The 57,258-nt window shown below is 66.2% G+C and carries 50 protein-coding genes (2 of these 50 cut by a window edge); 18 read left to right on the top strand and 32 right to left on the bottom strand.

Features of this window, described 5'->3' with window-relative positions; genetic code table 11:
- Window positions 1–196, top strand: the final stretch of a protein-coding gene (locus HIM68_RS13250) for a TVP38/TMEM64 family protein (RefSeq protein WP_172172914.1). Its footprint begins 554 nt before the window's first position; the window shows 196 of its 750 coding nt (coding positions 555–750); its start codon lies off the left edge, out of view; it ends in the stop codon at window positions 194–196.
- Here HIM68_RS13250 and HIM68_RS13255 read toward each other — a convergent pair.
- The 9 genes from HIM68_RS13255 to paaA form a co-directional block, all read right to left on the bottom strand.
- Window positions 193–969 (bottom strand): enoyl-CoA hydratase/isomerase family protein, encoded by a 777-nt coding sequence (locus tag HIM68_RS13255; RefSeq protein WP_139467755.1) that lies wholly within the window; start codon window positions 967–969, stop codon window positions 193–195. The two genes, HIM68_RS13250 and HIM68_RS13255, sit on opposite strands and share 4 nt — an antisense overlap.
- 64 nt (window positions 970–1,033) lie before the next feature.
- Window positions 1,034–1,903: a 3-hydroxyacyl-CoA dehydrogenase family protein gene (locus tag HIM68_RS13260; protein ID WP_172172916.1), complete on the bottom strand. Its 870-nt coding sequence runs from the start codon at window positions 1,901–1,903 to the stop codon at window positions 1,034–1,036.
- Entirely contained in the window at window positions 1,900–2,811 is a 912-nt protein-coding gene (locus HIM68_RS13265) for an enoyl-CoA hydratase/isomerase family protein (RefSeq protein WP_367647535.1), read from the bottom strand. The genes HIM68_RS13260 and HIM68_RS13265 overlap by 4 nt, the downstream gene beginning before the upstream one ends.
- Complete coding sequence (locus tag HIM68_RS13270; protein ID WP_172172918.1) at window positions 2,808–3,971, bottom strand: thiolase family protein; 1,164 nt, start codon at window positions 3,969–3,971, stop codon at window positions 2,808–2,810. Before HIM68_RS13270 ends, HIM68_RS13265 begins: the two co-directional genes overlap by 4 nt.
- Before the next feature lie 105 nt (window positions 3,972–4,076).
- Window positions 4,077–5,195 carry a 1,2-phenylacetyl-CoA epoxidase subunit PaaE gene (paaE, locus tag HIM68_RS13275; RefSeq protein ID WP_172172920.1) on the bottom strand — a complete coding sequence of 373 codons (1,119 nt, stop codon included), beginning with the start codon at window positions 5,193–5,195 and terminating at the stop codon, window positions 4,077–4,079.
- Window positions 5,195–5,752, bottom strand: a complete 558-nt coding sequence (paaD, locus tag HIM68_RS13280; protein WP_229664029.1) for a 1,2-phenylacetyl-CoA epoxidase subunit PaaD — start codon at window positions 5,750–5,752, stop codon at window positions 5,195–5,197. The genes paaE and paaD overlap by 1 nt, the downstream gene beginning before the upstream one ends.
- Window positions 5,746–6,726, bottom strand: coding sequence for a 1,2-phenylacetyl-CoA epoxidase subunit PaaC (gene paaC, locus HIM68_RS13285; RefSeq protein ID WP_172172922.1), 981 nt, complete (start codon window positions 6,724–6,726; stop codon window positions 5,746–5,748). Before paaC ends, paaD begins: the two co-directional genes overlap by 7 nt.
- A gap of 13 nt (window positions 6,727–6,739) precedes the next feature.
- Window positions 6,740–7,081, bottom strand: coding sequence for a 1,2-phenylacetyl-CoA epoxidase subunit PaaB (paaB, locus tag HIM68_RS13290; protein WP_172172924.1), 342 nt, complete (start codon window positions 7,079–7,081; stop codon window positions 6,740–6,742).
- Window positions 7,078–8,112, bottom strand: a complete 1,035-nt coding sequence (paaA, locus tag HIM68_RS13295) for a 1,2-phenylacetyl-CoA epoxidase subunit PaaA (RefSeq protein ID WP_216657144.1) — start codon at window positions 8,110–8,112, stop codon at window positions 7,078–7,080. Before paaA ends, paaB begins: the two co-directional genes overlap by 4 nt.
- Before the next feature lie 562 nt (window positions 8,113–8,674).
- Here paaA and paaI point away from each other — a divergent pair.
- The 3 genes from paaI to HIM68_RS13310 all read left to right on the top strand — a co-directional run bounded on the left by paaI (window position 8,675) and on the right by HIM68_RS13310 (window position 11,472).
- Window positions 8,675–9,208, top strand: coding sequence for a hydroxyphenylacetyl-CoA thioesterase PaaI (gene paaI / locus HIM68_RS13300; protein WP_139467748.1), 534 nt, complete (start codon window positions 8,675–8,677; stop codon window positions 9,206–9,208).
- Between the two features lie 159 nt (window positions 9,209–9,367).
- Window positions 9,368–10,663 (top strand): phenylacetate--CoA ligase PaaK, encoded by a 1,296-nt coding sequence (gene paaK, locus HIM68_RS13305; protein ID WP_139467747.1) that lies wholly within the window; start codon window positions 9,368–9,370, stop codon window positions 10,661–10,663.
- 107 nt (window positions 10,664–10,770) lie between these two features.
- Window positions 10,771–11,472 carry a TetR/AcrR family transcriptional regulator gene (locus HIM68_RS13310; protein ID WP_172172926.1) on the top strand — a complete coding sequence of 234 codons (702 nt, stop codon included), beginning with the start codon at window positions 10,771–10,773 and terminating at the stop codon, window positions 11,470–11,472.
- 24 nt (window positions 11,473–11,496) lie between these two features.
- On the opposite strand, the gene HIM68_RS13315 is transcribed toward HIM68_RS13310, so the two are convergent.
- Window positions 11,497–12,168, bottom strand: coding sequence for a TetR/AcrR family transcriptional regulator (locus HIM68_RS13315; RefSeq protein WP_172172928.1), 672 nt, complete (start codon window positions 12,166–12,168; stop codon window positions 11,497–11,499).
- Between the two features lie 67 nt (window positions 12,169–12,235).
- On the opposite strand from HIM68_RS13315, the gene HIM68_RS13320 reads away from it, so the two are divergent.
- From HIM68_RS13320 to HIM68_RS13330, 3 genes are read left to right on the top strand one after another with little or no spacing between them, the layout of a single operon-like run.
- Complete coding sequence (locus HIM68_RS13320) at window positions 12,236–13,840, top strand: glycerol-3-phosphate dehydrogenase/oxidase (RefSeq protein WP_172172930.1); 1,605 nt, start codon at window positions 12,236–12,238, stop codon at window positions 13,838–13,840.
- A 5-nt stretch (window positions 13,841–13,845) separates the two neighbouring features.
- Window positions 13,846–15,492 (top strand): FAD-binding oxidoreductase, encoded by a 1,647-nt coding sequence (locus tag HIM68_RS13325; RefSeq protein WP_253903966.1) that lies wholly within the window; start codon window positions 13,846–13,848, stop codon window positions 15,490–15,492.
- Window positions 15,489–16,454, top strand: coding sequence for a diacylglycerol kinase family protein (locus HIM68_RS13330; RefSeq protein WP_172172934.1), 966 nt, complete (start codon window positions 15,489–15,491; stop codon window positions 16,452–16,454). Before HIM68_RS13325 ends, HIM68_RS13330 begins: the two co-directional genes overlap by 4 nt.
- Before the next feature lie 94 nt (window positions 16,455–16,548).
- On the opposite strand, the gene paaZ is transcribed toward HIM68_RS13330, so the two are convergent.
- A complete protein-coding gene (gene paaZ / locus HIM68_RS13335; RefSeq protein ID WP_172172936.1) occupies window positions 16,549–18,585 on the bottom strand; it encodes a phenylacetic acid degradation bifunctional protein PaaZ in 2,037 nt (678 codons plus the stop codon).
- A 354-nt stretch (window positions 18,586–18,939) separates the two neighbouring features.
- Between paaZ and HIM68_RS13340 the strand changes: the two genes are divergently transcribed.
- Together HIM68_RS13340 and HIM68_RS13345 are read left to right on the top strand one after the other, a co-directional pair.
- On the top strand, window positions 18,940–20,304 hold the full coding sequence (locus HIM68_RS13340) for an MFS transporter (RefSeq protein WP_172172938.1): 1,365 nt from the start codon (window positions 18,940–18,942) through the stop codon (window positions 20,302–20,304).
- 145 nt (window positions 20,305–20,449) lie between these two features.
- The gene (locus HIM68_RS13345) at window positions 20,450–21,376 is read left to right on the top strand and encodes a serine/threonine dehydratase (protein ID WP_172172940.1); all 927 of its coding nucleotides are present in this window, start codon (window positions 20,450–20,452) and stop codon (window positions 21,374–21,376) included.
- A 30-nt stretch (window positions 21,377–21,406) separates the two neighbouring features.
- On the opposite strand, the gene HIM68_RS13350 is transcribed toward HIM68_RS13345, so the two are convergent.
- From HIM68_RS13350 to HIM68_RS13360, 3 genes are all read right to left on the bottom strand, one after another.
- A complete protein-coding gene (locus tag HIM68_RS13350) occupies window positions 21,407–21,598 on the bottom strand; it encodes a hypothetical protein (RefSeq protein ID WP_039211572.1) in 192 nt (63 codons plus the stop codon).
- Window positions 21,599–21,680: 82 nt separating this feature from the next.
- Window positions 21,681–22,484 (bottom strand): ATP-binding cassette domain-containing protein, encoded by an 804-nt coding sequence (locus HIM68_RS13355; protein ID WP_172172942.1) that lies wholly within the window; start codon window positions 22,482–22,484, stop codon window positions 21,681–21,683.
- Between the two features lie 134 nt (window positions 22,485–22,618).
- On the bottom strand, window positions 22,619–24,121 hold the full coding sequence (locus HIM68_RS13360) for a long-chain fatty acid--CoA ligase (protein ID WP_172172944.1): 1,503 nt from the start codon (window positions 24,119–24,121) through the stop codon (window positions 22,619–22,621).
- A gap of 249 nt (window positions 24,122–24,370) precedes the next feature.
- Here HIM68_RS13360 and HIM68_RS13365 point away from each other — a divergent pair, with 249 nt between their 5' ends.
- From HIM68_RS13365 to HIM68_RS13375, 3 genes are all read left to right on the top strand, one after another.
- A complete protein-coding gene (locus HIM68_RS13365; protein ID WP_172172946.1) occupies window positions 24,371–25,609 on the top strand; it encodes a CdaR family transcriptional regulator in 1,239 nt (412 codons plus the stop codon).
- An 88-nt stretch (window positions 25,610–25,697) separates the two neighbouring features.
- A complete protein-coding gene (locus HIM68_RS13370) occupies window positions 25,698–26,621 on the top strand; it encodes an IclR family transcriptional regulator (protein ID WP_172172948.1) in 924 nt (307 codons plus the stop codon).
- A gap of 50 nt (window positions 26,622–26,671) precedes the next feature.
- A complete protein-coding gene (locus HIM68_RS13375; RefSeq protein ID WP_172172950.1) occupies window positions 26,672–27,655 on the top strand; it encodes an Ldh family oxidoreductase in 984 nt (327 codons plus the stop codon).
- Window positions 27,656–27,677: 22 nt separating this feature from the next.
- Here the strand turns inward: HIM68_RS13375 and HIM68_RS13380 are convergent, their stop codons facing one another.
- The 8 genes from HIM68_RS13380 to glyA all read right to left on the bottom strand — a co-directional run bounded on the left by HIM68_RS13380 (window position 27,678) and on the right by glyA (window position 37,395).
- A complete protein-coding gene (locus HIM68_RS13380) occupies window positions 27,678–28,358 on the bottom strand; it encodes a GntR family transcriptional regulator (RefSeq protein ID WP_172172952.1) in 681 nt (226 codons plus the stop codon).
- A gap of 80 nt (window positions 28,359–28,438) precedes the next feature.
- Window positions 28,439–29,293, bottom strand: coding sequence for a formyltetrahydrofolate deformylase (gene purU, locus HIM68_RS13385; protein ID WP_172172954.1), 855 nt, complete (start codon window positions 29,291–29,293; stop codon window positions 28,439–28,441).
- A 57-nt stretch (window positions 29,294–29,350) separates the two neighbouring features.
- Window positions 29,351–30,829, bottom strand: coding sequence for an L-serine ammonia-lyase (locus HIM68_RS13390; RefSeq protein WP_172172956.1), 1,479 nt, complete (start codon window positions 30,827–30,829; stop codon window positions 29,351–29,353).
- Window positions 30,829–31,557: a sarcosine oxidase subunit gamma gene (locus HIM68_RS13395; RefSeq protein WP_172172958.1), complete on the bottom strand. Its 729-nt coding sequence runs from the start codon at window positions 31,555–31,557 to the stop codon at window positions 30,829–30,831. The genes HIM68_RS13390 and HIM68_RS13395 overlap by 1 nt, the downstream gene beginning before the upstream one ends.
- Complete coding sequence (locus HIM68_RS13400; protein WP_172172960.1) at window positions 31,550–34,477, bottom strand: 2Fe-2S iron-sulfur cluster-binding protein; 2,928 nt, start codon at window positions 34,475–34,477, stop codon at window positions 31,550–31,552. Before HIM68_RS13400 ends, HIM68_RS13395 begins: the two co-directional genes overlap by 8 nt.
- Window positions 34,474–34,764: a sarcosine oxidase subunit delta gene (locus HIM68_RS13405; RefSeq protein ID WP_139467723.1), complete on the bottom strand. Its 291-nt coding sequence runs from the start codon at window positions 34,762–34,764 to the stop codon at window positions 34,474–34,476. The genes HIM68_RS13400 and HIM68_RS13405 overlap by 4 nt, the downstream gene beginning before the upstream one ends.
- 22 nt (window positions 34,765–34,786) lie before the next feature.
- A complete protein-coding gene (locus tag HIM68_RS13410) occupies window positions 34,787–36,004 on the bottom strand; it encodes a sarcosine oxidase subunit beta family protein (RefSeq protein WP_139467722.1) in 1,218 nt (405 codons plus the stop codon).
- Window positions 36,004–37,395: a serine hydroxymethyltransferase gene (gene glyA, locus HIM68_RS13415; RefSeq protein WP_172172962.1), complete on the bottom strand. Its 1,392-nt coding sequence runs from the start codon at window positions 37,393–37,395 to the stop codon at window positions 36,004–36,006. Before glyA ends, HIM68_RS13410 begins: the two co-directional genes overlap by 1 nt.
- Before the next feature lie 136 nt (window positions 37,396–37,531).
- On the opposite strand from glyA, the gene HIM68_RS13420 reads away from it, so the two are divergent.
- Entirely contained in the window at window positions 37,532–38,194 is a 663-nt protein-coding gene (locus HIM68_RS13420; RefSeq protein WP_172172964.1) for a GntR family transcriptional regulator, read from the top strand.
- Between the two features lie 198 nt (window positions 38,195–38,392).
- Window positions 38,393–39,514, top strand: coding sequence for a hypothetical protein (locus HIM68_RS13425; protein WP_172172966.1), 1,122 nt, complete (start codon window positions 38,393–38,395; stop codon window positions 39,512–39,514).
- 22 nt (window positions 39,515–39,536) lie between these two features.
- Here HIM68_RS13425 and HIM68_RS13430 read toward each other — a convergent pair whose 3' ends face one another.
- The 6 genes from HIM68_RS13430 to HIM68_RS13455 all read right to left on the bottom strand — a co-directional run bounded on the left by HIM68_RS13430 (window position 39,537) and on the right by HIM68_RS13455 (window position 47,614).
- A complete protein-coding gene (locus HIM68_RS13430) occupies window positions 39,537–40,235 on the bottom strand; it encodes an IclR family transcriptional regulator (RefSeq protein ID WP_172172968.1) in 699 nt (232 codons plus the stop codon).
- Window positions 40,236–40,263: 28 nt separating this feature from the next.
- Window positions 40,264–41,517, bottom strand: coding sequence for an aminopeptidase P family protein (locus HIM68_RS13435; protein ID WP_139906508.1), 1,254 nt, complete (start codon window positions 41,515–41,517; stop codon window positions 40,264–40,266).
- Between the two features lie 68 nt (window positions 41,518–41,585).
- Window positions 41,586–42,935, bottom strand: coding sequence for an MFS transporter (locus HIM68_RS13440; RefSeq protein WP_172172970.1), 1,350 nt, complete (start codon window positions 42,933–42,935; stop codon window positions 41,586–41,588).
- 254 nt (window positions 42,936–43,189) lie between these two features.
- Window positions 43,190–45,847: a cytochrome b/b6 domain-containing protein gene (locus tag HIM68_RS13445; RefSeq protein ID WP_172172972.1), complete on the bottom strand. Its 2,658-nt coding sequence runs from the start codon at window positions 45,845–45,847 to the stop codon at window positions 43,190–43,192.
- 1 nt (window position 45,848) lies between these two features.
- On the bottom strand, window positions 45,849–46,826 hold the full coding sequence (locus HIM68_RS13450) for an electron transfer flavoprotein subunit alpha/FixB family protein (RefSeq protein ID WP_172172974.1): 978 nt from the start codon (window positions 46,824–46,826) through the stop codon (window positions 45,849–45,851).
- Between the two features lie 11 nt (window positions 46,827–46,837).
- Window positions 46,838–47,614 carry an electron transfer flavoprotein subunit beta/FixA family protein gene (locus tag HIM68_RS13455; protein ID WP_139467716.1) on the bottom strand — a complete coding sequence of 259 codons (777 nt, stop codon included), beginning with the start codon at window positions 47,612–47,614 and terminating at the stop codon, window positions 46,838–46,840.
- A gap of 423 nt (window positions 47,615–48,037) precedes the next feature.
- On the opposite strand from HIM68_RS13455, the gene HIM68_RS13460 reads away from it, so the two are divergent.
- On the top strand, window positions 48,038–48,493 hold the full coding sequence (locus HIM68_RS13460; RefSeq protein WP_009883814.1) for an Lrp/AsnC family transcriptional regulator: 456 nt from the start codon (window positions 48,038–48,040) through the stop codon (window positions 48,491–48,493).
- A 10-nt stretch (window positions 48,494–48,503) separates the two neighbouring features.
- On the opposite strand, the gene HIM68_RS13465 is transcribed toward HIM68_RS13460, so the two are convergent.
- The 4 genes from HIM68_RS13465 to HIM68_RS13480 form a co-directional block, all read right to left on the bottom strand.
- Entirely contained in the window at window positions 48,504–49,517 is a 1,014-nt protein-coding gene (locus HIM68_RS13465) for an ABC transporter substrate-binding protein (RefSeq protein WP_172172976.1), read from the bottom strand.
- A 69-nt stretch (window positions 49,518–49,586) separates the two neighbouring features.
- Window positions 49,587–51,479, bottom strand: coding sequence for a siderophore-interacting protein (locus HIM68_RS13470; protein WP_172172978.1), 1,893 nt, complete (start codon window positions 51,477–51,479; stop codon window positions 49,587–49,589).
- 222 nt (window positions 51,480–51,701) lie between these two features.
- A complete protein-coding gene (locus HIM68_RS13475) occupies window positions 51,702–53,651 on the bottom strand; it encodes a hypothetical protein (RefSeq protein ID WP_172172980.1) in 1,950 nt (649 codons plus the stop codon).
- A 172-nt stretch (window positions 53,652–53,823) separates the two neighbouring features.
- Window positions 53,824–54,432 carry a TetR/AcrR family transcriptional regulator gene (locus tag HIM68_RS13480; RefSeq protein ID WP_367647536.1) on the bottom strand — a complete coding sequence of 203 codons (609 nt, stop codon included), beginning with the start codon at window positions 54,430–54,432 and terminating at the stop codon, window positions 53,824–53,826.
- 109 nt (window positions 54,433–54,541) lie between these two features.
- Here HIM68_RS13480 and HIM68_RS13485 point away from each other — a divergent pair, with 109 nt between their 5' ends.
- The 3 genes from HIM68_RS13485 to HIM68_RS13495 form a co-directional block, all read left to right on the top strand.
- Window positions 54,542–55,057 (top strand): hypothetical protein, encoded by a 516-nt coding sequence (locus HIM68_RS13485; RefSeq protein ID WP_172173494.1) that lies wholly within the window; start codon window positions 54,542–54,544, stop codon window positions 55,055–55,057.
- A gap of 184 nt (window positions 55,058–55,241) precedes the next feature.
- On the top strand, window positions 55,242–56,348 hold the full coding sequence (pdhA, locus tag HIM68_RS13490; protein WP_172172982.1) for a pyruvate dehydrogenase (acetyl-transferring) E1 component subunit alpha: 1,107 nt from the start codon (window positions 55,242–55,244) through the stop codon (window positions 56,346–56,348).
- Window positions 56,345–57,258, top strand: partial view of an alpha-ketoacid dehydrogenase subunit beta gene (locus HIM68_RS13495; RefSeq protein ID WP_172172984.1) — the 5' portion only. It continues 202 nt past the right edge of the window; 914 of the gene's 1,116 nt are visible here — the first part of the coding sequence; it begins with the start codon at window positions 56,345–56,347; its stop codon lies off the right edge, out of view. The genes pdhA and HIM68_RS13495 overlap by 4 nt, the downstream gene beginning before the upstream one ends.

Raw genomic sequence — 57,258 nt, forward strand, 5'->3', positions numbered from 1 at the left:
CTCGTCCCTGCCGGGTCAGCTCTCCCTCGTGGCCGTCGGCGCCTTCATCGGGGAGCCGAATGTCCTCAACGGCATCGGCGTGGGCATCTCCTGGGCACTGGTCATCACGCTGACGATCATCACGATGCGCCGCTGGAAGCGCACCCGAGACGCCGAACACGCACAGGCAGAGACGCCTGAAGTTCCTGAGTCTTAGTCGAAGTTCGGCTTTCGACGCTCCTGGAACGCCGTGAACCCTTCGGCGTAGTCCGGGGTCTGCCGCGCTGATTCCTGCAGGGCCGCCTCTTGGGCGAGCACCTCGGCGAGATTCGGGCGTTCGTCGGCGAGTTTCTGCACGAAGCCCTTCTCCATCGCGAAGGCCTCGGCCGGTCCGGTGACGATCTTCTCCAGCTTCGATTCGACGAAGTCGGTCAGTTCCACGGCGGGAACCGCACGGGAGACGATCCCGGTGGCGGCCGCCTCGGCGCCGGTCATGAAATCACCGGTGACGATGAGATCCATCGTCCGGTGATAGCCGACCCGGTCGAGGAACACGTGGTGGGCGCCGGAATCGAGCATCGCACCGATTGCGGCGAACGGGGACCCGAACTTCGCATCATCGGCGGCGAAGATGATGTCGGCTGCCGCCGCGACCCCGTACCCGAGCCCGAGGGCCGCCCCCTGGACCTGGGCGATCACGGGGATCGGCAGCGCCCTGATCGCCTGGAAGACGGGGGCGAAGATCTCGGCGAGGAAGGCGTGGGCGTCATCCGTCTCGACGTCGACGTTCGCGATGTCGCGACCGGAGCAGAAGACCTTGCCCTCTCCGCGGATGAGGAGGACGCGGACGTTCGGGACCGCCTCGGCGACCTTGGCCACGGCGGCCGCGATGTCGCGGAGGTTGTCCGCGTCGAGGGCGTTGCGGGACTCGGGTCCGTCGAGGACGAGCTCGGCGATCGGGCCGCGGTTCTTCAGTTGGATCTCGGTCATGGATGCTCCTTTGCGTGTCCTGTCAGTGTGGTGCGGCCGGTGCCCGCCGGGCGGGCGTCCTTGGTCACCAGGTGTAGAAACCCTGTCCGGTCTTGCGGCCGAGTTCACCGGCGGCGACCTTGTCCTTCAGTATCTGCGGGGGTGTGAAGCGCTCACCGATCTCCGCTGCGAGGTGCTCGGCGATGCCGAGGCGCACATCGAGGCCGACGATGTCCGTCGTCTTCAGCGGCCCGGCCGGATGCCGGTAGCCAAGGGTCATGGCCCGGTCGATGTCCTCCGCGCTGGCGACGCCGTCTTCGACCATCCGCATCGCTTCCAAAGCGAGAGCCACGCCGAGGCGGGAGGAGGCGAATCCGGGCGAGTCCTTCACCGTGATCGCAGTCTTCCCCAGACCCGTCACCCATTCCTTGGCGACGTCGACGAGCTTGGGATCGGTGTGGGTGCCGACGACGACCTCGACGAGTTCGGACACGGGCACCGGGTTGAAGAAGTGCAGGCCGATGAGCGCCTGCGGCCGCGGCAGGGCTGCGGCGAGCTCGTCGATCGACAGCGCCGAGGTGTTCGTGCCGATGCTCGCAGCAGGAGCGTGCTTCGCGATGGTCGCAAGGACCTCCTGTTTGAGTTCGACGATCTCGGGCACGGCTTCGACGACGAGGAGAGCCTCGTCGAGCAGGGTGGGATCACGGTCGACGACGACGGTTCCGGGCACCTCGATGCCCTTGGACCTTGATTTCTCGACCGAGGCGTCGATGCGTTCCCGGGCTGCGGCCACGGTGTCGTCGGTGTTCTCGATGACGACGACGCGGGCACCGGCGGTGGCAAAGGCATGCGCGATTCCGGCACCCATCCGACCGCCTCCGAAGACGCCGACGACATCGGGGACGCGGGCGGTGGTGGGGGCCGCCTCGGTGGGGGTGTCAGTGGTGTCGCTCATGCGTTGCCGCCTTCTTCTCGGGTGCGCGAATCGCGCTGCTGGTCGATCGCTTCGGTGGTCACGGCCTCGGCGCGTGCGCGCTCGGCCTTTTCCTGCTCGGCTGCCTTCTTCGCCTTCTTGGCCTCGCGCTTGGACAGGAACGCATCCATGCGGGCGAACTTCTCCTCGGTTTCGAACAGCACGGCCTGGGCCACATTGTCGATGAGCGGATGCGCTTCACGCGGCGCGTGGAACGCCGATTTGCTCAGCCGCACGGCCACGGGTGCGAAGCTCGCAATCCGATCGGCCAGCGCCTGACCGGCGAGTTCGAGGTCCTCGGGATCGACGACGTCGTTGAGCAGACCGATGGCCTTGGCTTCGTCGGCCTGCAGGGTGCGTCCGGCCAGGAGGATCTCCTTGGCGCGGGGCTCGCCGACGAGTTCGCGCAGACGCCAGGCGGCTCCGGCGGCGGCGAGGATGCCCAGACCGGTCTCCGGGTTGCCGATCTTCGTCGACGGGGTCCCGATGCGGAAGTCCGCGGCGAAGGCGAGCTCGGCTCCGCCGCCGAGGGCGAATCCCTCAACGAGCGCGATGACCGGCATCGGCAGTTCCTGGATGCGGGAGAAGATCTTCGAGTTGATCCCGGCCAGGGCATCATCGCGGCGACGATTGCGCAGCTGCGAGATATCGGCACCTGCGGCGAAGATGCCGGAGGTGCCAGTGAGGATCGCGACCTTCGGTTCGGCCTCGAGTTCGGCGCACACCGCGTGGAGGGCATCGACCATCGACTGGTCGATGGCGTTGCGGACCTCCGGCCGGTTGAGGCGGATGATCGTGCGGTCGGAATGGCGTTCGATGAGCAGCGGGGAGGCGGAATCGTTCACACCGGGTGCGCCGTTCGTGTCCCCGCCGTTGCCGCCGGCGCTCACACGCGCTCCAGCAGCAGCGCCGAACCCTGGCCGACGCCCACGCACATGGTCGCCAGTCCCTTCTTCGCCCCGGCCTGCTCCAGGCGGTTGAGCAGGGTCAGAGTGATGCGGGTGCCCGAGCAGCCCAGCGGGTGGCCGAGCGCGATCGCTCCGCCGAAGCCGTTGACGGTCTCCGGGTCGAGGCCGAGGTCGCCCATGCACGCCAGCGACTGGGAGGCGAAGGCCTCATTGAGTTCGACAGCCTCGAGTTCGCCGACCTTCCACCCGGTGCGCTCGAGCACCTTCCGGGTCGCGGGGACGGGTCCGATGCCCATGATCTCCGGGGACACACCGGCATTGGCACCGGCGACGATCCGGGCGCGCGGGGTGAGTCCGTGCTTGCTCGCATAGTCCTCGGACACGAGCACGACGACGGCGGCACCGTCATTGAGCGAGGAGGAGTTTCCGGCGGTGATGACGCCCCCGGGTCCGTGGATGGGGCGCAGCTTGCCGAGCTTCTCCAACGTCGAATCGCGCGGACCCTCATCGGCGGTGACTTCTCCGATGGGCAGGATCTCCGGATCGAAGCTGCCGGCCTTCTGCGCGGCCAGCGCCTTCTGATGGGACTGATAGGCGAATTCGTCGAGGGCTTCACGGCTCAGCTGCCACTTCTCGGCAACGCGTTCGGCCGTCTGCGGCATCGACAGAGTCGTGTCCTCGCCGAAAGCGGGGTTCGTGAACCGCCAGCCGATGGAGGTGTCCCAGGTCCGGCCCGGCTTCGACCACGCACGCGAGGGCTTCTCGCTCACCCACGGGGCTCGAGTCATCGATTCGACTCCGCCCGCCACGACCACATCGGCATCTCCCGCGGCGATCATCGCCCGTGCCGTCGTGATCGCGGTCATCCCCGAGGCGCACAGACGGTTGACGGTGAACCCGGGCACGGATTCGGGCAGTCCGGCCAGGAGCACGGCCATGCGCGCGATGTTCCGGTTGTCCTCACCGGCCTGGTTCGCCGAGCCGAGGATCACCTCGTCGATATCGGTCGGGTCGATGCCTGCCCGGTCGACGACGGTCTTCATCGTGGTCGCCACGAGGTCGTCGGGCCGCTGGTCGGCCAGTGCACCCCCGTAGCGTCCGATGGGGGTGCGCAGTCCGTCCAGAATGAATGCCTCGGGCATGGGTCTCCTCGCTGACGAGTTCGGGTAGGTGACATGGTACGGGCTTGCACCCGTTGGTGTGCGGCCCGCGCCCGCCGGGGTTCGGGCCGCTGGGGTTCGGGACGCTCAGGAGTCGAAGTCGACCGTGACTTCGTCGCTGACGGGGAACGTCTGGCAGGTGAGGACGAAGTTCGCCTCGACCTCGGCGTCTTCGAGGGCGTAGTTGCGGACCATGTTGACTTCGCCGCCGCAGATCTTCGCGCGGCAGGTCCCGCAGACGCCGCCCTTGCAGGCGAACGGCAGATCGGACCGGGATTCCTGTGCGGAATCGAGGATGGTCTTGCCCTGCGACATCGCCGAGGTGGAGCGCTTCCCGTCGAGGATGACCGTGACGTCGCTCGTCGCACCTTCGACGACCTTGTCCGCGTGGACGACCTCCGGTGGGGGTTCGTCGACGTAGAAGAGCTCGAAGTGGATCTTCTCCTTCGGCACGTTGAATTCGGCGAGGACCTTGCGGGCGTCTTCGAGCATGCCGAAGGGGCCGCACAGCCACACATGGTCCATGCTGCCGACCGGGACGATGGCGGTGAGCAGATCCCGCAGCTTCTCCGCGTCGAGGCGGCCGGAGAAGAGCTCGACATCGCGGGGTTCGCGGGAGAGGACGTGGACGAGGTCGAGCTGTTGGTTGCGAGCGTCCTTGAGGTCGGCGAGCTCCTCGGCGAACATCACGGTGTTCGTGTGCCGGTTGCCGTAGAGCAGGGTCACCGAGGCGTCGGGGTTGGACAGCACGGTCGAGGCGATGGAGAGCATCGGGGTGATTCCCGAACCCGCCGCGATGCACAGGTGCCGGCCGCCGGCGGAGGCGTCGGCGCGGAAGCTGCCCGAGGGCGGCTGCACCTCGATGGTGTCGCCGGCTCGGACCTCGCTGACCAGCCACAGGGAGAAGAGCCCTTCGGGGACTTCGCGGACACCGATGCGCGGGGCGGTTCCCGCCGGGGCGCAGATCGAATAGGTGCGGCGGTGCTCCTGGCCGTCGATGATGCGTCGCAGGGTCAGGGACTGTCCGGCGGCGAAGTCGAAGAGTTCGCTGTATTCGGCCGGCACGTCGAAAGTCACTGCGGCCGAATCCTCGGTGAGGTGGTCGACGGACTTCACGGTGAGTGGGTAGAAAGCCGACCGGGAGCGTCCGTCGGCGGGCTCGGTGGCGGGAGCCGCCTCGGCGGTCTGATCGATCGTCTGTGTCATCAGATCTCCTTCACATGGTCGAACGGTTCGAGGCAGTCGTTGCACTGGTACATCGCCTTGCACGCGGTCGCGCCGAACTCGGAGGACAGGCGGACGTTGTCGGATCCGCACAGCACGCAGGTCACGGCGCGGCGAGTGGGCATGAGGGTCAGCGCCACGGGGCCGGTGCGGACTGGGGCGGACCCTGGTGGGGAGATTCCGGCGTCCTTGAGTGCTTGTCTGCCGCGTTCGGTGATCCAGTCGCTCGTCCACGCGGGTGTCAGGGACACGCGCACCTCGGCGTCGGGGAATCCGGCTTCGAGGAGTTCGCGCTGCAGGTCATCGCGCATCGTCGCCATCGCCGGGCAGCCCGAATAGGTGGGGGTGATGGTGGTGACGACGTGGCCGTTCTCGATCGTGACGTCGCGCAGAACTCCGAGGTCGAGGAGGGTGAGCATCGGCATCTCGGGGTCGGTCACGCGTTCGGCGGCGGCCCAGGCACGGTCGATCGCCTCGGCGTCGGTGATGTCTGCTGTGCGGGTGTCGGTCGGGTAGGTCTCGAGCATGGCGGTCACCACTGACCCTCCGGGTGTTCCCGGGCGACGACCTGCATCTCGGCGAGCAGCTTCGACAGGGCCTCGGTGTGGAGTCCGTCGCGGCCCTTGCCGCCGTGGACGCCGACTCCGGCCAGTCCGCCGCGTTCGGGCCGGTCGATTCCGGCTGCGGCGAACACCTGGTCGAGGATGACGGATGCCTCGTCGGCCACGGTCGCGGGGTCGACGCCGATTCCGGCCTCGGCCACGGCAGTCTCGACCGGGTGGGTCTCGAAGAGCTCGGACCACAGCGGCCACAGACCGTCGAGGGCTTTGACCAGGCGGGACTTCGATTCCTCGGTGCCGCGGGCCAGGGTCACGACCCAGCGTCCGGCGAAGTCGCGGTGGTAGGACATCTCCTTCACGCCCTTGGCCGCGATGGCCGCGAGCACGGTGTCGCGGCTGTCTACGAGGCGTTCAAAGATCGACAGGCGCCAGGTGGAGTAGATGAGGATCTTCGCGACCGCCTCGGCGAAGTCGCCGTTGGGCACCTCTGCCAGGCGGACATTGCGGAAGCCCAAGTCGTTGCGGAAGAACGCGAGCCGGTCCTCATCGGGCACCGGGGAGCCAGCCGGCAGCTCGGGCACGAGCTCCGGATCGGCTGCGGCGGCGCGGGCGAGCAGGAGACGAGCCTGCCCGAGGAGGTCGAGGGCGATGTTCGCCAGCGCGATGTCCTCTTCGAGGTCAGGGGCGTTCGAGCACCATTCGGAGATCCGCTGGCTGAAGACGAGGGCGTCGTCGCCGAGCATGAGGCAGTACGCGCCGAGGTCCTTGGCGTCGACGCCGTCGGGCACGGTCGTGTCGACGCCGGCCAGGGGGTCTTCGAAGTCGGTGCCGAAGGCCCAGTTCGCGTCGTTGACGAGCAGACCGGAGTACGCGTTGTCGTGGTCGCCGTGATCGACGTTCGTGCCGGCTTCGTCGTGTTCGACGTGGATGGTGGGTTCGTTGTTCGCAGTCATCTCTCGCCCCTTCTCACATATGGGGGACATCGGCGGGGATGTCGTAGAAGGTGGGGTGGCGGTAGACCTTGTCGCCGCTGGGGGCGAACATCGGGTCCTTCTCGTCCGGGCTCGAGGCCGTGATGTCGGAGGCGCGGACGACCCAGATGCTCACGCCTTCGTTGCGTCGGGTGTAGACGTCGCGGGCATGGTGGACGGCCATCTGGTCGTCGGCGGCGTGCAGAGATCCGACGTGGACGTGGTTGAGTCCGCGCTTGCCGCGCACGAAGACCTCGTACAGCGGCCATTCGCCGCGGGTCGAGCCTGCAGCGGATGCGTCCTTCGCCGAGGTGGAGCCGGGGTTGGTCTCGGTCATTTCGCAGTCTCCTCGGGGGTGGTGGTGTCAACTCCGGCGGCGGGGGTGTCCGCGGTTGCGGCCGGGGTGGCGGCCGCCTCGACGGTCTGGTTCTCGGCGAAGGCGAGCGCTGCTTCGCGCACCCACGCTCCTTCGTCCCAGGCGCGCTTGCGGTGGGCGATTCGCTGAGTGTTGCAGGGGCCATTGCCCTTGACGACGTCCCAGAACTCGTCCCAGTTCGGGGTGGAGAAGTCGTAGTGTCCGCGCTCTTCGTTCCATTTGAGGTTCTCGTCGGGGAACGTCACGCCGAGGGCTTCGGCCTGCGGGACGGACATGTCGACGAACTTCTGGCGCAGCTCATCGTTGGTGTGGGTCTTGATGCCCCAGGCCATCGACTGCTCGGTGTTCGGCGAGTTGTCGTCGGGAGGTCCGAACATCATCAGCGCCGGCCACCAGAAGCGGTTGACCGATTCCTGGACCATCTCGCGCTGAGCCTCGGTGCCGCGCATCATCGTCATCAGCAGTTCGTAGCCCTGGCGCTGGTGGAAGGACTCTTCCTTGCAGATGCGGATCATCGCGCGGCCGTAGGGGCCGAAGGAGGTCCGGCACAGCGGCACCTGGTTGCAGATGGCCGCCCCGTCGACGAGCCAACCGATTGTGCCGACATCCGTGTAGGACAGGGTCGGGTAGTTGAAGATCGAGGAGTACTTCTGCTTGCCGGCGACGAGCTTCTCGGTGAGTTCGTTGCGCGTGGCGCCCAGGGTCTCGGCGGCAGAGTAGAGGTAGAGGCCGTGTCCGGCTTCGTCCTGGACCTTCGCCAGCAGGATCGCCTTGCGACGCAGGGAGGGCGCGCGGGAGATCCAGTTGCCTTCGGGCTGCATGCCGATGATCTCCGAGTGCGCGTGCTGCGCTACCTGGCGGATGAGCGTCTTGCGGTAGGCCTCGGGCATCCAGTCCCGGGGTTCGATCCGATCCTTGGCCTCGATCGTGGCGTCGAACTGCTCCTGCAGCTGCGCCTCATCGAAGCGGTTGTCGTTCACTTGAGTTGTCATGACCACTCCACCCTTGGATGTGCCCTTGTCAGGACCCGGCTCGGTCAGCGGCTGCCGACCTCCTCATCGGTCCGACCATCGTAAGACCTCGGGCCCGAGGGCATCCATTTACTGACCATTTGTTCTGTATTGTTGCCACCAGTGTCGCACACCCCCGGCCCGGGTGCAATGCCGCCCACGCGAAGGAGCCACTCAGCCCCGCCGTCCTGCCGCGTCGCCGAGCCGAAGCGGCGACTGCCGAATTCAGGTCAGCATCGGATACTTTCGGCGCCAGAAACTATCCGATGCTGACCTAGTCTTCTCGGAAACCATCCGATAGTGACCTAATTCCCGCCTGCACTTGACGATGCGTGCGCGATTCGCAGATGAACACACCCCGAACGCACCCCGTGACTTGACAGCGACGACGATCGGAACGATATTTATTGACCAGATGGTCGTTAATTCTCCGACGGGCTGACCGTCCGGAATCGCGGGGAACTCTCACCGTCGTCAATACGCAGCGGCGCAGGCACTCCTCGTGCATCGGCGCCTGAACCCGCGACTCGAGGAGGAGCCGACCATGGGACAGCCCGCCCACGATACGACGACCGCGGAGTCACAGACCCCGAACACCTCCACCCCCGCCGAGGCGGCGCCCGAGTCCCCCACCGAGGCGACCACTCCGTCCCCCGCAGACGCCCCCACCGAGGCGGCGCCCGAGCTCACCGGTGCCGCCGCGATGTTCGCCAACGATCGCGCCTCCCAGCACCTGGGCATCACCGTCGATGACCACGGACCCGGGTGGGCGCAGTGCTCGATGACGGTCACCGACATCATGACCAACGGCCACGACATCACCCACGGCGGCTACATCTTCCTCTTCGCCGACACCACCTTCGCGATGGCCTGCAACTATCCCGGCTCGATCACCGTCGCCTCCGGCGGAGACATCGACTTCCTCAAACCCACGTACCTCGGTGACGAGCTCGTCGCCCGCGGCCATGAGGTCATCAAGCAGGGCCGCTCGGGCATCTACGACGTCACCGTCACGCGCGGCGACGACATCATCGCCACCTACCGCGGCCGCTCCCGCACGCTGCCCGCCCGCAAGTAGACCCGACCAACCACACGGCCGCCGGCTCCGCGACAGGCACCATGCCGCGCCGGACCACCCCCACCGAACCACCCGTCGACGACCGAACACCGAAGAACGGTGGACCACCTCGGCGGTTTTTGGATCTGACACACAGAAGAGATTCGCAAGGAGACGATGATGACTGAGACCGACCTCGACGCCGGCGAACGGATGAGCCTGGACGAGCTGCGCTCCGACCAGCTGAAGAACCTCAAGACGACGGTGACCTCGGTGTACGAACGGGTGCCGTTCTACCGGAAGGCCTTCGACGACCTCGGCGTGACTCCCGCCGACATCACGAGCCTCGATGACATTGCGAAGCTGCCGTTCACGACTAAGCAGGACCTGCGCGACAACTATCCGTTCGGGCTCTTCGCCGTCCCGCAGGAGCAGGTCGCGCGCATCCACGCCTCCTCGGGAACGACGGGCCTGCCGACCGTCGTCGGGTACACGATGGGCGATCTCGATCGTTGGGGCAGCCTCATCGCGCGGTCCATCCTCGGTGCCGGCGGCAAGCGCGGACAGATGATGCACAATGCCTACGGCTACGGGCTGTTCACCGGCGGCCTCGGCGTCCACGGGGCGGAGCGTCACGGGTTCACCGTCGTCCCGATCTCCGGTGGTCAGACCCCGCGCCAGGTGCAGCTCATCCAGGACTTCAAGCCGGACATCATCACGGCCACCCCGACGTACCTGCTCACGATCCTCGACGAATTCCACAAGCAGGGCATCGACCCGACCTCGACGAGCCTGAAGACCGCGATCTGCGGCGCCGAGCCGTGGACGGACGAGATGCGCAAGGAGATCGAGAACTCCTTCAACATCGATGCCGTCGACATCTACGGTCTCTCCGAGGTCATGGGCCCCGGCGTGGCCTGCGAATCCGCGGTGACGAAGGACGGCCCGACGATCTGGGAGGACCACTTCTACCCGGAGATCGTCGATCCCTTCACCGGCGAGGTGCTGCCCGACGGCGAGGAGGGCGAACTCGTCTTCACCTCGCTGACGAAGGAAGCGCTGCCGATCATCCGCTACCGCACGCACGATCTGGCAACACTGCTGCCGGGCACCGCGCGCCCGAACTTCCGCCGCATCTCGCGCATCACCGGCCGATCCGATGACCTCATGATCATCCGCGGCGTCAACGTCTACCCCGCGAACGTCGAGACCGTGCTCTTCGAGTTCGCACCGCTGAGCCCCCACTTCCAGCTCATCCTCACCCGCCCTGGCCGGATGGATGAGATGACCGTCGAGGTCGAGGCCCGCGAAGGCGTCGGCGCCGTCGAACTCGACGGCCTCGACAAGCTCGTGGCCGCCCGCATCAAGGAGCGCCTCGGCGTCTCCTGCTCCATCGACATCAAGCTGCCCGGCGATCTGCCGCGCTCGGTCGGCAAGATGAAGCGCATCATCGATCGCCGCGAGGGCGTGCGCTGAGATGAGGCGCAGGGCATGCGCTGAAGCGGCGCCGCGGACGCGCGCCGAGGTGAGTGCTGTGACTTGGATCGCGGCACTCACCGAGGTGGCCGATTAGACTGATGCGCATGCCCGAATCGTCCTCACCTGCGTCGACAACCCCGGACCCGACGACGTCGTCTGCGGAATCGACGACCGCCGCGTCGACGTCCTCGACGACCCCCGCCGAGGCGACCGCCCCCAAACGCTCGCGCCGCGGCCGTCCCGGCTACGACCGGGAGACCTTGATCAACAAGGCCACAGAGGTCTTCGTCTCCCGCGGCTATGACGGCACGTCGATGGACACGGTCGCCCGTGAGCTCGGCATCACGAAGTCCGCAATCTACCATCACGTGAAGTCGAAGGAAGAGCTGCTGCACCTGGCGATCAGCCGCGGCATCCGCGCCCTCGATTCCGCTGTGGAGACCGAGAGCCTGCGAGAGAACGTCACCGCGCTCGAACGCCTGCAGCTGGCCGTGCGCGCCAGCGTCGTCATCCTCATCGAGTACCACCATTCGGTGACCTTGCTGCTGCGCGTGCGCGGAAACTCACCGCTGGAACGCGAAGCCCTCGAGGCCCGACGCAACATCGATGCGAAGGTCCGTGCGCTCGTCGAGGCCGCCATCGCCGAGGGCGGTCTGCGCTCGGACTTCACCCCCGGGCTCATCACCCGTCTGCTCTTCGGCATGGTCAACTCGATCACCGAGTGGTACCGCCCCAGCTATCCCGTCGACCCCGACACCATCGCCGAGGCGGTCACGACAATGGCCTTCCAAGGCCTGGAGGCCTGAGGGTCGGGTCCTGGCCTCCGAGGCTCAGCCTTCCCCGATCGCTCCCGCAGTCAGAACCCAGCCGAGTGTCGATTCGATCTCGGACAGCAGATCCTGCCTCGGAGGCTGATAGTCGCCGATCACCCAGTCGACGACGACCTGAATACCGGCGCCGACGAGCAGGTCCCCGAGCACTCTCCGACGCGTGCCGGTGAGTACGGTGCCCGAGACGGCCACGCAGAGCGCATCGGCGAGTTCGCCGCCGATCACCCGACCGTGCCGACGGTAGAGCTCGTCGATGCGCGCACTGACTCCGAGCACTTCGAAGAGGTGGACTCGCGCGAAGATCGGGTTCTCTTGCGCCCAGCCGAGAAACCCGCCCATGAATCCGCGCAGCACCGCCATGGCCTCGGCGCCCTGCGCCTCCGTCACAGTCTCAGAGCCCCCTGCATCGGCCGCACCACCAGCGAGCACCACGGCCCGCAGATCGGCCACCACCCGCTCGTAGACCTCGACCAGGAGATCCTCCAAGGTGGAGAAGGACTCATAGAAGTAGCGCTTGTTCAACCCCGCGGTCTCGCAGATCGCGCCCACCGTGGCCGCCCGGTATCCCTGAGTCCCGAACAGTTCGATCCCTGCCGCGATGATCTGTTCCCGCCGAGCACTCTCCCGCGCTTCGCGGCTGGCTCCGGCGTAGGGGCGTCCTTGAGTAGTCACAGTGTGATCTTGACAACACTGATCGCCGAATGCAAACTGGTACGGCATCGTGCCAGAAAGGGCGGGAATGACCTCCACCAATGCAGACGACGGCCCCACGGCCTCGGCGGGGCTCGGCTCCCAAGCCACAGCGAACACCTCGTCCCTCAGCGCCGCTCAGCGCGAACGTGACCTCGCGGCCGCCTCGGCGAATATCTCCGACGTCGTCGTCATCGGCGGTGGATTCACCGGCACCGGCGTCGCTCTGGACGCGGCCAGCCGCGGACTCTCTGTCACCCTCGTCGAACGCGGCGACCTCGCCTCGGGAACGAGCAGCTGGTCATCGAAACTCGCCCACGGCGGACTGCGCTACCTCGCGAAGGGCGATATCGGGATCGCGTGGGAATCCGCCGTCGAACGCGGCCGGCTGATGAACACCATCGCCCCGCACCTCATCCGGCCGCTGCCGATGATCTTCCTGCTGCATCCGGGGGTCGGTCGCGTCGAGGCGGCCATGACGAACACCGGCTTCCACGCCGGCGACCTCCTGCGGATGCTCGCCCGCACCCCGAAGGAGCTTCTCCCCCATCCCCGCCGCGTCTCGGCCGCCGAAGTCCGGCAGCTCGCCCCGACGACGGCGACCGACGGTCTGCGCGGCGGACTGCTCAGCTGGGACGGTCAGCTCATCGACGATGCCCGGCTCGTCGTCGTCTTGGCCCGGACCGCCGCCGAACACGGTGCGGGTGTCATCACCTACGCCGAGGCGACCGACATCGAACCCACCCGCGTGCACATCAGGGACCGCCTCACCGGGGATGAGCACACGCTGCGCACCCGACAGATCGTCAATGCAGCCGGCGTCTGGTCGGACACTCTCTCGGACGAGGTCGAACTGGCACCGAGCAAGGGTTCGCACATTCTCGTTCCTGCCGCCCGCCTCGGCGACCCACAGGCCGCGATCACCGCCCCGGTGCCCGGTCACTTCGGTCGCTACGTCTTCGCCGTGCCGTGGCCCAACGGTCTGGTCATGATCGGTCTCACCGACGATCCGCACCACGGACCGATCCCGGACCGCGCCCTTCCCGACGGCGATGAGGAGGCGTTCCTCCTCGACACGATCAACGCCGTTCTCGAAGACAAGCTGACCACTGACGACATCGTCGGCGGCTACGCCGGCTTCCGCCCGCTGATCAAGACAAGCGGCACCTCGAGCAGCGCCGACCTCTCCCGCAAGCACGCCCTGCTGCGCGACTCGCGGACCGGGGCGCTGACGATCGTCGGGGGCAAGCTCACCGCCTACCGCCGCATGGCCGAAGACGCCGTCGACGACGTCGTCAAGGTCGGCGGACTGCGCGCCGGAGCGTGCCGGACGACCGAACTCGGCCTCGTCGGCAAGGGCACACCCGCACCCGGCCTGCCCGACCGCCTCGTCGCCATCTACGGAACCGACGCGGCGAAGGTGGCAGCCTACGGCGATGCCGACCCCTCCCTCAACGAACCCGTGCGCGAGGGCATCCCGCTGACCGGCGCGGAGGTCCGTTTCGCCGTCGAACACGAACTGGCGCTGACGGTCGAGGACTTCATCGACCGGCGGACCCGGTGGGGACTCGTCGACGCCGACCGCGCTGACCTCTATGACGCTGTGGCCCGGCTCGCTCCGGAACTCACCACCGAATCACGACACGAAGGATGACGACCATGGACAAGCCGCGTATGCGCTGGTGGGGCTGGGGCGAAGACGGCCACGACGGCCCGGTCAAGCCCGGGGCGAAGGTGATACTGAGCAAACACTGCGGGTGGCCGGCCGGAGTCGACAGGCCGCATGTGGCGCTCGAGGACGTCGAGCTGCCCGAATCAGTCCTGCCGTCCGCAGTCAGGGCCCGTTTCGCCGAGGCGGTGGGCGAGGAATTCGTCCGCGACGATCGCGCCGTCCGCGTCTCCCATGCGGCCGGGCGCAGCCTTCCCGACCTCATCCGGCTGCGCAGCGGCGAGCTGGTCACCGCTCCCGATGCGGTGCTCTACCCGGCTTCGAACGCCGAGGTGGACACCCTCCTCGCGCTGTGCGCCGAGGAATCCGTGGCGGTCGTTCCCTTCGGCGGCGGCACCAGCGTCGTCGGCGGCATCGATGCCGTGCGCGGCGAGTTCGCGGCGGTCGTGAGCATCAGCCTGGCTCGCCTCGACAGGGTCATCGACATCGACGAGGAGTCGCTGACGGCCACCGTCCAGGCCGGAGTCTTCGGACCCGACCTCGAGGAGGCGCTGCAGGCTCGCGGCTTCACGCTCGCCCACTATCCGCAGTCCTTCGAGTTCAGCACCATCGGCGGCTGGGTCGCCACCCGCTCGGCCGGTCAGCAGTCGACCGGTTACGGCCGCATCGATGAGAACGTCTGCGGTCTGCGCTGTTCGACCCCGAACGGTCCCGTCGAGCTGCGCACCACCCCGGCGACGGCGGCCGGACCGAATCCGCGCCAGCTGTTCGTCGGCTCCGAGGGAACGCTGGGCATCATCACCGAGGCGACCCTGCGGATCCATCGCGTGCCGAAGGCAGTGCAGGGCGACTCCTGGTTCTTCCCGGACTTCGAATCCGGGGCTGCGGCGCTGCGGGAGATGGAGCAGTCGGGACTGCACCTCGACATCGCCCGTCTCTCGGATGTCAACGAGACCGCGTTCGGTCTCGCGCAGCTCGGCAGCGAGCTGCAGCGCAAGGGCGTTCTCGCGTACCTGCGCGCCCGCGGCCTCACGACTCCCTGCCTGCTGGTCGTCCGCTACGACGGCACCCCCTCCGATGTTCGTGCGCGTCGCTCCAAGGGTCGTTCGATCGTGCGCAGGCACAAGGGCGTCAACCTCGGCGCGGTTCCGGAGACCTCGTGGGAGAAGCACCGCTTCTCGACTCCGTACCTGCGGGATCAGCTGCTGCGTGAGGGCATGATCGTCGAGACGATGGAGACCTCTGCCCCGTGGTCGAAGGTGAATGACCTCCACGGCACGATCAGCGCCGGAATCGAGAAAGCGATGGCCGAGCGCGGCACTCCTGCATTCGTGCTCTGCCACGTCTCGCATCTCTACGCCACCGGCTGTTCGCTGTACTACACGGTCTTCGCCAAGCAGGAGGTCGGGGCGGAGATCGCCCAGTGGAAGGCGCTGAAGTCCGCGGCCAGCGACGCCATCATGGCGGGCGGCGGAACGATCACCCATCACCATGCCGTCGGCACCGACCACGCTCCATGGTTACCCGCCGAGACCGGTCAGATGTGGTTGCGGATGCTGCGCGCAGCCAAGGCCGAGGTCGACCCGACCGGCATCATGAATCCCGGCAAGCTGATGAACGGACCGGATCGACTGTGAGCGGCATCGAAGACAAGGGCGACTTCGGCACGGATTCCGCAGACCGGGGCTCTGCACGGCCGGTCGCCGATCCGGCGGTCGTGCCCGTGATCCTTAATCCCACGGCACGGCGCGGAGCGGTGCTCAGACGCATCGATCCGCTCGTCCACGCCTTCGCCGCACACGGCCTCGAGGCGCGGCTCGTGAGAAGCACGAGCGAGGAACATGCGAAGGAACTCGCCGCAGCATTCGCCGCCGAGGGCGCCAAGGTCGTCGGCGCACTCGGCGGTGACGGGATGGCGCGTACAGTCGCCGCAGGCCTCGTCGATACGGACACGGCACTGGGCGTCATCGCCGGTGGCCGCGGCAATGACCTCGCCGGCAAACTCGGCATCCCGAAGCGCGTCGAAGAGGCTGTGGCCACGATCGCCGACGGCCGCGATCGAGTGATCGACGTGCTCGACCTCGATGGCACGATCAGCCTCGGCAACGTCTGTCTCGGCCTCGACTCGACCGTCCAGCGGCATGCGAACTCGACCAGGGTCGTCCGGGGCCATTGGGTGTACCTGTACGGGATCCTGCGTGCGATCCTGCCGCCGAGGAGCATCGACCTCGAGCTGACAGTCGACGGACAGCGCCTCGATTTCCGCGGCCTCACCGCGGGGTTCGCGAATTCCGGCCGCTACGGGGGCGGGCTCACACTGTCACCCGAGGCGGCGATCGACGACGGACTCATCGACGTCGTCCTCCTCAAGGAGGCATGGCTGCCGAAGCTCGCCGTCGAACTCGTCGCGTTCATGTCCGGCAGGCACGACCGTCACCCGCACATCCATCTCAGCCGGGCTCGCGAGATCCGCATCGACACTCCCGCCGGTGCCGCACCGGTCGAGATCGTCGCCGACGGCGACGCGGTCGCACAGACCCCGGCGACCGTGACGATCCGTCCGTCATCACTCAGGGTCCGGGTGCCCCGGACCTCATGAACAACGTCGCCCCGCGCCGAGGATGCACATCCTCCGCGCGGGGCGACTCTTACCTGCCTGTCCGGCCGGCAGGGCCTTCAACCCAACCGAGCCCTCAGTACTCCTTGGCCACCAGGGTGAGCACGTCGTAGTTCGCCACGGGTTCGTCGTTCTGGTTGACGACCTGCGCGTCCCAGCGGACCTCACCGTATTCGTCGGTCTCACGCGGGGTGATGCGCTTGGCGGTGAGCGTCACCTTGAGCTTGTCACCTGGGGAGACAGGCGTGATGAAGTTGAGCCCTTCGAGTCCGTAGTTCGCGAGCACCGGGCCCGGGTCCGGCTGGACGAAGAGTCCGGCGGCGAAGGACACGATGAGGTAGCCGTGCGCCACGCGTCCCGGAAAGAACGGGTTCGCGGCGGCCGCCTCCTCGTTCATGTGGGCGTAGAAGGTGTCCCCGGTGAAGTTCGCGAAGTGCTCGATATCGTCGAGCGTGACCTCCCGCCATTCCGAATCGAGTGTGTCACCGACGCGTAGGTCCGCCAGCGACTTCGTGAACGGATGATCGCCGAGGCGGCGCTCCGATCCGTTGACCCATTCCCCGCCGATCGCGGTGAGCATGTCCGGGGAGGCCTGGATCGCGGTGCGCTGCATGAAGTGCTCGACGCCGCGCAGTCCGCCCATCTCCTCACCGCCGCCGGCCCGTCCGGGGCCGCCGTGGATGAGGTTCGGCAGCGGCGAACCGTGACCGGTCGACTCTTCGGCATCGTCACGGTCGAGGACGAGCACACGGCCGTGCCATGGGGCGATCTTCCGGACGAATTCGGTGGCGAACTCACGGTCGTGGGTGACGACGGATCCGACCAGCGAACCGCGGCCACGGGCGGCCAGGCGGACGGCATCCTCGGTGTCGGAATAGGTGATGATCGAGGTCACGGGTCCGAAGGCTTCGATGTCGTGGACGGCATCGGACCAGGCGTCATCGGCCTGGAGGACGGTGGCTGCGACATAGGCTCCGCCATGTTCGGCGGCCAGACGATCGGATTCCTCACGCCCACCGGTGAGCACGCGGGCTCCCCCGGCGATGATCTGGTCGACAGCGTCGAGGACGTCGGTGCGCTGCTTGTCGGAGACGACGGGGCCCAGGCGGGTGGACTTCTCGCGCGGATCGCCCACACCTTGGGTGGCGAGCTTTGCGGTGATGGCTTCAGCAACCGCCTCGGCGTGGACCTCGGGGACGAAGGTGCGGCGGATCGCGGTGCACTTCTGTCCGGCCTTGACGGTCATCTCGGCGACGACGCCGGAGACGAAGAGGTCGAATTCCTCCGTTCCGGGTGCGGCGTCGGGACCGAGCAGGGAGAAGTTGAGTGAGTCCGCCTCGGCGAAGAAGTGGGTGCCGCGCTGAGTCACGCAGTCGAGCGCGGACAGCGTGCGGGCGGTGTTGGCTGAGCCAGTGAACGCGATCGCGTCCTGTTCGGCGAGATGGTCGAAGAGCGGGGTGACGTCACCGGTGACCAGCTGGATCGCACCGGCAGGGAGCAGACCGGATTCGATCATATCCGCGACCACGGCGTGGGTCAGGTGGGCGGTGTCGGTGGCGGGTTTGACGACGACGGGGACGCCGGCTGTGAACATCGGTCCGAACTTCTCGAGCATGCCCCAGACGGGGAAGTTGAAGGCGTTGATCTGCAGCGCGAGGCCCTGCCGGGAGGTGAGGATGTGGCGGCCGACGAAGGTGCCGTTCTTCGACAGGCGCTCGACTCCGCCGTCGAGGTGGACGGTCGAGTTCGGCATCTGGCGGCGGGCGACGCCGGAGTAGGTGAAGAGTGTGCCGATTCCGCCTTCGATGTCGACGAAGGCGTCGCGCTTCGTGGTGCCGGTGGTGAAGGAGATCTCGTGGTAGTCCTTCGTGCGCTCCATGAGGTAGGTGGCGAGCTTCTTGAGGATCACACCGCGCTGGTGGAAGGTGAGCTTCTGCAGTTCGGCGATGCCGGTGGTCCGGGCGTGGTCGGCGACGGCGGAGAAATCGACTCCGGCCGAGCTCACCGAGTGCAGGAGCTCCCCCGTGCCGGCGTCGCGGACGGGCCGGGCACCGTCGGCCGAGCCGGGGGTGTGCCAGGTTCCGGCCACATAGGAACTGACGATTTCGGTCATGCTTTGCTCTCCCTGGTGAAACGACGTCTCCCGGTCCACGGCGGCCGCATTCGGCACCGCTGCCGATTCCTCAACATATACTAACCAATCGGTCGGTAATTGTCATGAGCTGCCTCGCATAAGGCGATCGGACGGAACCGCGGCACATCCTCGGCGCGCTTCGTCGATGTGCGAGTGACACGGGGGTGCATTCTGACCTATGATCGTTCTCAATTACTGACCAGGCAGTCAGTCGAGGCAGACGTCCATCCGTCCGCCGCCAGACCCGAGGCACCGGCGATCACTCAGAGTCGAGGACCACCGCCTCCGGAGACGGCACCCGGCAAAGTCGCCCAGCAACAGAAGGTTCCGCTCATGTCCGCCACCGCATCAGGCCCGGTCACTCCGAATCCGGCCACCCCACATACGACCACCCGCGAGGAACGCAAAGTTCTCGCGGGCACCCTCGTCGGCACCACCATCGAGTGGTATGACTTCTTCATCTACGCTCAGGCCGCCGGCCTCGTCCTCTCCGCCCAGTACTTCGGCCCTTTGGCCGCGGACAATCCGGCACTCGGCCAGATCATGGCGTGGGCATCTCTGGGCATCTCGTTCCTCTTCCGACCGCTGGGCGCGATCATCGCCGGCCACCTCGGCGATCGGATCGGACGCAAGAAGATGCTCGTGCTCACACTCATCCTCATGGGGGCCGCGACCTCGCTCATCGGTCTGCTCCCGAACTACGCGATGATCGGAGTCGGTGCCCCGATCCTGCTCACCCTGCTGCGGATCCTCCAGGGCTTCTCCGCCGGCGGCGAATGGGGTGGGGCCGCGCTGCTGTCGGTCGAGCATGCTCCGATCTCCAAGCGCGGCATCTTCGGTGCGTACCCGCAGATCGGTGTGCCGGTCGGCATGATCCTGGCCACCGGTGTGATCTGGGTGCTCACCACGGTCCTCTCCGCCGAACAGTTCGCGAGCTTCGGATGGAGGATCCCGTTCCTCTTCTCCGTCGTCCTCGTCTTCGTCGGCTATTACATCCGCCGGCAGGTCGAGGAGTCCCCGGTCTTCGCCGAGCTCGCCGAGCGCAAGGCCGAATCCTCGGCTCCGCTGGGCACCCTGTTCAAGAAGAACACGAAGGAAGTCGTCCTCTCCGCGCTCATCTTCATCGGCAACAACGCCGTGGGCTACGTGATCATCGCGTTCTTCGCCGCCTACGCCTCCCGCCCCACAGCCGAGGGTGGTTCCGTCGGCCTCGACCGTGCACCCGTGCTGTTGGCGACGACGCTCGCGAGCTTCGGTTGGCTGGTGTTCACGATGTGGGGCGGTGCGCTGTCGGACAAGCTCGGTCGCGTGCGGACCTTCCAGATCGGGTACGTCCTGCTCATCGTCTGGCTCATCCCGACCTTCCTCATGATCGATATGGCCAACATCTGGATGTACGGCATCGGCATCTTCGTCCTCACCGTCGGCATGGGCCTGTCGTATGGCCCGATGTCGGCGATGTATGCGGAGATGTTCCCTGTCGAGGTCCGCTACTCGGGTGTCTCGATCGGCTACGCGCTCGGTGCGATCCTCGGCGGTGCCTTCGCCCCGACCATCGCCGAGACCCTGCTCGCCGAGACCGGAAAATCGATCTCGATCGCGATCTACATGATCATCGTGTGCATCATCTCGCTCATCGGCGTCAGCCTCGTCAAGGAGACGAAGGGCAACGACCTCGGCCTGACGAAGCATCACTGAGGCTGCCGCGAACCCCTGGTTCGTCACCTGCACCTCGATTTCCTGGTCGATCCACGGTGATTCCTCCGCCTGAAACGCCGTGGATCGACCCAACAATCCACCGAGGCGGCGCACCCCCTCAGCAGCTCTCGCATAGGCTGATGAGATGACTGAGCTGACGTACTCCGACATCGAAGCCGCCGCTGCACGGATCGCCGGCCGTGTGCGCCCGGTGACCGTGGCCCCGGCCGACGAGGAAGGACACGTCTTCGCCCTCGAGTTCATGCAGCACACCGGCACGTTCAAGGCCCGCGGTGCACAGAACTTCATCCAGGCTCACCTTGCCGAAGGCACCTTCCCCGAGGCGGGAGTGACGATCGCCTCGGGCGGGAACGCCGGACTCGCCTGCGCATGGGCCGCCCGTGCCGCCGGTGTACCGGCGACCGTCTTCCTGCCGACCACCGCGCCGAGCGTGAAGGTCGAACGGCTGCGTTCGTATGGCGCGCGAGTGGAGTTGGTCGGTTCCGAATTCGCCGAGGCGGCCGCCGCCTGCCAGGATTTCGTCGTCTCATCGGGGGCGCTGGCCTCGCACGCCTACGACCACCCGCTCATCGCGGCCGGTGCAGGCACGCTGATGACCGAGATCCTGGCGCAGGTGCCCGATCTCGACACGGTAGTCGTCTCCGTCGGCGGGGGCGGACTGTTCGCCGGCGTCGCGACTGCGGCGACTCATCACGGAGTGCGCACTGTCGCGGTTGAGCCGGAGAACTGTCGAGCGCTGAAAGCAGCGATTGAGGCGGACGAGCCGGTCGACGTCACGGTCGATTCGGTAGCCGCAGATTCGCTCGGTGCCAGGCGGGCGACACCGCTGGCACTGGAGGCGGCACGGTCGGATCTGGTCACCTCGGTGCTGGTCGGCGACGACGCCATCGTCGAAGCACGGCAGCGACTATGGGACGAACACCGGCTGGCGGTCGAGCATGCGGCGGCCACGGCATTGGCAGGAGTCAGCGGTGTCGGCTACGTGCCGGCCGAAGGAGAGAAGGTCTGCGTCGTCCTCTGCGGGGCGAACACGAGCCTCGGCGATCTCTGAGGCGCAGTCAGCGCGGTCGAAGGCCGGAAGTCAGCGCGTTCGGTCGCGGTCCTTGGACTTCAGCGAAGCCTTGATGAGGCCGAAGATCGCGAGCGCCACGACGACGGTGATAATGGCCTTGACGAGGAACCACGCAATGGAGAACGCGACGTTGACCACCCACCATGCGATGATGATGGCGATGATCGCGCCGATGATGCTCCACACGGTACTCATCTTCATGCCTCAAGCCTAGGCCCGAGTGCACAGCCGTGCAATGCGCGCGGTGATCGTCCCAGCCGATCCTCAGCACGGACGCAGTTCGTCAGCCGAGCACCGCACCGGACCGGACTGCGCGGGCCGACCAGCGGCGGTCGGCGAAGCCCACCTCGATCGGATGGTCGAAGGCGGCGGTGACCTGCTCGGAGGTGAGCACCTCGGCGATGGGACCGGCGGCGGTCAGCCGACCGTCGGAGATGAGCGCGGCATGCGTGGTGGTCTCGGGGATCTCCTCGAGATGGTGGGTGACCAGCAGCGTCGACAATTCCGGCGAGCGCACCGACAGGGCGTCGATGGTCTCGAGCAGCTGTTCGCGGGCGGCCACGTCGAGGCCTGTGGTCGGTTCGTCGAAGAGCAGCAGCTGAGGTTCGGCGATGAGCGACCGGGCGACGAGCGCACGCCCGCGCTCCCCCTGTGACAGCACCTTCCACCCGGCGTCGGCGCGGGGCTCCAGCCCCACCCCGGCGATCTGGGCATCGGCCTTCACGACATCCTCGGGTGAGGGCTCCCACCGCATGGGTCGTTCGACGGTGCCGGTCAGCCCGGTGAGGACGACCTCGCGGACGGTGAGGTTCGACCGCAGCGGATGGCGCGGGTTGACGTGTCCGATGAGGCGGCGCAGCGCTGCGAGCTCGACCCTGCCCATGCGTGATCCGAGGATATCCACGGTGCCCGAGGTCGGGAACACCTGCGCCGAGGCGAAACTCAGCAGGGTCGATTTCCCCGCCCCGTTCGGACCGATGAGCACCCAGTGCTCGCCGGCACTGATGCGCAGATCGATGCCATGGAGGATCTGCGTCTGCCCACGCCGGAACGTCACATCAGCGATATCGAGGACGGTCTCCGCCACGTCTCACTCACCTCTCAAAATCGACGGCCCCACCGTCCGATGGGGCCGATCCGATTCTAGGTCTCCCCTCGCCGAGGCGGTCGCGGAGTTGGGAGACCGCCGTTCCGCATCGTGGATCCGAGTGCGGCGAAAGCTCAGTTCAGCGCATCCTCCGGTGCCGAGATCTCGCGGCGGAGGATCTTGCCGGTCGGGCCTTTGGGCAGCTCGTCGACGATCCACACATTGCGGGGGTATTTGTACGCGGCGACGCGGTCCTTCGCGAACTCACGCAGCGCTTCGGCGTCGACGCTGCTGCCGGCCTTGAGGGCAACGGCGGCCCCGATCTCCTCACCGAGGTCGTCATTCGCAATGCCGATCACAGCCGCCTCGGCGACGGCTTCGTGCTCGTAGAGCGCCTCCTCGACCTCACGCGGATAGACGTTGTAGCCGCCGCGGATGATGAGGTCCTTCTTCCGGTCGACGATCGTGTAATAGCCGTCCTCGTCCTGCTCGGCGAGGTCGCCGGAGTGGAACCATCCGTCGCGGATGGCCACCTCTGTCGCTTCCGATCGTCCCCAGTACCCCTTCATCACGGGTTCGCCCTTGATGGCGATCTCGCCGATCTCACCGACTGGAACGTCGTTGTCGTCATCGTCGACGAGCTTCATCTCGACTCCGCGCACGGGCACGCCGATGGTGCCGGTCTTGCGTTCCATGCCCGGCTGGTTGAAACAGGCGACCGGTGAGGTCTCGGATATCCCGTAGCCTTCCAAAATGATGCAGTCGAAAGCGGATTCGAAGTTCTTCATCACCTCGACCGGCATCGCCGATCCGCCGGAGATGCATGAGCGCAGGCTGGAGACGTCGAAGTTCTCCCGCCCTTCGGCGTTGAGCATGCGCGCGTACATCGTCGGCACACCGATGAAGATGCTGACCTTGGCACCCTGAATGGTCTCGAGGGCCTTGATCGGGTCGAAGCGCGGGATGAGGGCGAGGCAGGATCCGCTGAGCACGGAGGCGTTGAGTCCGCAGGTCAGGCCGAAGCAGTGGAACAGCGGCAGGCAGCCCATGACCATATCGTCCTCGGTGAGGAAGGTGAGGGTCTCGGCGGTGACGGCCGCGTTCGTCATCATATTGAAGTGGGTGAGTTCCGCGCCCTTCGGCTGTCCGGTGGTGCCCGAGGTGTAGAGGAGCACGACGGTGTCATCATCGGCGCGGGACACTACCTCAGGTGTCCGGTCGAAGGCGGCCAGCTGATCGGCGAAGTCGGCGGGGTCGACGCGCACGCATTCGATGCCGACCGCGGCCGCCGCCTTCCCGGCTTCGCCCGCCATGTCCTTCCACGCGAAGACGATCTGAGCCCCGGAATCTTCGAGGTAGTACTGCACCTCGCGGTCCTTGAGCAGCGGGTTCATCGGCACGACGATCGCGCCGACGGACAGCGCCCCGTAGAAGAGGACGGGGAATTCGAGAACGTTGGGCAGGACGAGTCCGACGCGGTCGCCGGGCCCGATTCCCCTGTCCTTGAGCATCGTCGTCACCCGCTGCGCCTGGTCCTGCAGCTGCGCATACGTCAGCACGGAATCGCCGAGGCGGACGGCAGGTCGCTGTCCGTGCCGGCTTGCGGTGGCGGTGAGATTGTCGGCGAGGTTGGTCATGTCTTCCTCCAGGCTTGATTCGTTCGTCGTTGATCGGCTCGGTGCTGGTGCTGGAACCACCACTGGTTGTGGCCCCAGCACAGGAGAAGCGTCGACTGAGCGGACGGGTCCGACTCCCGTTCGGTTCCCGCCGTCCGGCTCTATGGTGCCCACTCTGCCGTTGCCGGCGACCTCGGGCAACGGTATGCGCAACAGAAACACGGGTCATCGATTGTGGTCGGACGACAAGGATGCCCGTAAGCTTCTGCCATGGTCGCCAATCCACTCGTCCTGCGCATCGTCGACAGTGTCCGAGCAACGCTGCCGGCCACGGTCCAACGTTCGGTCAGCCGCACCTGGCGGGAAGTGCCCGCTTATCCGGCCAGCCCTGACAAAAATCTCGCCGAGGATCTCACCGCACACACTTTCACCGTCTTCGAAGCCGCACTCACCCCCTTGGAGGAGGGCCGCCGCGCCACCGCCGAGGACTTCCCGATCACCGCCTCCCAGGCCCGGCGGCGACTGCGGCAGGGAGTGACCCTGCCGGACTTCCTCACCGGTTTCCGGATCGGGCAGGAGACTCTGTGGGAGGCGATCGTCGATGCCTCGGATTCCGAACAGGAGACCCGCGACGAGGCGCTGCACATCGCCATCCACGTCATGAGCGTCATCGAGGTCGGCAGCTCCGTCGGGGCCGTCGCTTTCCTTGAGACCCAGCAGCTTGAGATGGCTGAGGGCGACCGGGTCCGCCGTGACCTCGTCGACGATCTGCTCTCCGGTCGCCGCTTGGCACCGGGGCCGAGCGCGGACCTCGCCGAGGTGTCCGACCTCCGCCCGGATTCGCGCGTGCTCGTCGCCACGGCCACCTCGCAGACTCCGTTGCGAGATGATCGAGGGATGCGGGAGGTCATCACCGCCCTGCGCTCGGTCTTCGACGTCGGCCGTCGCGGCATCGCCGTGGTCCTCCAGGATCAGATCGTCGGCATCACCCCGGTGACCTCCGACGGCACGACCACCCTGGCCGATCTCGAACGTGTCCACCGGGAGCTGTCCCGCCACGGCACCGACCTGTGCGTGGGCACCTCCACCGTCCACGAGGGGCTCGACCGTGTGCCCGAGGCGTACCGCGAGGCTGTGCTCGCCCAGGAAAGTCTCAACGGTGTGCCGGGAGTGAGGTCGCTGCATGCCCTCACTCCGCTCGACTACCTCGTCACCCTCGACGACGAGGTCGCCCACCGCCTCATCCGCCCCGAACTGCGCCGCTTCGTCGAGGACGATCTCGCCGCCGGCGGTGTCCTCATCGAGACGCTGCTCGAATACGCGGCCTGTGACCTCAACGCCAAACTCGCCGCCGAGCACCTCCATGTCCACGTGAACACCGCGTACTACCGACTCGACACCGCAGCCGACCGCACCGGCCGCAACGTCCGCAGCTTCACCGACCTGCAGGAGACGATCATCGCCATCCGCATGCTCACCGCGCGCGGAAACGTCCCGATCTCGAATTGAACGATCCCCGCGCCGAGGCGGCTCCTCGTCGGTCAGTTCAGCTGAGTCTGCGGCCGGCGCAGGTTCAGACCCGGGCCATAATGGAGGCATGCATGATGCCGCCGATTCGAATGAGGACCTCCGTGAGGAGTACCGCATCAAGATGCGCGGTCGGCTTCTGCGCCGGTCCGCGTCCTTCAATGTCGCCCACGCCGTCGACAGTCTCGAACCCGGTACCGGCGCACAGAGCATCCAACGCGCGCTGACTCTGCTCAACCTCGTCGGCCTCATCGCCGGTGAGAGGCGCGAGGGTGCGAGCCTGTCCGAGCTCGCGTCGATCAGCGGCCGCCCGAAGGCCAGCGTCCACCGCATGCTCCAGGCGCTCATCGCCATGGGCTACGTCGAACGCCTCGAAGAGGGCGGATACCGCCTCGGCGTGCAATCGCAGATCCTGGGTCAGCTGGCCCAGAAATCGGTGGATCCCCTGGTCACGGAGTCCGAGTCGAGTCTGCTGCGCTTGGCCGAACTCAGTCAGGACACCGTGTTCCTCACTCTGCGCACCGGCAGCTATTCGATCTGCGCCCGCCGCGAGGAGGGCTTCGGTGAGATCTTCAATAATGCCTTGTCCGTGGGCGACCGACACCCCTTGGGCATCGGGGCCGGATCGCTGGCGATCCTCTCCGAGCTCTCCCCCGCCGAGGTGGACGCCCAGTTCGAGGCCAACGCCGAGATCCTTGCCGAAAGGTATCCGAAGGTCTCCGTCCCGCATCTGCGCGACATCATCGATCAGGCCCGCATCGACGGCTTCGTCCACAATCCGGGGCTCTTCGCCAAGGGGTCGTGGGCGGTGGCGGTGCCGCTGCGCATCCGCGGCTCCCGCCCGCAGGCGGCTCTGTCGATCGCTTCGATCGCCGATCGCGTCACGGGTTCACGGGTCGAACGCCTCGTCGCTCTGCTGCGCCGGGAAGCGAAGGCCATCGCCGAGGCGCTGAGCTCCCATCCCGTCCACGACCCGAACTCCGGCGACCTCTGAGCCGCCCCTCAGCGCCGGCGCAGGAGGCGGACTCCGGTAGCGTGAAGGGCATGCCGGAGCCTCCTGATTCCACGACCGTGTCCCTGCCGATCACCGAACTGCGCGACCTGTGCATCGCTGCGATCACCGCGGCCGGCGGGTCGACCGCGCTGGCGCAGTCCCTGGCCGAGGCGACCGTGGCCGCAGAGCGCCGCGGCAAGACCGCCGTCGGCACGGCGCACCTCTTCGACTACCTCGATGGGCTCGAAGCCGGCCGCATCAACGGGCAGGCACAGCCGCGAGTGACGAATCGTCTGCCCGCAGCACACCATGTCGAAGCCGACCGCGGCACTGCGCAGCTCGCGTTCGACGCAGTTGTCGATGACTTCGCCGCGTCTGCCGCGAAACTCGGCATCTCGGTCCTCAACATCTCCAATGCCTTCACTGCCGGCGAACTCGGCTATTACACGACACGGCTTGCCGAGCGAGGCCTGGTGGCGCTGGCAGGGGCCAACTCACCGGCGCTGATGTCGCTGTTCAGCTCACCGGGCTCGGCGACCGGAACGAACCCCTTCTCGTCCGCCGTTCCCCATGCCGACGGCCCGCGCATGTTCGACCAGGCGACCAGTGCGACCGCCTGGGTCAACGTCCGCGACGCCGCCGATCGGTCAGAGGCGATCCCCGAAGGGTGGGCACAGGACCCGAACGGGGCGGCCACGGTCGATGCCGAGGCCGCCCTCGCCGGTTCCCTGCTGCCCTTCGGCGGGGTCAAGGGCAGCAATGTCGCACTCATGATCGAACTCCTCGCCGTCCATGGCGGGGGCCGCTTCTCCGTCGACGCACCCGCCTTCGACTCGGGACAGGAGAACCCGGGCACGGGACTGTTCGTCATCGCGATCGCGGCAGACGCCTTCGACCCTGACTACTCGAAGCGGGTCGCCGAGCACCTCGATCGTCTGCACTCGCAGTTCGGCGTCGATTTCGGCCGCAAACGCACCCTCGAGGTCGCCGAACTCCCGCGCGAACTCCACTCGGCGCTCCTCAGCCGCAGCTGAGTTTCGCCGACCGGATTCCGAACTAGACGGCGGCTTGATCTCCCAGTCCCGCACGAATACGACGGACGGCGTCGTCGAAGGACTCCTCGGTCACCTCGGCGGCTGCTGCGGGGTCTCCCGCGTCGACGGCGTCCATGAGTCGGCGCTGATGTTTGAGCAGCGGCACCGTGTCCGCAGCGGCGATCTCGAGCCTCGCTCCGACGAGCTTGTAGGCCCGGCATCGCAGCCAAAGAGCCCGGATCGTCTCGGCGAGGACGGGATTGCCCGAGGCAGAATAGATCGTCGCAAGCAGCTCTTCGTCGTGGTCGAGGTACTTCGAGGCATCGCCGGAGTCGAGAGCCGCCTCCATCGCCGCGAATTCCTCGTCCAATCGTGCCCGGCCCACCTCATCGAGCTTCTGAGCACCCTGGACCGTCGCCTCGACCTCAAGTATGCGACGCACGGAGTAGATCTGCAGCAACTCCTCGGCGGTGAAGGTCTTGACCACCGCTCCACGGTGCGGGCTGGTCTCGACGAGCCCGACCGCCTCGAGCCGGGCCAGCGACTCCCGCACGGGCATGACGCTCGTGCCCAGGGACGCCGCGAGCTGGCGGATCCGCAGACGGTCCCCGCTGCGATATTCGCCTGACAGAATGCTCGCCTGCAGCGCCTCGAACACCTGGTCGCCGACGCGCGGGCCAATCTCGGTCTGGGTCTCGCTCATAGTCGACAGTCTATCCACGCCGAGGCGGCATGCAGTGAGCTCATGGCCTCCGTCCAACTCAGCTGCAAATCGCCGACCGCTCAGCGCAGGACGATCGTCCTCTTGCCCGAGAGGAACACACGGCCGTCGCAGTGCCACTTCACGGCGTTGGACAGCGCCTTGCATTCGGCATCGCGGCCGGCGGCCACGAGGTCCTCGGGAGTGAAGGCATGGTCGACCTCGACGAGCTGCTGAGCGATGATCGGACCCTCGTCGAGTTCGCTGTTGACGAAGTGCGCGGTCGCCCCGACGGTCTTGACTCCGCGTTCCCATGCCTGGTGGTAGGGCTTCGCACCCTTGAACGACGGCAGGAACGAGTGGTGGATGTTGATGGCGCGTCCGGTGAGTTCGCGCGCGAGGTCGTCGGAGAGGATCTGCATATAACGGGCGAGCACCACGAGGTCGACCTCGAAGCGGTCGACGAGTTCGAGCAGCTTCGCCTCGGCCTCGGGCTTCGTCTCCTTCGTCACGGGGATCCGGAAGAAGGGAATGTGGTGCCATTCGACGAGCTCACGGTGGTCGGGGTGGTTCGATACGACCGCGGCGATCTCGATCGGCAGCTCGCCGACCCGGGCGCGGAAGAGCAGGTCGTTGAGGCAGTGCTCGAACTTCGAGACCATGATGAGCACCCGCCGCTTCTCCCCCTGCGGCCACAGCTGCCAGGTCGCGCCGAACTCCTCGCCGATCGCTTCGAAGTCGGTCCGCAGAGCCTCGACACCATTGCCGGGCTCGTCGGAGACGCTGAAGTCGATGCGCAGGAACAGCTGCTGGGTCGACTGGTCGTCGAACTGTTTGAGTTCCTTGATGTCTCCGCCGTGGGTGAGCAGGGCACCGGTCACGGAGTGGGTGATTCCGGGGCGCTCAGCGCATTCGAGGGTGAAGATGTAGTCCTGCATGTCCGTGTCCTTCTGTCCGTGGGGCAAGGTCTGTGTGGTGCAAGGTCGGGATGGTGCTCAGCATTCGACGACGTTGACGGCGAGGCCGCCGCGCGATGTCTCCTTGTACTTCGATTTCATATCGGCTCCAGTCTGCCGCATGGTCTCGATCGCCTGATCGAGGCTCACCCGGTGGGAGCCGTCGCCGTGCATGGCCAACCGGGCCGCATTGATCGCCTTCACAGAGGCGATGGCATTGCGTTCGATGCACGGCACCTGCACGAGGCCGCCAACCGGATCGCAGGTCAGCCCGAGGTTGTGCTCGAGTCCGATCTCCGCGGCGTTCTCCACCTGTTCGGGAGTTCCGCCGAGTACGGCGCACAGGCCTGCGGCAGCCATCGCACAGGCCGATCCGACCTCCCCCTGGCAACCCACCTCGGCGCCGGAGATCGACGCATTGCGTTTGAAGAGGATCCCGATCGCCCCGGCCGTGAGCAGGAATTGCACGACGGCATCGTCGGCAGCACTCGCACCAGCGGCGGTGCCAGCTCCGTCGTCTGATGCGCCGGCATCCGCGCCGTCGGAGCCGGCTCCCTCGTCGCCGGTGACGAACCGGTCCATGTAATGGAGCACCGCGGGAATGATGCCCGCGGCCCCGTTCGTCGGGGCAGTGACGATCCGCCCGCCCGAGGCGTTCTCCTCGTTGACGGCCAAGGCATAGAGGTTGACCCACTCGAGGGCATCGAGCGAACCCGATGCCCGGTAGTCCGCGTCCTCGAGCTTCGCCCGCAGTTCGGGGGCGCGCCTGCGGACCTTGAGCCCGCCGGGCAGCGTCGTCTCCTCCCGCGTGCACCCGTTGTGCACGCATTCGCGCATCACCGCCCAGATCGCCAAAAGCTTCTCCCGCAGCTGCTCATCACTGCGGGTCACGCGTTCGTTGACGGCCATGAGCTCGGCGATGCTCAGCCCATGCTCGCGGCAGCGGGCGAGGAGTTCATCGGCCGTGGCGAAATCAATCGTCCGACCGACTTCCTGCCCGGCCTGTTCAGACGCCTCGATCGTCTCGGCAGCGTCCTTCTCGGCCGCGAGCTCCTCGGCGGTGACGACGAATCCCCCACCGACCGAGTAGTACTCGCGCTCGATGACCTCATCATCGACCTCGGCGCGGATGAGTATCCCATTGGGATGGCCGGGAAGATTCTTCCGCATGTGCAGGACGAGATCCGTCTCCGGTTCGAATTCGATGACGAGACGCCCGCCGAGGTGGAGCTTGCGTTGGGTCTTCACCTCGGCGACCAGCGGACCCACCTGGTAGGGGTCGAGCGTTTCGGGATCGAAACCGCTCAGACCCACGAGCACCGCCGAATCCGAACCGTGCCCGATGCCGGTCGCGGCCAGCGAACCATAGAGTCCGACCCGGACCCGACGCACCCGGTGCAGGAGACCGTGCCCCTCGAGTTCGTCGACGAATCGCAAGGCTGCACGCATCGGCCCCACCGTGTGCGAGGAGGAGGGGCCGATGCCGATCGAGAACAGATCGAGGACCCCGAGTGCCATCAGCCGACGTCCTCTTCACGCGCCGAGGCTCCGCTGGCATCGACGCTGTCGAGGAACTCCGCCATTCCGTCGAGCAGCCAACGGACCGTGAAGTCCGCGAAGCTCGCCCGCGGGTAGACGCGGTAGGTGTCCTCACCGCTGTGGTGGAGGATGACCGGCACGGGACCCAGCGCCGTGACGATCGCGGATCCGATGCCGAAGGCGCGAGGGTGGAGATCGGCGCGGCAGCTCTTCTCGAGCACGTCCCGGGCCTTCTCCCCTGTCAGTTCGAGGATCGTCCGGTTGGCCGAGAGATCGACGGCCTGTCCGGGCAGTCCCTCGAGTCCTGCCTCGGCGACGATCGTCTCTCCTGGCTGCTGGCAGCGGGAGACGTCGACGGCGAGGAATTCGTCGGGGCTCAGCCACAGCACGTGCTGAGCCGCCGGATCACCGGTGACTTCGCCGACGCTGCGCGGCAGGTTGAGACCGAACGTGTCTTCGAGTGACGTCCACGATGCGGAGTCAGGCTGTGCCCGCAGGCCGATCTGTACCGTGAAGGGCAGTTCGCGCAGGCCGACGCTGCGGCCGCCGGCGGCACTCGCCTCGGACATCAGTCCGGCGAGGTGCGCGGCCGGCGAGACCCGCAGGTCATCGAGTCCGCTCGACCCGGTGCCCGTGTGGGCGGTCTGCGCTTCAGCCGTCGAGGGGGACTCTGCCGTCGCAGGGGTGGAATAGGTGGTGTCAGCCATCGCGGCGGTTTCCTTCCGGATCGTAGAAGACGGGCGAGGTGATCTCGACGTCGACGAGGGTGTCGCCGAAGGGAGACTTGACGATCTCACCTTCGCGGTTGCGGCCGTTCTCGACGAGTGCGAGACCGAACGGCCGGTCGAGGCTCGGCGAGATATACGACGAGGTGACATGCCCGATCATCGGCACCGGACCGTCCTCCGGTGTAACGGGCGTGCCCGCCGCAATGAGCTGGGCGCCCTCGGCCAGACGCGTCGTACCGTCGACCGGCAGGACTCCGACGAGGTGCTTGCGGTCCTCGCGGGCCGTGTCGACCCGGGAGTAGGAGCGTTTGCCGATGAAGTCCTTGACCTTCGAGACGATCCACTCCATACCCGCATCCTGCGGGGTCACGGTCCCGTCGGTGTCCTGCCCGACGATGATGAAGCCCTTCTCAGCACGCAGCACGTGCATGACCTCGGTGCCGTACGGGGTGATGTCGAATTCGGCACCCGCCTCGGCGACGGCCTCCCACACGGCCAGCCCGTAGAACGTGTCGACGTTGATCTCGAAGGCGAGCTCTCCGGAGAACGAGATCCGGCAGATACGGGCGGGAATGCCGTTCGCCAGAGTGGTCTCGCGGAAGCCCATGAACTCGAAGGCCTCGTTCGACACATCGAGGTTCGGTGCGACCTTGGCGATGACATCGCGGGACCGGGGTCCGGCTACGGCGACGGTCGACCACTGTTCGGTCACCGAGGTGAAGACGACGTCGAGGTCGGGCCATTCGGTCTGGTGCCATTCCTCGAGCCATTCGAGGACGGTCGCCGCCCCGCCGGTCGTCGTCGTCATGTAGTAGCGGTCCTCGGCCACGCGCAGGGTCACGCCGTCGTCGAAGACCATTCCGTCGGGCTTGCACATCAGCCCGTACCGGCCCTTGCCGACCCCCAGCTTCTTGAAGCCGTTCGTGTAGATCTGGCCGAGGAATTCCCCGGCGTCCTTCCCGCGGATCTCGATCTTGCCGAGCGTCGAGGCGTCCTGGAAGCCGACGGATTCGCGCACGGCCTTGCCCTCGCGCAGCACCGCCGCCTCCATGTCCTCGCCCGGCTTCGGGTAGTACCAGGGGCGCTTCCACTGCCCGACGTCTTCGAACTCGGCACCGTGGGCGACGTGCCAGGGATGGATCGAGGTGACCCGGGCCGGGTCGAAGAGTTCGCCCTTGCGCCGTCCGGCCAGCGCCGCAAAGGGCACCGGTGCGAAGGGGGCGCGGAAGGTGGTGTGCCCGACCTGACCGAGATCGTCGGCCTCCCCCAGCACCGAGGCGATCGCGCCGATCGCGTTGACCGCTGAGGTCTTGCCCTGATCGTTCGCCGTCGAGATCGAGGTGTAGCGCTTGATGTGCTCGACCGAGCGCATGCCCGCGCCCATCGCCCGCTGCACATCGGCGACGGTCTGGTCACGCTGGAAGTCGATGAAGTGCGTGCTCAGGTTAGCGTGATCGTCCTGCGCCGAGGTGACCAGCCACAGCGGACGGGCCGGAGCATAGGCCATCGCCGAGGCTGCGGGCACGGCGAGCGCGGCCGGGAAGCCGGTGCGGTTCGCCGCTTGGTTCCCCGCCTCGGCGCCCTGCCGCAGAGCCGCTTCGAGCGAGTAGTCCCCGGTCACTGCGCCGACGGTGAACTGGTCACGCACTGAGGTCGTCGGCACGAAGGCAGCGATGTCGACGTTCCAGTGGATCGGACCCTTGCGCTGACCGTGCAGGTGGATGACCGGCGAATGTCCGCCGGAGACCGCGAGCAGGTCGACGGGGATGCTCTCACCGTTCTCGGCTGCGACGCCGTCGTCGTCGAGTCCGGCGACGGTGACGGCGCTGACCCGCCCGGCGGGTCCTTCACCAGCGGTGCCGGTGACGGCGGAGCCGAGGATGAGACGGGTGCCCGTGGCTGCGGTGACGGATTCGGCGATCGCCGAGGCTGAGGTGCGGGAGTCGATGACCGCGGGGACGGTGATGCCTGCCGCATGGAGGTCGGTAACGAGATCGTAAGCGGAGTCGTTCGTCGTCGTCACTGCCACATTGTCACCGGCGGCCACACCGTAGCGGCCGAGGTATGTGCGCACGGCCGAGGCGAGCATGATGCCGGGACGGTCGTTGTCGGCGAAGACGATCGGACGGTCGTGCGCACCGGTGGCGAGCACGACCTGACCGGCGCGGATGTGCCAGACCTTCTGGCGCACTCCGCGGCCACCGGCAGCGGCGACGGCGTCGGTGCGGTCTTCGAGGGCGACGAAGTAGTTCGAGTCGTAGCTGCCGAAGACCGTGGTGTTCGGCACGTACGTGAGTTCTTCATGCTCGGCGAATCCGGCGACGGTGGACTCGACCCACGCCAGGGCGTCGACGTCGTCGATCGTTTCGGCCGTGGCCGGTCCCGCGGCGAGCAGCGAGCCGCCGGGAATCGACTGGTCGTCGAGGAGCAGGGTGCGCGCACCGGACTTGCCGGCCTCCCGGGCCGCGGCGAGTCCGGCGGGGCCGGCCCCGACGATGAGGACGTCGGTGTGGACGTGTTTGTGCTCGTAGGTCAGTTCGTCCTGGCCGGGATCGAGGATGCCGAGCCCGGCGAGGTAGTCGGCCTCGAGTCCTTCGGCGATGGCGACGCGGGTGGCGGGCAGCATCGACTCGGAGACGTCTCCGGGGAATCGGGAATGCACGCGGACGAGCGCATTGGACTCCTCGACGCCCGCGCCGAGGATGCCGCGGGCCCGACCCAGATAGGTCGAGTTGCCGCAGTCGATGCGGCCCGCGGCGATGAGCGCGCTGGCGATCGTGTCACCGGCGAAGCCCGAGTAGGTCGCTCCGTCGACCGTGAAGTCGATCGGGCGGGCGGTGTCGATGCCGGTGGCACCGGGCAGACGAGACGCCGAGTGCAGGCGGGTGGTGTTCGTCATCGAACCTCTCCTTGCGTGTCGGGACGGGGCGAGCCGATCGGGTAGATGGCGGTGAAGTCGTAGGTGGCCGTGTCGCGGATGGCGTTGAACCACTTCCGGCAGCCAGCGCTGTGGCTCCACATCTCGGCGTAGGCGCCGCGGCTGTTCTCACGGTAGAAGAGGTACTCGGCCCATTCCCTGTCGGTCAGGGCGTGCGGGTCTTCGGGGTAGGGAACGTGCGCCTGTCCGCCGTAGTGGAATTCGGTTTCGTCGCGTGGCCCGCAGTTCGGGCAGTCGATGAGCAGCATGTCGGTGTCTCTTTCCTTCCGCTCAGTGAGCCACGGCTGCGGCGCCGTGTTCGTCGATGAGGTGACCGGTTTCGAAGCGGTCGAGGGCGAATGGGGCGTTGAGCGGGTGGGGTTCGTCGTTCGCGATGGTGTGTGCGTAGGTGAAGCCCGCCGCGGGGGTGCCCTTGAAGCCGCCGGTGCCCCAGCCGCAGTTGGCGTAGAGTCCTTGGACTTCCGTCTTCGACACGATCGGTGAGGCGTCGAGGGTGACGTCGACGTTGCCGCCCCAGGTGCGCAGCACATGGGCGCGGGCGAAGATCGGGAACAGCTCGACCGCGGCGGCCAGCTGCTCCTCGATGACGTGGAAGCCGCCTCGTTGACCGTATCCGTTGTAGGAGTCGACGCCGGCGCCCATGACGAGTTCGCCTTTGTGCGCTTGGGAGACGTAGACGTGGACGTGGTTGGACATGACCACGGTCGGGTGTACGGGTTCGAAGAGTTCGGAGACCAGCGCCTGCAGCGGGTGGGTCTGGATCGGCAGGCGGATCCCGGCCATGTCGGCGAGCACCGAGGAGTCGCCAGCCACGGCAAGAGCGACCTTCTCGGTGGCGATCGGTCCGCGGTTCGTCTGGACGCCGACGACCTGATTGCCGATGCGTTCGATGCCCGTGACTTCGCAGTTCTGGATGATGTCGACGCCCATCTCATCGGCCTTGCGGGCGAAGGCCCAGGCGACGTGGTCGTGCTTGGCGATGCCGGCGCGCGGCTGATAGGTGCCGCCCATCACGGGGTAGCGGAGGTCGTCGCCGATGTTGATGATCGGGCAGACTTCCTTGACTTGGCTTGCATCGAGCCATTCGGCGTCGACGCCGTTGAGCTTGTTCGCGTTCACCCGGCGCTGGGATTCGCGCACGTCCTGAAGAGTGTGGGCGAGGTTGAGCACGCCGCGCTGGGAGAAGAGGAAGTCGTACTCGAGTTCTTCGGGCAGCTGTTCCCAGAGCTTGAGGGACTTCTCGTAGATCGCGGCGGATTCGTCCCACAGGTAGTTCGAGCGGATGATCGTCGTGTTGCGGGCCATGTTGCCCCCGGCAAGCCAGCCTCTCTCAAGAATGGCAATGTTCGTCATTCCGTGGTTCTTCGCCAGGTAGTAGGCGGTGGCGAGTCCGTGTCCGCCGCCGCCGACGATGACGGCTTCGTAGGACTTCTTCGGCTCCGGATTGCGCCACAGGAAGTCGGGGTGTTCGGGAAGCTGGTCAGCCATCAGCGTGCTCCGATCTCGGTGAGGGTGGGGTACAGGGGGTGATCGTTCGCCAGTCGGGTGACGCGTTCGCTCAGTTCGGCGATGATCTCCGGGCTCGCGCCGTTTTCGTCCGTGCCGGCCTTGAGCACCTCGGCGATGATGTCGGCTGCTTCGGCGAATGCTTCGCTGCCGAATCCGCGGCTGGCAAGCGCCGGGGTGCCGATCCGCAGACCGGAGGTGACCATCGGTGGTCGGGGGTCGTCGGGGACGGCGTTGCGGTTGACGGTGATGCCGATCTGGGCGAGCAGATCTTCGGCCTGGGCTCCGTCGAGGGTCGAGTTACGCAGATCGACGAGGACGAGGTGGACGTCGGTGCCGCCGGTGAGGACGGAGATTCCGCGTTCGGCGACATCGCCTTCGGTCAGGCGGCGGGCGAGTTCGCCGGCCCCGGCGAGGGTGCGCTTCTGCTTGTCGACGAAGGTGTCGGTGGCGGCCAAGCCGAAGGCCACTGCCTTGCCGGCGATGACGTGTTCGAGGGGTCCGCCCTGCTGTCCGGGGAAGACGGCGGAATTGATCTTCTTCGCGATGTCCGCGTCATTGGTGAGGATGATGCCGCCTCGGGGGCCGCCGAGGGTCTTGTGCGTCGTCGACGACACGACGTGGGCGTGCGGGACCGGTGAGGGGTGGAGTCCGGCGGCGACGAGTCCGGCGAAGTGGGCCATATCGACCATGAGGTAGGCACCGACGGAATCGGCGATGCGGCGGAACTCTGCGAAGTCGAGCTGTCGCGTGTAGGCCGACCAGCCGGCGACGATGAGCTTCGGCTGGTGCTCGTGAGCGAGGCGTTCAACCTCGGCCATATCGACGCGTCCAGTCTCGGCATCGAGGCCGTAGGGGACGATCGAGTAGAGGCGGCCGGAGAAGTTGATCTTCATCCCGTGGGTGAGGTGGCCGCCGTGGGCGAGATTGAGTCCGAGGACGGTGTCGCCGGGACGGATGAGGGCGTGCATGACCGAGGCGTTGGCCTGGGCGCCGGAGTGCGGCTGGACGTTTGCGTACTCGGCACCGAAGAGTGCCTTGACGCGGTCGATGGCGATGCGTTCGATCTCGTCGACGTGTTCGCAGCCGCCGTAGTAGCGGCGGCCCGGGTAGCCCTCGGCGTACTTGTTCGTGAGCACTGACCCTTGAGCTTCCATGACGGCCGAGGCGGTGTGGTTCTCCGAGGCGATCATCTCCAGTCCCTCGCGCTGCCGCGCCAGTTCGGCATCGATGAATCCGGCGATCTGCGGATCGAGTTCAGCGATCGAGGTGCTCAGTTCGACGGGTTCACGGCTGGGGAAGGTCCCAGCGGAAGCGCCTGCCGGGGCACTGGCCGTGCCGGCTTCTGCGGGATTGGCGAGTTGCTCTGTCATGGATCTCCTTCGACCTGTCGCGATCGGCCTTTCCCAGCTGATCGGCAACTAATATATCAGATGCGTTCCTGTAGTGTAGGCAGAGAATTCCAGCCGATGCAATACGTTTGCCGCAGAGATTATGAAGGGGCTTCTCATGAGCACATCCGCCGACGCGACGTCACCGACGACGTCCTTGGCGAATCGCGCCTATGAGATCCTCCGCCACCGTCTCATCATGCTCGACATCGCCCCTGGCGATCCGATCAACGAGGCGGCCCTCAGCGCCGAGCTCGAGGTCGGCCGCACGCCGATCCGCGAGGCCCTCAAGCGACTCGAGCGCGATCACCTCGTCGTGTCGTATCCGCGGCGCGGCACCTTCGCCACGAATGTCGACCTCACCGATCTGTCGACGATCTCCGAGATGCGCGAAGCACTCGAGCCTATCGCCGCCCGGCGTGCGGCACGCAACCTCACCCCGGAGCGGCGCGCGGATTTCACGGCCTCGATCGCCGACCTCAAGGCACTCGAATCGACCGACGAGCAGCGCACCCTCATGGAGCGCGACCTCGACGTCCACCGCCTCATCTACAGCTCAGTGGACAATCCGCACCTGTCGGAGACGCTGATCCGCCTCGATGATCTGGCTACCCGCATCTGGTGCCTCGTCATCCCGGGGATCCCGGATCTCGTCACTCACATCCGGGAGCACATCGATCTGCTCGAGGCCATCCTCGACGGCGACGAGGAGACTGTCGCCGCCCGCGCCGCCGAGCACGTCCGCGAATTCGACAAGACCGTCCGCACCACCCTGCGCTGAGTCCCCGCTTCACCCGCACGCAGTCCCAGACCCCACTGGAAACCAGCCGCCCAGAGCCGCACCAACAACGGCGCCGCTGCTGAACCTCGACCGCCATTGACGTGATCACATTCACACGCTAACGTGCATGAATGTGATATATCAGTTGTCGACCTGACTCTGTCGACCACCTCATTCCCTCAACGACGAAGGACTTCCATGGCTGAGACCTCCACTGCCACCCATCTGGCCACGACCGAGAAGACCAGCCTTCTGCGGGTCATCACCTATGCCGGGGCGATCATCGCGTTCCTCATCGGCTCGGGCTTCGCCACCGGTCAAGAGATCCTCCAGTACTACGCGTCCTACGGCTTCTGGGGCGTCTTCGGCACCGGTCTTCTGGTGCTCGTGCTCATCTCCTATGTCGCCGTCGAGCTCTTCCTCACGGGCAGGCGGGAGCAGTTCGAGAAACCCTCACGCGTCTTCTACTACTACGGCGGAAAGTACCTCGGCACGTTCTTCGACTACTTCTCGATCCTCTTCGTCTTCCTGTCCTTCACCGTGATGATCGCCGGTGCCGGGGCGGTCTTCGAGGAGCATTACGGACTGTCGAAGTTCATCGGCGGGATCGCCTTGGCAGCCGTCGTCTGCGCCACCGTATGGTTCGGACTGACCAGCCTCGTCGACGTCATCGGCAAGATCGGCCCGGTCATCGTCATCGTCGCGATCGCCCTCGGTGTCTATGGAATCATGCGCGACCCCGAAGGCATCTCCACCGGAGTCGACGTCCTGCCGAGCCTCGACGTCACTCAGGCGTCGTCGAACTGGTTCCTCTCCGGCCTGTCCTATGTCGGATTCTGCATGCTCTGGCTCGCAGCGTTCCTCGCCGCCCTCGGCAAGACCGTGAAGAACCGCCGCGAGGCCACGGCCGGCGGCTTCGTCGGAGGCATTGCCTTCTCCCTGGCCTGCATGGTCGTCGGACTCGGGCTGCTGGCCAACATCGGCGAGGTCTTCGACGCGGAGATCCCGATGCTCGTCCTCGCCAGCAGTCTCGGACCGTGGGTCGGGGCGCTCATCTCCGTGATGATCCTCGCCGGGATCTATACGACGGCGATTCCGCTGCTGTGGACGGTGTCATCGAGCTTCTTCGACGACAAGACGAAGAAGTTCAAGTACGTGACCATCGCCCTTGCCGTTCTCGGCACGATCATCGGCCTCATCCTGCCGTTCTCGCAGATGGTCAACATCGTCTACGTCATCAACGGCTACGTCGGCATCGTCCTCCTGGTGCTGATGATCGTCCGCACGATCCGCCACATGGCCACCCGCCCGGCCGGTTGAGCTATCGCAGAAGCTTGCTTTGTTACCGCTTTGAGCCACCGAGGCGCAGCGAAACCCGCTCCGCTGCCTGCACACATTGATTGGCGAGCTCGGCAATGCGGGTGGCATCTGTACGAAACTTCGGTGCGGCGATGAGGACGGCCGCGACCACCTCGCCGCGATGATCGTACACGGGCGCGGCAATGCCGACCTCGTGCGGAGAGGTCTCGGCATCATTGAGGGCATAAGCGGGACCGGTTGCGCGATCCGCGCCGTAGCTGGCGTCGCGGAATACCTTCACCGAGGCGCTGCCTTCCGTCCGATACCGAGACCCCAGACTGGACGTGTGCTTGACAGGCTCTGGACTGGGCACCTGTTCGACGGTGACCGCCTCAGCGCCGTCCCACACCATCAGTGCACTGGTCTCAGAAGTTGCCCGCGTGAGCGACTGAAGAATCGGATACGCTGCTCGTCGGACATCGAGATCGGCCAGCAGGGGGCCGGCGATCGCAATGATGCCCAACCCAAGTCGATACCGCTTCGACGGAGCTTGTTCAACGATGCCCTCCTGCTCGAGTGAGGCGAGAATCCGCGACACCGAGCTCTTGTGCAGCCCCACGCGCGGTGCGATCTCGGTGACACCGAGCTCCTGCCGATCCGGTGCGAAACAGCGCAGGATGGCGACGGTGTTTTCGATGACCGAGGCACCGCGGCGTGGGTTGTCAGGCGATTGTCGAGACATGGTGTGAGTATATTCGGCGGCGAGGGCCTCAGGCGGGAACGATGTTGTGTTCGGCCCCGAACGGGAACTTCGTGATGTCCTCGGACCCGTTCTCCCCGACGACGACGATGTCATGTTCGCGGTATCCGCCGGCACCCGGCTGCCCCTCGGGAATGGTGAGCATCGGCTCCATGGAGATGACCATTCCCGGCTCGATGACGGTGTCGATGTCTTCTCTCAGTTCGAGACCGGCCTCGCGCCCGTAGTAGTGGCTGAGCACTCCGAATGAGTGTCCGTACCCGAAGGTGCGGTTTTCGAAGAGTCCGTGCTCGAAGTAGATCTCATTGAGTTCGGCGGCGATGTCCTTGCACACGGCTCCGGGCCTGATGAGTTCGATTCCGCGCTTGTGCACTTCGACGTTGACGTTCCACAGTTCGAGCGACCGGGCATCGGGCTCTCCGTAGAAGAGCGTGCGCTCCAGAGCGGTGTAGTATCCGGTCGGCATGGCGAAGCAGTTCAGGCTGAGGATGTCACCTTTTCGGATTTTCCGGGTCGTCGCCCAATTGTGCGCGCCATCGGTGTTGATACCCGATTGGAACCACACCCAGGTATCACGGATTTCCTGGTCGGGGAACGTCCTAGCGATCTCATGAGTCATCACCTCGGTGCCGATGAGCGCGAGTTCGTACTCGCTGATGCCTTCGGTGATGGCGGCCTTGATCGCCTCACCGCCGAGGTCGCCGATTCGAGCGCTGTGCTTGATCACCTCGATCTCCTCGGGTGACTTGATCATCCGCTGGCGCATCGACTCCTTCGAGATGTCGACGAGTTCCACGGCCGGGAAGGCATCTTGGAGCCTGTTGCGATTCTCAAGGGGCAAGTTGTCATCTTCGACGCCAAGACGGCGTGGGTTGCCGATCCCACGCTGACGCAGGCCTTCCTGAATCGCGTAGTAGTAGTTGTCACGACGCCAATCCGTGTACACGATGTTTTCCCCGTAGCTGGTCCGCCACGGCATCCCTGCATCGATGTTCGCGGTGATCGTCACCGTGTCGTCGGCCGTGACGACCATGGCATATGAGCGACCGAAGTACGTGAAGAGGAAGTCCGAGTAGTACTTGATGTTGTGATATGAGGTGAGAACAACTGCGTCGAGCTCCTTCTCAGCCATAATGGCGCGCAGCCCGGTCAGTCTCCGCTCCATCTCCGCGTCGGAGAAGGTGAGCGGAGTCTTGGATCCGTTGTGGAGGACCTTGAGCCGCTCAAGGTCAGCGACGGAGGCGTTGTCAGCAATGGTGGTCATGGGTTTCTCCTATTCGTTCGGTACCACTGCCTCGATACTGCAGCGGCGTGGTGGGGTTCTGGACGACTTCAGACGTCGCGCAGAGGCTTATGGAAGGTCTCCTTGGCGCAGATGACTGCGCCGAGACAGATTGCGGCCGCAGCCATGAGGTACCAACCGGGGGCAAGATGCGAATTGGTCAGGCCGATGAGCAGAGTGGCCATAAAAGGTGCGGTGCCGCCGAACAGGGCGTTCGACACGTTGAAGCTCACGGCAAACCCGGTGTACCGGATACGTGTCGGGAACATCTCGGCAAGGAAGCTCGGCAGGGTTCCGTCGTTGAGGGTGAGCATGGCTCCGAGTCCGATCTCGACAAGGACGACGAGGGTGAAGCTGCCGGCGTCCAACAACATGAAGGCCGGCACCGTGAGGACGATGAAAGTGACTGACGCGATGGTGAGCATCCTCTTGCGACCGAACCTGTCCGAGGCCAGGCCGGTGAGCAGGATGAACCCGATATACGTGACGAGAGCGATGGTGGTGGCGAGGAATGATTCAGCAGCCCCGTAGCCGAGCTCGGTCGTGAGATAGGTGGGCATATAGGTCAGGACGACATAGAACCCGACGGCGTTGAGCAGCACTGCGCACATCGAGATGACCAGGGGCCGCCAGTGGTCCCGGAACATGGCGAAGACCGGAGCTTTGATCACTTCATCCTGCTGAGCGAGTTCACGGAATGCCGGCGTGTCCTCGAGTCGGGTTCGGATATAGCGGCCGATCAGCCCCATGGGCGCGGCAAGGAAGAATGGGAGCCTCCAACCCCAACTCTCCAACTGTCCGCCGCTCAGCGTCGACGAGAGGACTGCGGCAAGCACCGATCCCAATAGCAATCCGGTGGCGGTGCTGGCTGGAACGACGGCTGCGTAGAGACCGCGTCGACGTGGTGGAGCGTATTCGACGAGGAACGCCGAAGCCCCAGCGTACTCGCCTGCGGCGGAGAAGCCCTGCACGAGGCGGACGACGAGCAGCAGCACAGGCGCCAGGAATCCGGCCACCGCGAAACTCGGCAGCAGACCGATGGCAAACGTCGAGACAGACATGATGAGAATCGAGACGGACAGTGCGGAACGTCGTCCGATCTTGTCTCCGATATGACCCCAGATGAAGCCGCCGATGGGGCGGACGACGAAGGAGACGGCGAAGACCGCAAAGGTGGACAGAAGCGCGAGATTGCCTTCGGACTCAGGGAAGAAGACGATCGCGATGGTCGTCGCAAAATACCCGTAGACGCCGTAGTCGAACCATTCGACGAAGTTGCCGACGAAGCTCGCAGAGACGACACGCCGCAGCGTCCGCTTCTGCTCGATATTCGGCTGCGCGGTCGCCGACGCATCTGATTTCACAGCGTCATTGTCCTCTGGAGCGAGGTCGGACTTCATTGTCTTCTCCATCGTTGTGAACGGTGACAACGCATGTGTTGCACTCTTTACAACTGCGTTGCATTAAAGGTTATTGTGTCCCGGTCACCCGGTCAAGAGATTTCTGCTCAGAACTGCGCGCAATCAGAAAGCGGCAGGCGAAAGGCCCTGCCGGACCGCATGTCCGACAGGGCCTTGGACTTTACGCCCCGACACAGCGAAGCCCCGCACGACCATTCGATCGTGCGGGGCTTCCCTGATACGAGCGGCGTCGCCTACCTGCTCGAGACGCGTCCGAAGAGATTCGCGATCGGGGCAAGCAGCAGCGGCCTGGCCGCGAACCAACCGGCCACGACCACGACCATCGCGATGAGGAACCAGACGAGTCCGGCCCAACCGAGCATCTCGGTTCCCGCGAACATGTAGCCGAGGTTGTGCCGCAGTCCGGTCGTGAACACGAGGAACACGTGGACGAGGATGAAGAACACGAAGAACAGCATCGTCGGGAAGTGGATCGCCCGTGCCAGCGGCGCCGGGTAGATCTTGTTCAGCGTCGAAGCGTTCTTCGGCCACCATTCGCTCATCCGCACACCCGTGATCGCGGCCAGCGGAGCGGCGATGAACACGATGATGAAGTACATCAGCTGCTGGAGAGCGTTGTAGTTGACCCATGCATCTTCCATCGGCCATTCCATCGTTCCGTACTGCAGCGCCGCCGACAGCGCGTTGGGGAACACTTCCCAACTGGTCGGCACGATGCGCGCCCAGTGCCCGGAGACGAAGAGCAGCACGACGAAGACCACACCATTGGCCAGCCACAGCAGATCGAGGCTCGTGTGCAGCCAGAGGTTGATGCTGATCTTCTTCCCACCCTTCTTCGGGGTGTAGAACGCCGGCGGCTTCTGCTGGTGACGCACCTGCAGACCCGAACGGATGATGAGCACCATGAAGAAGATGTTGAGGAAGTGCGTCCACCGCACCCAGCCCGGGAAGCCGGGCTCGACGAATTCCGGGATGTGGTATTCGCCCGGGTAGCGTTCGAGGAACTCCGGCACGCCCGGCAGGGTCGTGACACCGCGCGCGGCGAGGATGAGGATCCCGGCCACGACGATGAGTCCGCCGAGTCCCAGTCCGATGAGCTTGGACCACTGTCCCAGCGACTTCGAACCGATCATGACCGGTTCCTTCTTCGCTGCAGGCTTCGCCGAGGCGGTGCTGCCCGAACTCGACGATGTGGCCTTCGCAGCCGGTGCCGTCTTCGCGGCCGGCTTGTCCGCGGCGCGAGCCGCAGCCTTGTCGTCCGACTTCGCTGCGGGCTTGGCCATCGGCTTGCGCTGGGCCGGCTTGTCCGCGGTCTTCGCCGCAGGCTTAGCCATCGGCTTGCGCTGGGCCGGCTTCTTCTCGGCTTCGTCGGATTTCTTCTCCGACGCCGAGGCGGCTCCCGCTGCTGCGGCACCTGCACCGGCAGCGGCTCCCGCACCTGCGGCTGCCGCGCCGGCACCGACGCCGCCGATTCCGGTGCGTCGGCCCTGGGGCTTCTTCTCACCGGACTCGTCAGCTGCAGCCGGCTTCGATTCCTGCTTTGCGGCTTCGCCGGACTGCGTGGCCTCGGCCGGTTTGTCTGCCTCGGCAGCAGCAGCATCGGTCGACTTTGCGTCGGCGGCCTTCTCCTCAGCCGAAGCCGAAGCGGCGGCCGAGCCTGCGGCAGGTTTGGCAGCGTGTGCCGGAGCAAAGCCTTCCGGCGGCCAGGGGTCTCCCCCGGCGGTGCGGGGAAGTCCGCGGCGCAACGGTACATCGGAGAGTTCTCCGGAGCCCGAGCCGTTCGCGGCTGCTGCAGCCACACCGGCACCGGCAACGCCAGCACCAGCTGCGGCGGCCGCCGCAGGAGCAGCGGACGAGGATTCAGACGTGGAATCGGCTGACGTTTCAGCCGAAGCGGTTTCGGCAGAGTCGACCTGAGCTGCGGATTCCTCCGCAGTGCTCTCGGCAGGAGCGGATGCAGCTGCTGCCGGTGCAGAAGCGCCAGCCGAGCCGCCTGCGGCCTTGGCCCCGGCGGGCGCGAAGCCTTCCGGCGGCCAGGGCTCTCCACCGGCAACACGCGGCAGACCGCGACGCAGTGGAACCTCGGCGGCAGGAGCCGATTCGGCAGCGGGAGCATCGGCGGCGGCAGATTCTGCGGCAGCCGACTCATCGTCCGAACCGGAAGCGGCGACGGCAGCGCCGGCAGCCACTCCGGCACCAGCCGTCGCGGCAGCGGCAGCCGGGGCAGCCGAGGACTGTTCGTCCGATTCAGCGGACGCCGCGTCCTCGGTCGAATCCTCGACAGCGACATCCTCTTCGGCCGCAGGCTCTTCGGGAGCCGACGGTTCAGCAGACGCGACAGGAGCAGCTGAGGCACCGGTGGCCTTCACTCCGGCCGGAGCAAGACCTTCCGGCGGCCAGGGCTCTCCGCCCTCGACGCGCGGCAGTCCACGGCGCAGAGGCACTTCGGCCGCGGGAGCGGCGTCGGCCTCAGGCTCACCGGCAGGAGTCGAGTCAGCCGACTCACCCGCGTCATCGGCACCGGCTGCGGCAACACCCGCAGCACCAGCGGCGACACCGGCAGCGCCGACGCCCGCCGCAACAGCGGCACCCGACGACGATTCGTCAGCCGATTCATCGACCGATTCCTCAGCGGCGTCCTCAACGGAGTCCTCAGTTGGCTCCTCCGCTTCAGCGGAAGCCTCTGCCCCCGTCGATTCCTCAGCCTCGGTCACCTCCGCGTCGGTCACGCCCGCGGGGGAACCTTCATCCAGTTCCTCCGTCTCGGCAGTCTCCGACAGCCACGACGCGCCCTCTTCCAAGGGTTCGCCGATGGTGCCCTCCGGGGGCCAGGGGTCTCCGCCTTCGACCCGGGGCAGACCCGAGCGCAACGAACTGGAATAGGTTGCCATATCAGGACTTGTTCTCGTTCAGTGATTCGATGGCCTGGGGAACGACCTTGAACAGGTCGCCGACGACGCCGAAATCGGCGATGTCGAAGATCGGAGCTTCGGCGTCCTTGTTGACCGCGACGATGGTCTTCGAGGTCTGCATACCGGCCTTGTGCTGGATCGCGCCGGAGATGCCGAGCGCCACGTAGAGCTGCGGGGACACCGACACACCGGTCTGGCCGACCTGGTGCGACTGGGCGATGTAGCCGGCGTCGACGGCCGCACGGGAGGCACCGACGGCTGCGCCGAGGGTGTCGGCGAATTCGCCGACGAGTTCGAAGGACTCCTCCGAACCGACGCCGCGACCACCGGAGACGACCTTCTGCGCGCCGCGCAGCTCTGGACGCGAGGAGGTTTCGACGACGGCTTCGAACGAGTCGATCGCGGCCGAGCGCTTGCCGGAATCGGCGACCTCGAGGGCCTGCGTGTTTGCGGACTGTGCTTCTGCGCGAGCCTCGATCGAGCCCAGGCGCACGGTAACGATGGGGGCACCGAAGGTCGGGGCCGAGGAGGCGGTGTAGCCGCCGCCGTAGACGGAGTGGTTGGCCACGATGCCCTCGGAGTCGCGTTCGAGTCCGGTGGCGTCGACGGACACGGCCGATCCGCTGCGCACGGCGTAGCGACCGGCGATGTCACGACCGTCGAGAGTATTGGGCACGAGAACAGCGTCGGGAGCGGTGAGCTCCGCGGCTGCGGCCACGGCGTCGACGGCCGCGGTGCCGAGGTTGCCCTCGGTGGCTGCGGCGGTCAGGGTCGCCACGGCGCCGAGTTCGGCGGCCTTGTCGGCAGCGGCGTCGGCGCTGCCGGCGGCGAGCACGAGGGCGACGGGCGAGCCGATCTCAGCGGCACCGCCGAGCAGTTCGGCGGCCGGCTTCTCCAGCTGGCCTTCGGCGTCGGAGGTGAGGACGACGAGAATGGAGTCCTGCGGGAATTCTGACATGACGATTCTCCTTAGGCCAGACGGTTCTTGGTGAGGTATTCGGCGAGTTCGACGCCGCCATTGCCTTCGTCGACGACCTTCTCGCCGGCTTCGCGCGGCGGCTTCTCGGCGACGGTGACCATGATCGAGCGAGCCACGGACTGGTCCTCGGCGTCGATGTCGAGATCGGACAGGCTGATGACCTCGAAGGGCTTTTTCTTCGCTGCCATGATGCCCTTGAAGTTCGGGAATCGGGCCTCGGGAAGCGCCTCGGTGATGGAGATGACGGCGGGCAGTTCGGCCGAGACCTGCTGCTTGCCGCCTTCGACCGCGCGGGTGCCGGAGACCTTGCCGTCGGTCAGTTCGACGGTCGTCAGGCCGGTCACGTGCGGGTAGTCGAGGTGCTCGGCGAGCATCGCCGGCATCATGCCGCCGTTGCCGTCGGTGGAGACGTTGCCGGTCACGACGAGGTCGAACTCACCGCGGCGCAGAGCGGCGGCGAGCACCTCGGCGGTCAGCCCGAGATCCGCACCGGCCAAACCTTCATCGGCCACGTGCACGGCATTGTCGGCACCCATGGCCAGACCCTTGCGGATCGTCGCGGTCGCGGTATCGGGCGCCATCGAGATGACGGTCACCTCGGTGTCGCCGTCGGAGTCCTTCTGCGTCAGGGCGACCTCGAGGGCACGCTCACCGATCTCATCGAGGACGGCTTCCGAGGCGCCGCGATCGGCGAGCCCGGTTTCCAAGTTCAACTTGCGGTCGCCGTACGTATCCGGGACCTCTTTGACCAACACCGCGATCTTCAAGGATGACTCCTTAGGTTCGTGAAGCAGTTCCAGCTGCGTGAGACTTTCGTCTCATAATCTACAGGTGGCTGATTTCCGTCCGTTGACCGGGTCCGGGTTAGAACCGATCATGTCCATCACCCATGGTACGTGGTAGGCACCACAGATATCTCCGTTACTGTACGAACGATCGACAGAATTTGTCCAGTGCGTCGGACTCCGTAACCTCGTGCACTTCCCCCCCCACCGAGGTGGTCCCCCCCTGTCGTCGACGTCTGGACCTCGACGCGTGGCCGCCACTCGCCGAGGCGGGGCCCTAGAATGGGAAGCAGACCGACCAGTCCTCCCGGTGGCCATCGCCGCCCCTCCGGGCGAGTGCATCCGGGCAGGCTGGACGCAGAGGTCGCAGGCAAGACGCAGACATCAACGGTGAAGGAGCGCCCCGTGGCATTCGACCTCGACGACATCGACCGCAGCATCATCGCCGCCCTCGTCGAGGACTCGCGCCTGAGCGTGCGCCAGTTGGCCGAACGCGTCCACATCTCCCGCTCCGCCGCGCATAAGCGCTTCACCACCCTCATCGAATCGGGTGCGATCAGGAAATTCACCGCCGAGGTGGACCGCGAGGCCCTCGGCATGACCGTGACCGCGGTCGTCGTCGTCAAGATCGGCGAGCGCCCCTGGCCGCAGGTCCGTGACGACCTGGCAGCACTCCCCTTCGTCGAGAAGGTTCAAGCCGTCAGCGGGGACATCGACGCCTTGGTGACGGTCAACGCCCCGGACAACACCGCACTGTCGCAGGTGATCCTCCGCCGCATCCACGAAGTCCCGGGCGTCGTGTCCTCCCGCTCGCTCCTCATCCTCGATGAGGCCGAAGGCCACAGGCCGGGCGCCGGCTGAGTAGTGCGGCTCAGTCCTTCTGGTATTCGGTGATGGCTTTCTCGGCAAGGTCGAGACCGTAATCCGCGTCGGCGTATCCGGCGATTGTGGCTTTGCCGATCGGATAGACGTGTCCGGCCCGGACAGCCGGGAGGTCTCTGAACACAGCCGAGTCCATGAGCGCCTTCGTCAACGAGTCATAGTCGCCGCGCAGGTCCGAGTTGACGAAGATGATGTCGGCATCGGACAGACTGCGGTCGAGGACTTCCAGCGAGATCTGAGCTTCGGGCTCGACAGTCCCTGACTTATTGCCTCCCTGTTCGGCCTTGCCGTACTTCTTCACCATGGCGTCTTCGTCGGCCGACCAATCGAACCCGAGTGGGGACAGAATCGTGCCGAGCATGTTCTCACTGCCCCACAGATATGCCGAGTTCTCCTCGAAGGAGGACACCACTCCGATCGTGGTGCCCTCGGTGACCTCGGAATGCTTTTCGCCGAGCTGCTTCTGCCGAGCCGTGAATTCTCTGTCGAGTTCGTCGAGCTGATCGGTCTTGTTGACGGCGTCTGCGACTTCCCCAACACGCTGCTGCCAATTCGCGCGGTCTCCGCCGCGCAGGGTGAACTGGTAGACGGGTGCGATCTCCTCGAGCTGCTCGATCATCTCCGGTTCGAAGATGTTCGGGGACAGGATGAGGTCGGGTTCGGCCTCGGCGAGCTTCTCGAGGTCCGGCTCCTGCTGACTGACTGTGGGGATCCCCTCGAGTTCATCGAGCCACTCCTCGGGCACGGCCGGATCCTGGTACTCGCCCTGCGCCACGGGAGGCGCGTCAAGATCCATGAGGGTCTCGGTGGCGGCGTAGTGCAGTGTCGCGACGGCCTTCGGAGCCGCGGGCACTTCGACCTCCGCGCCGGTCGCATCGGTGACGGTGCGCGTCTCGGAGGCAGCGCCCTGGTTCGCTTCCTCACTGCCGCCTGCGCATCCGGCGAGGAGAGCGAGGCCGGTGGCTCCGGCGATGGCAGCAGCGGTCAGGCGCGTCAATGTCATACGTTTGTCCTTATTCTTCTTTGATCTGGTGAACGTCCGGGTGAGGCGGCCGGGCCCCGGAGAGGCAGTTCAGGAGCGTGCGGCGATCACGGCCGATCGGAACCGGCCGAACCCCCATCCGATGTCTCTGACCTGCACGTGCGCGGCTCCGAGCTTATGCAGATCCGTGACGAGCTCGCCGCTGGTCAGCGACGGATTCCCGGTGGTGGCCAGGACCGTGATGAGCTCTTCGGCCTGATGGTCATCGGTCTCGGCATCGTCGGTGAAAGGTTCGACGATCACTACTGTCCGGCTCGCGGCGAGCATCCGGTCCAACAACGAGGTCACCTCTGTCCGCGATCGCCCCGTCAATCCGGCGATCACGAGGGTGCAGTCGACGTCCGGCCAGGGTCGTCGACCGAACAGGCCCTGTGCGCCGGGAGTATGGATCGTCCACCCCGAATGCGAGGCCTTCCTCGTCAGGGCGGCGGCCGCCTCGGCGTCGACATCACCGACGACGGCGAGGCTCTCGGCCGATGCCACGGGTTCGAGGTCGAGGATGAGATCGAGGACATACTGCAGGTGGTCGAGGCTGCGTCGCCGGTGGGCGGAGTCGAGTTCGGAATCGGCGTCGCGCTGGGCATGCCAGGTGGGAGCCTGAATCGTCGAGGCGCGGGAGGAGCGGGAGGCGAACCCGCCTCTGAGCACATCGATGAGGTCGACGAGGGAGAACAGGTCGAGCAGCGCCGCATCGCTCAGGTCAAGTCCGTCGGAGGCACCGTCGCCTGTGAGGACCGCTCCGGTCGGGGTGTTGCGGTAGTTCTCCTCCTCACGCGCAAGGAGCCCGAGGGAGCACATAGCCGTCAGCACCGGGCGCACACGGTCGGCATCGATATCGAGTTCGGCGGCGATCGCCTCGGCGGTGGCGACTCCGCCGGCGATGAGGTCGTTGATGCCGAGGGTGACGGCTGTCCGGGTGATGATCGCGGGGAGCAATTCGGTCATTTCGTGGACCTGGTGGAGGACCTCGAGAGTTCCGTCCGGTTCGGCGCTGCCCTCGCTGCCGGCTGCTGCAGAAGGGGCCGAATCATCGGCAGGGGCGGACTCGGCCCCAGATCCCTCGAGCGTGGCCTCGGGCGTGGAGGCGACTGCCGCACTTGGCGCGGCGGGACGAGTCGGCATCTTCCGCCAGTAGCCGACGACCTCGACGTCCTCTTTGGGAAGGCCGATCTCCCGGCGCAGGTAGCGGCGGATGGGGGCGATGGTCAGCGTCTCGCCCGCGCACCAGGCGTAAGTGCGGCCTTCGGGCAGATCGAGATTCTTCACGGCGTCGAACATCAGGCGCGATTCGCCCGGTGCGGTGGATCCGCGGATGAGCCAGTCAATTTCGACATCGGCTTCGGTGGGGATGTCTTGAATGTCGTCGGAGGTGGGTACTTCGATGATGATGTGACCGCGGGTGCCAGCAGGTGCCTCTTCGAGCCAGCGCCCGACAGCGGGCAACGCCGTCTCGTCGGCAACGAGGAGGTGGAAATCGATGTCGTCGGCCAGCCCGGCGCAGGTCTTCGGTCCGGCGAAGCTGATCCGATCACCGACCGCGACGCCGAAAGCCCAGTCAGAGGCCAGTCCGGAGTCATGGCGCACGATGTCGATGCTGAAGGAGTTCGTCTCGTGGTCGACGCTGCGAACAGTGTAGTCGCGGGCACGGTTGAGCGCTTCCCGATTCCAGTTGAAGCGGAACTCCTCCTGCTCGCCGATATCGAGGGATGAGCCGTCGGGCGGGGGAATGACGAGTTTCACGTGATCGTCGAAACCCTCGGAGCGGAATGCAGGCCGTGCAGCCTCGCCGACCCCACCGGCCGCCAATTGATCGCCTGCCACTGTCAGGCGTCGCATGTTCGGGGTGATGTCGACGATGCCGGTGACTTCCACTTCTCGCAGGATGATCGGCAGCACCTGCAGAGGCCTGGAAGTACGCGGCATGTATTCAGCTCCGAGGGTTCTTGACGTATGAAACAGCGAGAAACAGAGAAGCCGGACCCACAACTTCAAGCAGGTGTGTCAACTGCCTTAGGCAAGACCGATGTTCCCTATATCTCATAGGTGAGCCTAACCTGGGATCGCAGCAGGTGCAACCACTTATTTTCAACACCGACCAGAGGCCGCCACCTCAGTTCGCTCCGACACCCCTGGTCTCGCTTCGTCTTATTCGCGCGGTCCCGACAGCAGCATGAGCGCGGCACCGGCGACGATGCGCTTGTACACCGGCTCGGCTGACAGCGTGTCTCCGTCGGCCGTGAGGAGCCCGAGCTCGGTGAGCTCCTGCAGTTCGTCCTCCAAGAGCGTGGAGAGCCGTTCGCTGCGCACCACGCCGAGGTCGAGTTCAGGGCGTTCCGGTGCCGAGTCGGGAGTGAGGATCTCGATGAGGCGCTGGGCGATCGTGATCGCCGGGGCGCCGTAGTCTTCTCCGGGAACGAGGTTGATCACGTCGAGCAGCCGCTCGTAGATGAAGGCGCCGATGACCGGCAGTGCGGTATCCGCGCTCACCTCGCCCTTCTTCCACTCGTCGGCGGCGTTTCCCGGGCGGACCTTGGTGCCGGAGATCTCGGTGATCTCGGCGCTCTGCATCACGGCCCACATCGCTTCGAGGACGGGCACCTCGTCGGCGCTGCGCGCATAGTTCACACCGTCTTCATAACGGGCGTTCGACGCAACTCCGACGGCTTTGATGCCGAACTTTTCGGCCGCCTCGGCGATATCGGCACGCTTCACCCTCCCCGTACCGGTCAGCGGCCGGGACTCGCCCACCCAGTCGAGGATGCCGACCACGCCCTCGACGAGGCGGTTGTGCGGCAAAGGCTGCGCGAGCTGCTCCTCGCTCAGAGCATTGGCTTCGACGGCGGCCATCAGGGCCGAGGGCAGCGGGTCGGTGCGCATGCTCGCGGCTTCGGCTCGGGCGCGAGCGGCATTCCAGCGTTCGGGGTCCTCGTCGGTGTCCATGCGGAAGCGGAGATAGTTGTCGAGAGCTTCGAGGCTGTCGAGGAAGATCACCGTCGAAGGCGATTCGCCATCGGTCTTCGCGGCTTCCTGCTGTCCGTCAACTGCGAAGCTTTCGAGGACGTCGAGGAGGTCGTCGATTCCCTCCGGTTCGTCGATATCTGCGCGGGAGGACACGGCGATGCAGAACAGGAGGTGGGCGATGTCGAAGACCTCTGAGTCTTCGTCGACATCGTCGTAGGTCTCGGCCAGCCAGTCGCGGAAGCGCTGGTAGAGCGGCATCTCGTAGACGGTCTTCTCGACCGCGTCCATTCGTGCATCGATGCCCTGCGGGTCAGCGTGGGGATTCGCCTGCGCACTCGCCTCGGCGCTCGATCCGCCGAGCCACTCCGGCAGGCCCTGTTCTGCGGCAGGGCCGTCCTGGACGTCCTGGTCGCCCTGCAACACTCGGCCGGTGGAGCCGTAGGTGCCGGCAACCGGTTCCGGATAACCGTCGAGCGGCAAGAGCTCGTCGACGACTTCCTGCTCCGAGACCTTGTTTCGCTTGGCCAACCGCGCGACCGCGGCGGCTACGGCGAGCATGGCCCCTTCGAGGACGGGGAGTCCGCTGTTGTTGGTGATGAGGCGATCGAGGCTGTCGACGACGCGACCCTTATGTGCCAGGGCGAGGATGTCGCGGGCGACGTTGCGGGATTTCTTCGCCGACCACTTCGGTGCCATCACTCCGCCGAGCTTCGGCCCGTGCACGTCGTCGGTGAACCATTCGTCGAGGAGCCCCATCGCCGCCCCGGTCACTTGCGCGACGCTCGGGCTGAAGTCCTGGGGGTCAGAGGGCAGGGAGGCCACAACAGCCTCGGCGGTTTTGATGTCGCCTTCGGCAAAGGCCACGGAGAACGACCGAAGCTTCCCCAGAGCCAGCCCGCGGTGGGCACCGACCGGGGTGAATAGTCGGCGGTTGTATTCCACCTGCGCCTTCTCCATGGCAATGTGGAAGTCGGCTTCGGTGAAGTCCGCATTCGGATCATCGATGTCGATTCCTTCGGCCTTGAGGAACGGCGCCAGCTCCCGCATCATCCGATCGGACATTCCGGGGTCGTGGCTGATTTTGCCGCCCGCTGCCATTCCGTGGAATTCGGGACCGTCGAAGTAAGTAGACACGCATTGCTCCTGCCGAGGATGAACTGAAGCAATAACGGTAACAAGTCAGACCTCGTCGGCCGCACAACTGCCCCGGCATGGCCCCGCGGCTTCACCGAGATCACATTTCGGGAGTCGGCGGTACCGCACACAGCTCTGCGGGCCCGGTCGGTGTTCACGCCCTGGTCAGCGCTCAGCCCCTTGACGATGCGAGGGTCTTCCGCACCGCTCTGATGGTCAATTCGAGAGACTGGGCGCGCGCGGTCGGATCGTCGACGCCGACGCTCACGCTGTAGAGGTGTCCGGAGCCGATGGTGAGGTAGACGAACGCCGCCGCCCATCCGATCGGCACTCCTTCATCGATGGACCCGTCCGCCTGCCCTCTCGCAATGACGGTCTCGAGGGGATCATCTTCGTCGCCCGCAGATTCAGCACCCGACCGGGACTCCGCGGCCGCCTCGGCGAAGGTCTCATCGGTGATGATCGGGTTGTCGGCGAAGAGCAGGGTGAGCACATCGGGCAGAGTGAACAGCTCCGCACAGATCCGTTCGAGCGCAGCCAGCCCGGTCCCTTCGTCGGGACGCGCCTTCATGACCGCCTCACCGAATCGCCAGGCACCGAGCCGGGCCGCCGCGCCGACGAGCGCCTCCCGATCACCGAAATGTCGGTAGAGAGTGGTGCGGCCGACGCCGATCGACTGCGCGAGCTCGATCATCGACGCCTGAGGGTTCGCGGCAAGGTGGGTCAGTGCCTCGCTGACCAGGGCCTCTCGGCCCAATCGACGCATTCCCTGCACCGGCACAACCCCTCCCTGACTCTGCGAACGATACAGAGCAGTCTACTTGTGGAACACATATGTTCCACTTTGGTATCATGGAGTACCGACAACGCCTTCGAGGATCGAGCATGTGATGGATCAGCCCCCGCAGAAGAACGACTTCACAACCCGGCAGTCCCACGCCCCCGCGACGTTCGCGCTCAGTCGGACCGATGTCGTCGTCATCGGCCTCGTCTGCATCGTCGTCGGCGTGGCACTCGGCTTCTTCCTTCCGGCCCTCGGATCGCTTGCCGCAACATTTCCCATTCCTTTCGGGGACGTCATCGAGAAGCTCAGCCGCTTCGACCAGGCGTGGGTCGTCATCGCCCGACCGATCATCGGCGGAGCACTCGGACTCATCGCCGCCTTCTTCATCGCCGCCTCGACGACTCCCCTGGTCGTCGATGGACACGGAATCACCATCGGCCGAGACGACGACCACCCGCTGCGCATCTCCCGCGCCTCGTTTTCGACCGCATACTTCGCCGACGGCAAGCTCGTCGTCGTCACCGAAGGCGGGCATCAGGCCTTCAAAGGAGATGTCGAAGGCAAGAAGGCTGCTATCGCCGAGGCCTTCACCTCCCGCGGCTACCGGTGGGGAGAGATCTGACCGCGCGGAGTGAGATCCGAGCGGTCCGAGAACGGAGTCTGTGCCTCCCTGACCGTCCAGCCAAACGTCCACTCGGCCTGCCGGAACCGGTCCCTTCGTCCCGAGTTCGCGACACGTTTGGCCGCCCGTCCTCACCTGCACGTCAGCCATGGAATCGTGACTGCGCTCACGCCACCATGGGGCCATGACCATTGACGTTCCCACCACAGGCCGCTCACTGCCCCAGCTGCAGCCGATCAGCTTCATCGGCGCAGATGGCCGGCTCACCGATACTCCGACCGAAGGGCTGCGGATCCCCAGCGATGCCACCCTCACCGGTCTCTACCGGCAGATGGTCCTCGTCCGCCGGTTCGAAGCGCAGGTCACGCACCTGACCCGGCAGGGTCGGCTCGCGACCTATCCCTCCGCGGCAGGTCAGGAAGCCGCCGAGGTGGGGGCCACCACCGCGCTGGCCCCGAACGATTGGCTCTTCCCCACCTACCGCGACTCGGCAGCGCTGCTGACACGCGGTGTGCCCGTGGCCGAGATCCTCGCCGCCTTCCGCGGGGACTGGCACTGCGGTTTCGACCCGCACGAATATCACGCTTCACCTGCGGCGACACCGCTGGCAACGCAGACCCTTCATGCCACGGGATTCGCGATGGCCGCGAAGCTCAAGGGCGAGGATGTCGCGACCCTGACCTTCCTCGGCGACGGCGCCAGCAGCGAAGGCGACACCCACGAGGCATTCAACTTCGCCTCCGTGTGGCAGACCCCGACGGTCTTCGTGCTGCAGAACAACCAGTACGCGATCTCCACTCCCCTGCGGGAGCAGACGAACGCGACGATGCTCGCCGATCGCGCCGCCGGCTACGGAATGCCGGGCCTGCGCGTCGACGGCAATGATGTCGCCGCCGTGTTCGCCGCCGTCTCGACCGCTCTCGAGCGCGGTCGGAATGGGGACGGTCCGACCCTCATCGAGTGCCTCACCTACCGGATGGAGTCGCACACGAACTCCGATGATCCGACGAAGTACCGCGACGCCGAGGAGGTCGAGCACTGGAAGCAGTTCGATCCCATCGACCGTCTGGAGAAATACCTGCGGTCGACCGGTGCACTCGACGATTCGTCAGTCGCAGAGGTCGCCGAGGCGGCCGAGACTCTGGCCGCGTCCGTCCGCGATGCGATGAATCAAGAGGCCGAGGTCGACCCGCGCGAGCTCTTCGCCCATGTCTACGCCCAGCCGCGCACCGCGCTGAGCGAACAGCAGCAGATCCTCGAGGCCGAACTCGCCGCGGCAGGCCAGGCATGAGCGTCGAAACCGGCACCGACCCAGCTGCCGATCCGACTGCGGTGAACGACGAAACGGGCAGCGCCGCCTCGGCGAACGATGGGGCAAGCACGGCGACCGCGAACGGCACAGCGGCATCGGACGCCGCACCCGCCGCGTCATCGGTGACGATGACGAAGGCCCTCAACCAGGCGCTGCGGGATTCCCTGGCCGACGACGACACTGTGCTCGTCTTCGGTGAGGATGTCGGCCGCCTCGGCGGGGTCTTCAGGGTCACCGAAGGACTGCGGGCCGAATTCGGGTCGAATCGGGTCTGGGATTCTCCGCTTGCGGAGTCCGGCATCATCGGCACCGCGATCGGCATGGCGATGAACGGGATGCGCCCGGTGGTCGAGATGCAGTTCGACGCCTACGCCTACCCCGCGTTCGAGCAGATCGTGTCCCATGTGGCGAAGATGCGGAACCGGACGAAAGGCCGGGTCAGTCTGCCGATCACGATCCGGATTCCCTATGCCGGCGACATCGGCGGAGTCGAGCACCACTCGGATTCGTCCGAGGCCTATTGGACGTCGACGCCGGGTCTGACCGTCGTCACGCCGTCGAATCCGGCCGATGCGTATTCGCTGCTGCGCGAGTCGATCGCCTCCGATGACCCGGTCGTGTTCATGGAGCCGAAGTCCCGCTACTGGATAAAGGAGACGCTGAGCCTGCCCGTGACGACGGCGCCGATGAATCGGGCGCAGGTCATCCGCGAGGGCACCGACGTCACCCTGCTCGCCTATGGTCCGACGGTGCGGACGGCGCTCGATTCCGCCGAGGCCGGGGCCGAGCACGGACTGTCCATCGAGGTCATCGACCTGCGCACGCTGTCTCCGTTCGATGATGAGACGGTGTCTGAGTCCGTGCGCAAGACCTCGCGCGCGGCGATCAT

The organism is Brevibacterium sp. CT2-23B, assembly GCF_013168765.1.
Classification (GTDB): Bacteria; Actinomycetota; Actinomycetes; order Actinomycetales; family Brevibacteriaceae; genus Brevibacterium; species Brevibacterium sediminis.

Bases quoted from the DNA above. Each gene is read 5' to 3' on its own strand.
- HIM68_RS13255 (WP_139467755.1), bottom strand. From the start codon at position 969: ATGACCGAGATCCAACTGAAGAACCGCGGCCCGATCGCCGAGCTCGTC.
- HIM68_RS13260 (WP_172172916.1), bottom strand. From the start codon at position 1,903: ATGAGCGACACCACTGACACCCCCACCGAGGCGGCCCCCACCACCGCC.
- HIM68_RS13270 (WP_172172918.1), bottom strand. From the start codon at position 3,971: ATGCCCGAGGCATTCATTCTGGACGGACTGCGCACCCCCATCGGACGC.
- paaE (WP_172172920.1), bottom strand. From the start codon at position 5,195: ATGACACAGACGATCGATCAGACCGCCGAGGCGGCTCCCGCCACCGAG.
- paaC (WP_172172922.1), bottom strand. From the start codon at position 6,726: ATGACTGCGAACAACGAACCCACCATCCACGTCGAACACGACGAAGCC.
- paaB (WP_172172924.1), bottom strand. From the start codon at position 7,081: ATGACCGAGACCAACCCCGGCTCCACCTCGGCGAAGGACGCATCCGCT.
- paaA (WP_216657144.1), bottom strand. From the start codon at position 8,112: ATGACAACTCAAGTGAACGACAACCGCTTCGATGAGGCGCAGCTGCAG.
- paaI (WP_139467748.1), top strand. From the start codon at position 8,675: ATGGGACAGCCCGCCCACGATACGACGACCGCGGAGTCACAGACCCCG.
- paaK (WP_139467747.1), top strand. From the start codon at position 9,368: ATGACTGAGACCGACCTCGACGCCGGCGAACGGATGAGCCTGGACGAG.
- HIM68_RS13310 (WP_172172926.1), top strand. From the start codon at position 10,771: ATGCCCGAATCGTCCTCACCTGCGTCGACAACCCCGGACCCGACGACG.
- HIM68_RS13320 (WP_172172930.1), top strand. From the start codon at position 12,236: ATGACCTCCACCAATGCAGACGACGGCCCCACGGCCTCGGCGGGGCTC.
- HIM68_RS13325 (WP_253903966.1), top strand. From the start codon at position 13,846: ATGGACAAGCCGCGTATGCGCTGGTGGGGCTGGGGCGAAGACGGCCAC.
- paaZ (WP_172172936.1), bottom strand. From the start codon at position 18,585: ATGACCGAAATCGTCAGTTCCTATGTGGCCGGAACCTGGCACACCCCC.
- HIM68_RS13340 (WP_172172938.1), top strand. From the start codon at position 18,940: ATGTCCGCCACCGCATCAGGCCCGGTCACTCCGAATCCGGCCACCCCA.
- HIM68_RS13345 (WP_172172940.1), top strand. From the start codon at position 20,450: ATGACTGAGCTGACGTACTCCGACATCGAAGCCGCCGCTGCACGGATC.
- HIM68_RS13350 (WP_039211572.1), bottom strand. From the start codon at position 21,598: ATGAAGATGAGTACCGTGTGGAGCATCATCGGCGCGATCATCGCCATC.
- HIM68_RS13360 (WP_172172944.1), bottom strand. From the start codon at position 24,121: ATGACCAACCTCGCCGACAATCTCACCGCCACCGCAAGCCGGCACGGA.
- HIM68_RS13365 (WP_172172946.1), top strand. From the start codon at position 24,371: ATGGTCGCCAATCCACTCGTCCTGCGCATCGTCGACAGTGTCCGAGCA.
- HIM68_RS13370 (WP_172172948.1), top strand. From the start codon at position 25,698: ATGCATGATGCCGCCGATTCGAATGAGGACCTCCGTGAGGAGTACCGC.
- HIM68_RS13375 (WP_172172950.1), top strand. From the start codon at position 26,672: ATGCCGGAGCCTCCTGATTCCACGACCGTGTCCCTGCCGATCACCGAA.
- HIM68_RS13380 (WP_172172952.1), bottom strand. From the start codon at position 28,358: ATGAGCGAGACCCAGACCGAGATTGGCCCGCGCGTCGGCGACCAGGTG.
- purU (WP_172172954.1), bottom strand. From the start codon at position 29,293: ATGCAGGACTACATCTTCACCCTCGAATGCGCTGAGCGCCCCGGAATC.
- HIM68_RS13390 (WP_172172956.1), bottom strand. From the start codon at position 30,829: ATGGCACTCGGGGTCCTCGATCTGTTCTCGATCGGCATCGGCCCCTCC.
- HIM68_RS13395 (WP_172172958.1), bottom strand. From the start codon at position 31,557: ATGGCTGACACCACCTATTCCACCCCTGCGACGGCAGAGTCCCCCTCG.
- HIM68_RS13400 (WP_172172960.1), bottom strand. From the start codon at position 34,477: ATGACGAACACCACCCGCCTGCACTCGGCGTCTCGTCTGCCCGGTGCC.
- HIM68_RS13405 (WP_139467723.1), bottom strand. From the start codon at position 34,764: ATGCTGCTCATCGACTGCCCGAACTGCGGGCCACGCGACGAAACCGAA.
- HIM68_RS13410 (WP_139467722.1), bottom strand. From the start codon at position 36,004: ATGGCTGACCAGCTTCCCGAACACCCCGACTTCCTGTGGCGCAATCCG.
- glyA (WP_172172962.1), bottom strand. From the start codon at position 37,395: ATGACAGAGCAACTCGCCAATCCCGCAGAAGCCGGCACGGCCAGTGCC.
- HIM68_RS13420 (WP_172172964.1), top strand. From the start codon at position 37,532: ATGAGCACATCCGCCGACGCGACGTCACCGACGACGTCCTTGGCGAAT.
- HIM68_RS13425 (WP_172172966.1), top strand. From the start codon at position 38,393: ATGGCTGAGACCTCCACTGCCACCCATCTGGCCACGACCGAGAAGACC.
- HIM68_RS13430 (WP_172172968.1), bottom strand. From the start codon at position 40,235: ATGTCTCGACAATCGCCTGACAACCCACGCCGCGGTGCCTCGGTCATC.
- HIM68_RS13435 (WP_139906508.1), bottom strand. From the start codon at position 41,517: ATGACCACCATTGCTGACAACGCCTCCGTCGCTGACCTTGAGCGGCTC.
- HIM68_RS13440 (WP_172172970.1), bottom strand. From the start codon at position 42,935: ATGAAGTCCGACCTCGCTCCAGAGGACAATGACGCTGTGAAATCAGAT.
- HIM68_RS13445 (WP_172172972.1), bottom strand. From the start codon at position 45,847: ATGGCAACCTATTCCAGTTCGTTGCGCTCGGGTCTGCCCCGGGTCGAA.
- HIM68_RS13450 (WP_172172974.1), bottom strand. From the start codon at position 46,826: ATGTCAGAATTCCCGCAGGACTCCATTCTCGTCGTCCTCACCTCCGAC.
- HIM68_RS13465 (WP_172172976.1), bottom strand. From the start codon at position 49,517: ATGACATTGACGCGCCTGACCGCTGCTGCCATCGCCGGAGCCACCGGC.
- HIM68_RS13470 (WP_172172978.1), bottom strand. From the start codon at position 51,479: ATGCCGCGTACTTCCAGGCCTCTGCAGGTGCTGCCGATCATCCTGCGA.
- HIM68_RS13485 (WP_172173494.1), top strand. From the start codon at position 54,542: ATGGATCAGCCCCCGCAGAAGAACGACTTCACAACCCGGCAGTCCCAC.
- pdhA (WP_172172982.1), top strand. From the start codon at position 55,242: ATGACCATTGACGTTCCCACCACAGGCCGCTCACTGCCCCAGCTGCAG.